Genomic DNA, 57,671 nt, shown 5'->3' with positions numbered 1-57,671 from the left:
CGATGACGGTGCCCGCCGCCTTGGCGTCGAAGGCGCGGCAGTGGCCGTCGGGCGAGAGGATGGCGCCGCTCTGGTACCGGTAGCCGCCCTCCTGCAGCAGATTGAGCCACACGCCGCCGGCCAGCGCCATGTCGCAGTCGTGGCTCAGCAGGGCCTGGCAGGCCATGTGCACCGCCACCAGCGACGTCGAGCATTCGGTCTGCACGCTGACGGCCGGGCCGCGCAGGTCGAGCTTGTAGGCCACGCGCGTGCACAGCGAGCCGGCGGAGTTGCCGCTCATCAGGCCCAGCATGTCGGCGATGCCCGTGCCGGCGTCGACGCCGAAGGCGGGCAGCAGGTGCCGCATCAGGTAGAGGTTGGGTCCGTCGCCCGCGTAGACGCCGACCGACGCGGGGTTCTTCCTGGCCTGCCAGCCCGCGTGTTCCAGCGCCTCCCAGGCGCATTCGAGGAAGATGCGCTGCTGCGGATCGAGGTGCTCAGCTTCGCGCGGGGAATAGCCGAAGAAGCCGGCGTCGAACTGGTCGAAGCCTTCGAACAGCACGCCGACTTTCACATAGTCGGGGTCGGTCAGCGTGCGCTCGGGCACGCCGCGCGCGCGCAGTTGCTCGTCGCTGAAAACGGTGACCGATTCGACGCCGTCGCGGATGTTGCGCCAGAAGGTGTCGACATCGGGCGCGCCCGGAAATCGCCCGGCCATGCCGACGATGGCGATCTCGATGCCCGTGAGTCCGGACGGCGCTGTGTCTTGGTCTTGCATCAGAAGCTTCTTTCGGTGGGACGGCGGCGCTGCAGCAGGGCGGCACGCTGGCGCTGGGCGCGCGCCTGCTCGTTGTCGCCGTCGTCATTGCGGGCGGCCTGTGCCGCGCCACGTCCCTGCTCGATGCGGCGCGCCAGCGCGCCGACGGTGGGAAACTTGAAGAGATCGACCACGGTCAGGCCCGGACTGAGCCGGTCTTCCATCAGCCGGTGCATGCGGATCACCAGCAGCGAGTTGCCGCCGAGATCGAAGAAGTTGTCGTGCATGCCCACCTTCTCGACCTTGAGCTGTTCGGTCCAGATCGAGGCCAGCGCCTGGGCGATGTCACCCTGCGGTGCCTCGTAGTCCTGGCGGTCGGGCAAGGCGGGTGCGGGCAGCGCGCGGCGGTCGACCTTGCCGCTGGCGGTGAGCGGGAAGCTGTCGAGCGCCACGAAGGCCGAGGGCACCATGTAGTCGGGCAGGACGCGGCCCAGTTGCTCCCGCAACGCCGCTGTGTCGATCTGCGCGGCGGGTGCGGGCGATACATAGGCCACCAGCGAGGCGCCGGCTGCGCCGTCGTGCACGAGCACCAATGCCTCGCGAACCGCCGCGTGCTCGCGCAGGCGCGCTTCGATTTCGGCAAGCTCGATGCGAAAGCCCCGTACCTTCACCTGGTGGTCGAGACGGCCCAGGTATTCGAGCTGGCCGTCGCCGCGCCAGCGCACGAGGTCGCCGGTGCGGTAGAGCCTGCCGCCCGCGGCATCGAAGGGATCGGCGACGAAGCGTTCGGCCGTGAGGGCCGCGCGGCCGAGGTAGCCGCGCGCCAGCCCTTCGCCGCCGAGGTACAGCTCGCCGGGAACGCCCTGGGGAAGCGGCTGCAGGTTCGCGTCGAGCACATGCGCGGTGCGACGGCCCACGGGACGGCCGATGGGCACGTAGCCCTGCGGCGCCTGCTCCGCGTCATCCGCCGTGCCGTGCCAGGCGGTGGGCGTGATGACGGCTTCGGTCGGGCCGTAGGCGTTGACGATCTGCCCCGGGCGCAGCACGCGCCGGATCAGCGCGATGTCTTCGCCGGTCCAGGCCTCGCCGCCGAAGAGCGCAAGGCGCACGGCATGCGCGAACGGTGCCTGGCCCTGCATCAGTTGGCGTGCATAGGCCGGCGGGAGGTCGACCACGCTCACGCGGTGGCGCTGCAGCAGGGCGTCGAGTTCACCGGCAAGAGAGCACCACTGCGGCTGCACCACGAGCGCCGCACCCGCAACCAGCGGCAGCAGGCATTGCTCGATGGATGCGTCGACATGCGGCAGCGCGAACTGGAGCGACCGGTCTTCCGCGCGCATGCCGCAGGCCCGCGCCATTGCCTGAACGTGCATCGACATCGCGCCGTGTGCCACGGCCACGCCCTTGGGCCGCCCCGTGGTGCCGGAGGTGTAGATGACGTAGGCGAGGTGGTCGTCGTGCAGCGCGATGTCTGGATCGGCGGCCGGCTCGGTGCCTTGGGCCGACGCCTCATCGAGCACGACCCTGGCGATGCCGCCCGCATCGAGCACATCGGCGTTGGCGCTGTCGGTGAGCAGCACGCGCGCGCCGCTGTCTTCCAGCAACTGCGCAAGCCTTTGCGGAGGATGCGAAGGGTCCAGCGGCAGGTAGGTGCCTCCGGCCTTCAGCACGCCGAGGAGGCCAGTCACGCGATCGGCCGGTGCTTGGATGGCCACCGCGACAGTGCGGTCGGGCACCACCCCCTGGCGGACCAGCCGGTGCGCAAGTCGGTTGGCACGCGCGTTCAGAACCGCGTAGCTGAGTTGGGTGTCGCCGTCGATCAGGGCAATGGCCCCGGGAGTGGCTCGCGCCTGCGCCTCGAACAGGCGGTGCACGGGCTGCGCGTGCGGCGCCTGCGGCTCGCCGGCCGACCATTCGCGCAGCCGATGCCGCTCGGTGGCATCGAGCCACTGCACGTCGCCCAGCGCCTGCGCGGGATCGGCCGCCAGCGCTTCCAGCAGCGCGCGGTAGTGCGCGGCCATGCGCGCGATGGTGGTTGGCTCGAACAGTTCGGCCGCATAGGTGAGCACCGCACCGGTGCTTCCGTCGGCATGTTCGCGGATGTCGAGCATGAGTTCGAACTGCGCGGCGCTGTCGGCGATGCGGTGCTCGCGCGCCTCCAGGCCGGGCAGCAAGCGCAGCATGCCCGTGTCTTCGCGCAGGTGGTTGAACATCACCTGAAACAGGGGGCTGTGGCTCAGGCTGCGCTGCGGCTGCAGGGCCTCGACGATCTGTTCGAACGGCAGGTCCTGGTGCGCCTGCGCGCCGAGCGCGGCTTCCCGTGTCTGCGCCAGCAGTTGGGCAAGGCTCATGCGGCCCTGCAACGTGCTGCGAAGCACCTGGGTATTGACGAAGAAGCCGATCAGCCCGGCGGTTTCCGGCCGCTGGCGGTTGGCGACCGGCACGCCGACACGCACGTCCTGCTGGCCCGTGTAGCGGTGCAGCAGCGCCTGGAAGCCGGCAAGCAGCGCCATGAAGAATGTCGCGCCGTGCGCCTGCGCGGTGCCGCGCAGGCGCCGGGTGAGCGCGGCGTCGAACTCGAAGGCATGACCGGCCGCGCGGTAGGCCGCGACCGCATGCCGGGGATGGTCCGTGGTCAGAGCAAGCACGGGATGGTCGGCGCCCAGCTGTTCGCGCCAATACGCGAGCTGGCGCTCGGCCTCGCCGGCGGCGAGCCAGTCGCGCTGCCAGAGGGCGTAGTCGGCATACTGGGCCGGCAGCGGCTTGAACTGCGGTGCCGCGCCTTTCGCACGGGCGGCATAGGCGGCGCCGAGTTCCTCGACCAGCACCTGCATCGAAGCGCCATCGGACACGATGTGATGCATGACGACGACCAGCAGGTGCCGGGCTTCGTCGATGCGGATCAGCGCCGCGCGCAGCAGCGGGCCTTCACCGAGGTCGAAGGGCTCGGCGTGGCACTGGCTGGCATGCTCGGCGGCAGCGGCCTCCCGCGCTTCGGCGGGCCATGCGCCCAGGTCGATACGCCGCAGCGCGAGCCGCAGCGCCGGCGCAATGACCTGGGCAACCGTGCCGTCCGCCGCCGCGCGAAACACGGTGCGCAGGCTCTCGTGGCGATCGACCAGGTCGCCGAGCGCCGCGTCCAGCGCATCGGCGTCCAGGACGCCGGCCAGATCCAGCGCCACGCTCACGTGGTAGGCGGTGCTTTTCGGGTCGAGCTGCCACAGGAACCACTGGCGCTCCTGCGCGTGCGACAGCGCGAGCGGCTTCGCACGATGCTCGGCCGGCACCACGGGGATCACGCTGCGCGGCTTGCGCAGGCCGATGGCGAGCAGGCGGCGCACTTCCGCAGCCAGCGCGCCGAGGCGCGGCCGCTCGAACAGCGCGCGCACCGGAAACTCGATCTCCCATCGATCGGCGATGCGGGCCGCCACCTGCGTCGCGGCGAGCGAGTTGCCTCCGTGGATGAAGAAGTGCGTGTCGCGCGGCAGCGCGGTCTGTGCGTCGCGGCGCAGCACTTCGCTCCAGATCGCGGCGACGGCCTGCTCCACGTCATCGAGCGGCCGCTCGATGGCGGGTGCGGGCGCCGCGGCGGAACCGCCGAGAACGAACGCACCGTGCGCATACATCGCATAGGCATCGGCCGTGCGGTCGATCCAGCCCTGGCGGCAGGCACCGCGCTGCAGCTTGCCGCTCGTGGTCTTGGGCATGCCGCCGGGGTTCAGCAGCATGACGACGGACAGCGGCTCGCCGAACTGCTCGCTCACCGCGGCGCTAAGCGTCTCGACCAGTGCTTCGGGCTTCACCAGCTTCTGCGTGCTGCGCGATACCTCGGCGGCCAGCCCGATGCCTTCCCCCTCGGGGCCGTCGACGGCGAAGGCCGCCACACGGCCCTTGCGCACGATGTCGACCTTGAGTTCGATCATGCGCTCGATGTCCTGCGGGTACAGGTTGTGGCCGCGCACGATGATCATGTCCTTGATGCGCCCCGCCACGTAGAGCTGGCCGTCGTGCAGGAAGCCGAGGTCGCCGGTGCGCAGCCAGATCGCGCCGTCGTGTGCGACGAAGGTCTCCCGCGACGCCTGCGGCTTGTTCCAGTAGCCGCTGCCGATGCTGGGGCCGCTGGCCCAGATTTCGCCGACATGGCCCGCATCGCGCACCGCCAGCGTGACGGGATCGACCATGCGCACGGCATGGCCCGTCACGGTGCGGCCGCAGCCGACGAGGGTGGCACTTTCTTCGGTACCGGTTTCGACGATGCCGCGGGCCAAGCCGCTGCTGGAGAAGTCGCGCGCCACCATGCCGGCGCCGCGCTCGCCGCCCGTCACAAACAGCGTGGACTCGGCCAGGCCATAGCAGGGGTACACCGCGCCGGCGGCAAAACCCGCGGGTGCGAACTGCTTCCTGAACTCGCGCAGCGTGTCGGCGCGCACGGGCTCGGCACCGGAAAACGCCAGGCCCCAGCTCGACAGGTCGAGCTTCTGCAACTGCGCTTCGGACACGCGGTCGAGGCACAGGCGATAGGCGAAGTCGGGGCCGCCGCTGATGGTCGCGCGGTGGCGCGAGATGGCTTCGAGCCAGCGCACGGGCCGCTCCAGGAAATAGCGTGGCGACATCAGCGCGACGGGAATGCCGCGATGCAGCGGCTGCAGCAGGCCGCCGATCAGCCCCATGTCGTGGTTCAGCGGCAGCCAGGTCGCGAAGATGTCGTCGGGTCCGACCGAGAGCCCTTCTTCGATCGCACGCATGTTCGCCATGAGGTTGGCATGCGTGACCATGACGCCCTTGGGCGCCGAGGTGGAGCCGGAGGTGTATTGCAGGAAGGCGATGTCAGTGGCAGAGGGGGTATGCGGCGTCCAGCGTTCGGCGTCTTCGGCACCGATCCCGTCCACGGGGATCAGCGGCACGTCGACGAAGGCCCCGCCCACGCCGGCGATCGCCGCTTGGATGGTGGCGTGGGTCAGCACGCAGCAGGCGCCGGCGTCGGCCGCGATGCCTTCGAGCTTGCCGAGATGCCGTTTGCGCGTGGATTCCGGCGGAAACACGGGCACGGCGATGAGACCGGCATAGAGGCAGGCGAAGAAGCTCACGACGTAGTCGTCGCCGTTGTCCAGCATGATCAGCGCGCGTTCGCCGCGGCCGAAGTTCTGTTGCAGATACGCCGCGAGACCGCGCACGCGCGTGTCGAGCCGGCGATAGGAGATGGGTGTGTCCAGGGCGGCGCCGTCGCGGTCGGTCACGGCGATGAGCGCGGTGTCGTCGGGCCGTCGTGCAGCCAGGTCGCGCAGGTGGCTCACGAAATCCACGGGGTGCATCGGATTCACATCGGTTCCTTGATTTGCCGGGCCGGCAGGACGGCGGGACCCGGCGACGGCGGCTCAGGCCAAGGCACGGGGCGCATGGACGCCTCCCGTCGCGGACTGGGCCAGGCGCTGCGCCAGTACGGCGAGCACCGGTGTCTCGTGCTGCCGGATGAAGAAATGGCCGCCCTCGAACCAGTCCAGCGTGAAACCGGGGCAGGCGGTCTCGCCGCGCCAGGCTTCCATGCGCCAGGGCTCGACGTCGTCCCGCCGGCCGGCGAAGGCATGCAGCGGAACGGGCAGCGGCGCGTTGCCGGGGTGTTCGAAGCTCCGGCACACGCGATAGTCGGCGGCGAGCGTGTCGAGCGTCATGCGCAGCAGTTCGGGGCTGGTGAAGAGCTCCTCCGGCGTTCCGCCCTGCTTGCGCAGATCACCGATGAGGGTATCGTCATCGTCCATGTCGACGAAACGGTCCGGATCGCGCTGCGAAGGCGCGGCGCTGCCCGACACGAGCAGCGCCCGCGGCAGCGCCCGGCCGCTGGCGCGAAGGCGCTGTGCAATGCCCCAGGCCAGCAAGGCGCCCATGCTGTGGCCGAAGAGCGCGAAATTTCCGCGCAGCGCGGCGTCCTGCTCGGCGCACAGCCGCGCGACCAAAGAATCGAAATCTTCGACGAAATCCTCGCCCAGGCGCTGGCCACGACCGGGCAGCTCGACCGGCACGACCTCGATCCAGCGCGGCAGCAGGCGGCGCCAGCGCAGGTACATGGTGGCGCTGGCGCCCGCACAGGGCAGGCACAGCAGGGAAAGGGGCGCCTGCATTCGTCAGGCGGCGGCCGATGCGCTCTTGCTGCTGTCCTGCTGCGCCATCCAGTCGCGCAGAGACTTCGGACGCATGTCGGTCCAGATTTTCTCGACGTAATCGAGCACGGTCTTCTTGTCGCCCTGCACGCCGTCGACAGCCTTCCATCCACCGGGCACGGCCTTCCATTGCGGCCAGATTGAATATTGCTCTTCGTGGTTGACCAGGACGATGAAGGTTTCGTCTTCGCGGTCGAAGCAGCTGGTAGACATGTGCGGTCCTCTTGGGGTTGTTGAGACGACAGGCAAGAGGCGGTGCACACCCCTTCCCTTTGCGATACATGACGGGGCGGGAGGCCGGGTGTTTAGGGGGTGTGAACCCATTTCCCGCAGCGGCATGCGCGGGCACGGCTGCGCCGCGGCATGGCCGCTGGAAATCGGGCGCAAACGGGAATGCGGAGGTCAGCGGCCGCGGCTAGCGGCCGGCGATGCCGTCGGGTGAATGGTCCGGTGGAGGGACGTCGTTGGCGGGCGGCACCAGGCCCACGAGCAGCCAGAGGCGGGCCGCCTCCTCATGGGTCTTGCGGTGAAGGGGATCAGCGGCGAGCCACTGCATGAACTCGTCGCGCGTCGCGCCGTCGAGGCTGCCGCGCTGCTCGTGCTGGCGACGCACCCAGGTCCATGCGGCCTGCCAGACCGGGTCGTGATCCTTGTCCTTTGTCATCGGCGCATCGTATCGCCGATGGGCGATGCGGGGTCAGCCGCCCTGCACCAGGTACCGGCAGCTTTCGAGGGCCGCGTCGGCGTCCTTGATCATGAAGTTCACGAGCGTGGCGGAGCAGCCGAGCCGCACGCCGATCTCCCGTTGAGTCATGCCGCTCAGGCGGTTGAGCTCGAAGGCCAGGCGGGTGCGCGCGGGCAGCGCGTCGAGCACGCGGTCGATCGCGGCCAGCGCCTGGCGCCCGTCCAGCAGGCGCTCGGGCGCGTCGTTGCTCGGGGGGCTGACAAGCTCCACGTCCTCGCAGTAGGTGCGGTAGCTGGCTTCGACGGAATGATGGCGGTGGTAGTCGAAGGCCACGTTGCGCACCACCTGGCAGCAGTAGCCGAGCGGCTTGCGCACCTCGCGCAGGGCGCCGTCGGCCAGCTTGAGATAGGCGTCCTGCAGCACTTCGTCGGCCAGGTCCGACGTGCGGACGATTTTTTGCGCGACGCGCTGGAGCTGAGCGCGGTTGGCGACGAAGACTTCCGCCAACGTGAGTTCGGCTGGCTGCAGCGGCATGTCCATGGGTACTCCTGAAGTATTCACTGTAGACAATACAAATGAGAACTATTACTATCTTGTGACGGAAGAAGGCCCGGATTTCCGGGCTGCTCCCTGTCTCTTAACCTAAAGACGTTTGAACCGCCCAAAGCGAGACAGGCGGACGATTGCGCCGGCGCCGACTCAGGGACGCACTGTCACGCGCCGCAGTTGTGGATCGCGCGCGATGTCTTCCTCGCGGAACGGAAAGCGCAGCCAGTCCTTGCGCGCATAGCGCGCCACCGGTCCCAGTCCGCTGCCGCCGGTCACTGCGGTTTCGCGTTCACCGTGTGCAAGCAGCGTGCGCGCCTGCACACCGCGTCGGTCGAAGTACACGACCTGGAGGTAGGTGTTGCCATGCGAGCGATCGTCCATGGCGTAGTCGCCGTCGTTGGCGCAAGCGACCGTGAAGTAGCCTTCCGCGTCGCAGCCGCCGAAGAGGGGTAGCTTCCTGCCGTCGCTGCGGGCGAAGCGCTGCTGGCCCAGCGGCGCATCCAGCGCCCAGCCCTTGCGCGCCATGTCCTGCACCGCGCCAGCCAGCGCGGAGGCCACGCGCGGGTCCGCCGCTTGAATCGCCGACGGTGTCTGCAGCGGCGCCGATGCCGAGAACGGCTGCGCATAGAGCTCATTGGCCGGGATTTCCTGGACCCGGGTCCAGAAGGCATCCCAGAGCAGCGCGCCCCGGTCGTTCGCATCGGCGCGATTGGGCCAGCGCCGCAGCACGTCGCACGCCCGCCGGATATCCGCCTGGTCTTTCGCACAGGCGCCGCCGAGCAGCGCTGCCTTGAACCGGTCCGCGGTCGATGCGCGGGCCTCCAATGCCTTGCGCATGACGCGGTCCGCCAACGCGTTGGCCGAGGTCGCGCCGGCACTGGCGAGTTCACTCGCGATGCGATGCCCTTCCCACCCCCGCATCGTCAGCGGCTGGCCTTCGCCTCCGAGGATCGATGCGAACCCCGACAACGGCCACGCCGGGTTTGTGAGCCAGTAGCTGTCGTTCATGTTGGCGACGTAGTCCTCGCGCAGCAGGCTGGGCATGCGGTCGGCGGCCATGGCGCCGGGCTGCACCCCGTTCTTCGCGGACCGCCATTCGCAGGCCGACCGGCTGCCATCGAGCACCGGCATGGCGGGGTCGAGCGCGGCAAGCGCCTTCGACAGCGGCGTCGCGCAGGCCGCGCGAAGGTCGTCGGGCACGCCGGGTACCGCCCCGATGTCGGCATACCAGGCCCGACCGTCGCCGCGCCCGATGGCCGCCGTGTTGACCCATGGCATGGCCGTCTCTTCCCGCTGGATGGCCATGAACTCTTCGAGCGAGCGCGCCTGGTTCCAGCGGAAGAAGTTGCGGAAGATGCGCAGGTTGTCGGCATTGATGTCGCGCATCGCGAGCGCCTTGCGCGCGCCCCATGCCAGCGCCGGGTTGCGCGCCCCCAGGTCGACCACCGGGCCGAAGCGCGTGCGATAGAGCGTGCGGCGCACCAGGTCCACCGAGCCGTCGGGACGGCGCACCGCCACGGCAAGCGTCTGGGCCTGCATGGGTTCGGAGCGGCCGTCGACCATGTAGCGCGTGGGGTCGGCCGGATCCAGCGTCAGGTCGAACAGTCCGAAGCGTCGCGCGGCGGAGACCGTGTGGCTCCAGGCCACGTCGTTGTTGAAGCCGATCATGATGACCGGAATGCCGAGGAAGGACACGCCCGCCACGTCGAGCTTGCCCGGCAGCGTGAGGTGCGCCTGATGGAAGCGGTCGGGCCCGCCCCAGTACCAGTGCGGATTGCCGAACAGCACGCCGCCGCGCTCACCGGTCGCCGCCTGGCCGAATGCGAGCACGTTGCTGCCGATGCCGCGCGCGTCGCCCACCGGGATGTCGAGCCGCGAAGACAGCGATAGCTTGTCCGCCGGCACGGGCGGCGCGGCGGCCGCGGGCTTGGCATTCACGATCTCCGAAACGAAGCGGGTATATCCACCGGCCAGTCCGGCGGCGATCATGCGGCGGTAGACATCCTCGGGCCCGATGGCTCGCACCCACGGCGCGCCGGCACACGCATGCGACGGCGCGCCGCGTCCGGGCTTGCGTGCCTGCAGCGTGCGCAGATGGCGGTTGTAGCCCTGCGCGTAGCCGGCAATGAGTTCGTTGAGGTCGGCCGGCTGTTCACGCTTGAGCGCCTCGACCGCCTCGGCACCTGCGAATGCCCTGAAGAAGAAATCCAGGTCGAGATTGGCGGCCTCGCCGAACGTCGAGCGCGTCCGGGGCTTTCCCTCGGCGCCAAAGTACAGCGATCGCTGCCCGCCGTAAGTGACGAAAGCCTCGGCGAGCGTGCACAACGCGTCTTCGGCCTGCGCCTGCCCGTAGCCGAGGCCCAGCCCGCGCCAGCTGCCGGCGCGCACATGCGGAATGCCGTCGGTGGTGCGCCGGATCTCTATGGAGTCGGTTGATGCCCCGCCGCGAGCCGACGCCGGGGCGGCACCGAAGACGGCAAAGAAGATTCCCAGGGCGGCCACGCACAGGCCCCGCGCGGGCACGCGAAAAAAAGAGAGTAGGTCCACGTCGTCGTTCGCTGGTGGCATGAATGGATGCCGCGACGCCAGCACAACGCCGCTTCCTGCACAGACGGTTCGGCGCGCCCGTTGTTTACACAGAGCGGTGAAACACGAGCGGCCGCGTCCTCAGCCCGGGATGTCCGGCTCCACCAGTTGCGCCAGGGCGACGAGCGATTCTTGCCAGCCCAGGTAGCACATCTCCACGGGAATCATGTCGGGGATGCCTTCCTGCACGACCGATAGTTCCGTGCCGCAGGACACCGCAGTCATCGTCACCGTCGTCTTCATGGTGCCTGGAAGATTGGCATCGTCGAAGGTCGCGTCGTAGGCAATGCGCTTGTGCGGGACGAGTTCCAGGTACTTCCCGCCGAACGAATGGCTGTGCCCGGTGCCGAAGTTGGTGAAGGACATGCGCCAGGCGCCCCCGACCACAGGCTCCATGGCGTGGATCTTGCCGGTGAATCCGAACGGCGGCAGCCAGCGTTCGAACGCGCCAGGCTCCACGAAGGCCCGGTAAAGGCGCTCCGGCGAGGTGCGCAGCACGCGATGAAGACGGACGGTATTGGTGGCCATGGTTGTTGCTCCTGAAAAATGAGGAAGACCCTCAATGGATACGTCGGCCGAGCCTCCTCAAGATCGACATGCCGAAGACTGGGGCCCGCGGCTTCGGGACGGCCCCGCAACTTCATAATCCACGCCTCTCCAACAAAGCCGAACGAATCGAAACACCCGTGAGTGCTGCAGATTTTCTCCTGTCCCCCGCTGTGCAAAAGATCATGCAGGTCCTGTATGCGGCCCCCGACCAACCGTTCTCGGTGGACGAGCTGGCCCGGCAAACCAGGCAGGAGCCGGGCGAGGCCGGCCAGACGATCGAGCACCTCGTCAAGAGCGGCATCCTCGCCAGGCAGAAGGCGGCGGCAGAGCAACCCGACACCGTCAAGCTGGACCGTTCGTTCGTCTTCTATGGCGAACTGCGCAGCATCGCCCTGAAGTCGTTTGCTGCGGCCGAGCCGGTCCGAGCCATGCTGCGCTCGAAGTTCAAGGACTCGGTCGTGCGTGCCTTCGTGCTGGGAGAGGATGCCGACAACGTCATCGAACTGCTGATCGTGCATGGCGCCGTGACGCCTGACGAGACCGCCATGACGGCGGCCTGCAAGAAGCTGTCCAAAGCCCTTCATCGGCATTTGCAGGTGCACGTGATCTCCGTCGCCAGATTCAATGGCCTTGCCGATCACGACACGCTCGCGGCCAAACTGGCGAGCGCTTCGGCGTTCGAGATCATCGCGCCGGGCGACACCAAGGCGCAGTTGCCGGCCGAGCGGCTCGGGCTGCTGCAAAGTGCGAAAAAGAAGCTGGCCGCGTTGTCGCTGGCCCAGCACCGGCGCGAGTCGCGATAAGGCGCACTACCGCTTCGCGCCCTGCCTCGTCGTGCCCGGCCTCACGCCGTCGGCGCTCCTGTGCCGCGGAATCCAGTACGCCAGCGTCCCGGCCGCGGCAAAGGCGATCAGCCCGGTCACGGCGATGCCCGCAGCCAACGACAGCCCGCCGGCCAGGAGGGACAGCAGCGCCGGACCGCACGAGGAGCCGATGTCGGACATCAGGCGCCAGATGCCGAGGAAGTGTGCGCGCCCGTGGCGCGGGGACTGGTCGGCGCCGAGGGTCATGATCATCCCGGACCCGATGCCGTTTCCGAAACCGATGGCCAATGAGGCGAGCAACAGCGTCAGGGCACCGGACGTCAAGGGCATCAGCAGCATGGCCAGGCCCATGATCAGCATCGACGGCACGGCGACCCAGCGCCTGCCTTTCCTGTCCATCACCTTGCCGGCCGGATAGAACACCAGCATGTCGATAGCGCCCGCAAGACCGTAGATCAGCGAAGCCACCGAAGGGGCCAGCAGCAGGTGGTCGGCCCACAGGGGAATCACGGCCTGGCGCGAAGCCCGCACCGCGCTGACGAGGACCACGCCGATGCCGAGCGTGAGGAACACATGGCGGTGATCCCGCAGCGTGGAAACGACGGAGGTCGAAGCGGGTGCCGCCTGCCCGGGCGGACCGGTGGCACCGCGAGGTCGGGGATGCGGGCGCCTATCGCGGCGGCCCCCATCACCGCCACGATGCCGACCACATAAGCGGCCTGCAGGCCGAATGCATGCACCGCCGCCGCCGCCAGGAAAGGCCCGGCAAACATGCCGATGCGCATGACGCCGCCCAGCGTCGACAGTGCCCGGGCCCGGTATTCGACAGGCACGGCTTCGGTCATGTAGCTCTGGCGCGCCAGGTTGTAGACCGCCTGCGACATCCCCACCATGAAGCATCCCGTGGCGAACAGGCCCAGATGGGTCGTCAGCACGCACAGGAGCATGCCGAGACCGCTCCACACACCCGCCGCGACGATGGCCCAGCGCTCGCCCCAGCGCATCGTGATCATCGAGGCGGGAATGTTGTTGAGCAGCGAGCCGATGCCGATCATCGCAATCACCAGCGCCGCCATGGGCACGGAAGCCCCCAGGCCACGCGCCGTCAGCGGCACGATCGGCAGGATGGCCCCCTCGCCCAATCCGAACAACAGCGAGGGCGCAAAGGCCGGCACGGCGATGCGCCACAGGGAGAACGAGGTTGCGGGCGAAGAGGTCGAATCGGCGGGCGGGGATGACATGCGCAGAGGGGTTCGGGTAGTGGCCGTCGCCCGCCTGGCGGACAAGACAGCGTGATTGTCTCGCCGCCGGCGAATTCCTGCAGTGCCCCGGCACCCGGTCGATCACGCGCATGCGCCCTGCGTTGCAGGGCGAGTGGCGTGCAACAGGACACTTGGTATCGTTTCACGCAACCCGCGCACAAACTTCACCCTGACTTCACCTGCCCCGAGCACACTGCCCTTCGACAGTGGTTCGGCGCTGGTAGAGGCCAGGGAGAAAAAAGCCGCTCAGGGAACCGCCTCGATGCCGGCCACTGTCACTCTCTCGTCTTCTGATCTTGCCGCACCACGATCGCGGCAGTGACCGCTCAGAAGGTGACCCACTCCCTGTCGTTCTCGCGCTGGCCGCCCTTCGTATTGCCAAGCACCGGCACGGCTGATGCACCGTTGGAAATGCGCTGCGCCCGAGCAGGGGCCGTGGCGCTTTTTTCTTTGGCGCGCCGTTCGCCGCCGTGCGCCGCGCGGGAGGACAGCTCCGTCTCGGCGCGCTCCGCTCGCCAGCCCGTCCCCAACTGGAAGAACTCGACGAGCGAAGACAGCCGCACCGCCTGGCTCTTGAGGCTTTCCGCGGCGGCAGCCGATTCTTCGACCAGCGCAGAGTTCTCCTGGGTCATCTGGTCCAGCTGCGTCACCACCGAGTTGATCTGGTCGATCCCGGCCGCCTGCTCGACCGCTCCCGCACTGATTTCGCTGACGGTGTGGGAGACGCGCTGAATGCTCTCGACGATCTTGCCCATCGTCGCGCCCGCATCGTTGACCAGTTGGGTGCCTGATCCCACCTTGTCGACCGATGCTTCGATCAGCGTCTTGATTTCCTTGGCCGCGACCGCGCTGCGTTGCGCGAGGTTGCGGACCTCGCTCGCCACCACGGCGAAGCCCCGTCCCTGTTCGCCCGCCCTGGCGGCTTCCACGGCCGCGTTCAGTGCCAGGATGTTGGTCTGGAAAGCGATGCCGTCGATCGTGCCGATGATGGCGGCGATCTTCTGCGAACTCCCGTGGATGTCACGCATCGTCTCCACCACTTCCGAGATGACTTCCCCGCCGTGCACCGCGACCTGCGATGCGGCCTGTGCCAGCTGGTTGGCCTGCTGCGCGGCTTCGGACGCCGTCTTGACGGTGGTCGTGAGTTCTTCCATCGATGCCGCGGTCTGCTGAAGGCTGCCGGCCGTCTTCTCCGTGCGGCTGGAAAGGTCGACGTTGCCCGAGGCGATCTGGGCGCTTGCCGTGGCCACGGAATCGCTGCTCTCGCGCATGCCGGTCAGGGTCTTGATCAGGTTGTCGCGCATCGCCGCGAGCGCCCTGAGCAAGTCGCCCACTTCGTCCTTGCTGCTGGCGCTCAGGCTGCGGGTGAGATCACCGCGCGCGACGGCCTCCGCCAGGCCGACGGCTTCCTTCAGCGGAATCACGATGCCCCGTGCCACGCTCCACGACAACAGCACGGCCAGCAAGATGGCAACGCCGGTGCCCGAAGCGATGAGGAAGAACCCGGTGGTGAACGTCTGGTTGCTCTCTTCGGCTTCGGCCTTGGCGCGATCCTCGTTGTGCTTGACCAGCTGAGTCAGCGGCTCCTTCAAGGCAAGGAAGGTCTCCCGCGCCTCGCCATTGAGCAGCTCGATGGCTTCGGCCCGCCGCTCTTCCTGGACCAGCCGTTCCACCTTGGCGTGCGACGCGGTCCATGCCGGATACCGGGCCTTCACCCGGTCGTAGATGGCCTGCTCGGTCGCATCGCCGATCGACGCCGGGTAAGCCTTGTCGATGTCTTCGTAGGCCTTGGAGGTCTCGGCGATGGACTGCCGGACGGCCGCGGCTTCGGCCGCCGGCATCGTCGCCAGGCGGAATTCGAGCAGGCGCACCCGGTTCGCGATCTCGCTCATCTGGCCCGCATCGCGAACGCTCGCCATGCGCGCCGTCACCATGAAGTTGGTCTGATCGTTGAGGCGATCGAGGCGGTGGATCGAAATCACGGCCATCACGATCATCAGCAACACGATGCTGAGAAAGGCAAGTGCCAGCTTGGCGGAGATTCTGAGATTTCTGAAAAGCGTCATGGCGGTTGGGTCCAGGTTGCGGGGCGGGGTCGGTACCGTGCGTGGCGCCGCGCCCATGTCTATTGCTGCCTCCTGTCTATCGGCAGCGGTGACCCACAACGCATCTGACATATGTCATGCCCGGCGTCCTGACGGGATTTCATCGATCCCTCGGGCTGCCCCTGCTAGAGTGCATAGGGCTCGCGTCGTTCGTCGCGAGACGCGTGTCCAGCGTGACCAGGCTGGCGGTGAGTTCGGTGACCCGGGGGCAACGGCGATGGCGTCGAGGATGATGGAAAACGGAAACTTCGACGCAGCAACAACGGCCGACGTGCTGATCGTCGAGGATCAGGCGCTCGTGAGCGCCGGCATGCGCGGCCTTCTGCAGAAGGCCGCGCCGCATTACCGGGTGCACGAGGAATCCTCGTACCAGGGGGCGATTGCTCGCCTGGCGGCCAACTCGTTCCAGTTCGTCTTCATCGACATCCACCTCGGCTCGGAGGCCTCCGGCCTGGACGTCCTGCGTTTCGTGCGCGAACGCGAAATGCCCTGCCACGCCATCATGCTGTCGGGCGACGACGACCGTGCGCTGGTTCTCTCCTGCATCGCGCAGGGCGCGTCTGGCTACATCACGAAGGCCACCGGAGACGGTGGCGTCTTCTCGGCCGCCATCCAGACGGTTCTCGACAACGGGATCTATCTTCCGGAATCGATCCTCGAGCGCGCTCCCAGGAGCGAGACCGCCGCGGGCGCCTATGGCTGCACCGCCGCATCGCTGGGGCTGGCGCCCAGGCAGCGCGAGGTTCTCTATTACCTGTGCCAGGGCCTGCCCAACAAGGCCATCGCCAACCGCATGGGCATCAGCGAAGGGACGGTCCGAAAAAGCTATGTCTCGGAACTGCTGCGATTCTTCGGCGTGGCCCGGCGCACGGAACTGCTGATCGAGGTGTCTCGCCGGCGCATACGGATTGCCGTGCCGGGCTCGGAGGGTTCATGAAGGCCGCGAAGGCCGCGAACGCCGCTCACGTCGCGATTGCGGGCCTTCTTCGAATCGTCTTCTGCTGCGCGTTGGTGCTTGCCTGCCATGTCGCCTCGGCCGATGCCGGTCACAGGGTGCTGCAGGTGGATTACCTGGTCGAAGACGGCACGCCGCTTTCGTTGCCCGAGGTCACGGCGCTTCCCGAAAAAGCCTGGAAACGCCGGCCCTGGTCATCGGCCAGCTATGGCTTCGCAACAGCGCCCCACTGGTTCAGAAGCGATCCGCTCACCGCGAGCCCCGGCGACGCGGGCACCCTGATGGTGGAGGTGGGCTACCCCCTGCTCGATCATCTCGACCTGTACGTCAAAGCCGGCGCAGCCACGTCCTGGACGCGGTGGAGCCTGGGCGACCGGCTGGCTTTCGCGCAGCGTCCCTACAACGCGCGAAGCTTCGTCGTGCCGGTGTCCGTGCAGCCCGGCGACAAGGTGGAGATTCTCGCGAGGGTGCAGACCGAAGGCGCGATGCGCTTTCCTCTGGGCATCTGGCAACCGCGGGAATTCGAGAAGGCCGAACACACGGCGCTGCTGGCCAACGGCATCTATGTCGGGCTGATGGGCGGGCTGTTCTTCTGCCACCTCATCATCTTCCTGGTCGTGCGCGAGCGCATCTATCTCTACTACGTCGGATGGATCCTGATGACCGCGGGATTCGTCCTCAGCTACAACGGCATCGCGTTCCAGTACCTCTGGCCCGAGGCCACGGCATGGAACGACTGGTCGCGGATCGTCTTTCTCCTGCTCGCGGCCGGGCTCTTCACGTCCTTCACGATTCAATTCGTCAGCAATGCCGCAACTGTGGCGCGGCGGTGGCACTGGGCGCCGGTGCTGCTGGCGGTTGCCCTGGCCATGGGCGCGAGCGGGCTGCCCTTTCCCCAGGCAGTTCGGATGGCGTTCCTGGTGCAGTTCGTGGCCATGGTGGTGTGCTTCGGTCTCGCGCTCGGCAAGGTCCGGGCCGGCCATGCCCACGTCCGTGTCTTCCTGGTGACGTTCTCGGGCGTCCTGATCGGCGCCGTCCTCAACACGCTGGATATGTTGGGAATCACCGCCCGTTTCGGAGGCTCCATCGATTTCGAGGTGGCGCCGCAGGTGGGCTCGGCACTCGCGGTGCTTCTGTTCTCGGCGGCGTTGGCCCACAGGCTGCTCGAAGAGCGCCGCCAGCGCGCCATCGCGGCGGAGCATGCGCGGACCAACGCGACACTGGCCGACTCCATGCGCGTGCAGCAGGAGCGCTCCGAGCTCCTGCTGAAAATCAAGGACCGTCTGCGCACCGATGCCGAGCGCAGGGACCAGCGAAAATCCCGCTTCCTGGCCGATGCCATCCACGATTTGCGCCAGCCGCTGCAGGTGATCGGGAACGCACTCGAACCCATCGGTGAAGCCATTCAGGCGGGTCGCACGGCCGACGCTCTTGGCCTCGCCGGGATGGCGAGCCGCGCAGCCGGCAACATGCGCGCCCAGCTGGCCGCCATCATGGATCTCTCGCGGCTGGAGTCGGGCTTCGTGAAGGCGGAGCTGTCCGACTTCGACCTGGTGGCGCTGCTCAGGGACACGGTCGAGCAGACCAGGGCCATCGCCCACGAAAGCAGTACCTGCGTCGAATTCGATGCGCCGCCGGGGAAGCCGGTGTTCGTGAGGAGCGACCGCCACTTCCTCCAGCGCATTCTCTTGAATCTCGTCAGCAACGGCGTCAAGTACCGGTCCGCGGAAGGGGGACGCCGCAGCCACGTGCGCCTGCTCCTGACGGCGCACGGCGAGCTCACGCGCCTGGCCATTCAGGACAACGGCCTCGGAATAGCCGAGGAAGCCCTGCGCAGCGACATCATCTTCCGCCCCTTCGTCCAGCTGAACAATCGGCATGCCGAGGCGGCCGACAAGGGCGTGGGCCTGGGGCTGTCGATCGTCTCGGCCATGCTGAAACTGCTCGACGGCCATCAGCTTTCCATCCAGTCCGAGGTGGGCGTGGGAAGCACCTTCACGCTGGAGATTCCGGCATCGGTGATCGCACCGGCCTTCGACGGCATTGCTCTCGACGACTTCATGGCCGGCGGCGTCGAAGCGAGCCGCGGCAAGTACGTCGTGCTGATCGAGGACGACGAGCTGGTCAGGCAGTCGCTCGCTGCGGTATTCAATGCGCACGGCGTGTTGTACGAAGCGTGGGGGTCGATCGAGGAGATGAGGCGACAACTGCCGCTGACCGAGCGGGCGCCCGATGTCCTGCTCAGCGACTATCGTTTGCCGGACGGGAAAACCGCCCTCGATGCGATCGAACTGATGCGCGCGCACTGGGGCGATGTGCCCACCCTCATCGTGACCGGCGAGTCGCTGAACTCCTATGCGCTCACGTCCTTGCGCGGGATCCCGATCTGCTACAAGCCCGTGGCGCCTCTGGACCTGCTGCGGCGGATTGCCGCCAGCGCGAGGCGCGAGGCCGAGCCGCCGGGTGCTGCCGGCGGCGACGATCAATCGCTGTAGCTTTTCCCGACCCGCATCAGCTCCGGCGTACCGATCACCTCGTTGAGTGCGTCGAAATCCAGCATCTGCGAGCGCCAGGGCTGCGTGGTGCGGTGCCGGTGCAGGCTCGCGTAGTAGCCCTGAAGGGTGTGCACCACCGCACGGGCGGTGCCGCCGGGGAAGATGGCGATGCGAAAACCGTGCCTTTGCAGGGCGTCCGCATCCTGGATCGGCGTCTTGCCGCCTTCGACCATGTTGGCCAGCAGCGGCACCCGGTGCGCGAAGCGGCTGCAGGCCGCATCCATCTGCTCGGGCGAACGCAATGCCTCGATGAAGAGCGCGTCCACACCGCATGCGAGGTACGCTTCGGCCCGCTCCAGTGCGGCGTCCAGGCCCTCCACCGCTACCGCGTCGGTACGGGCCAGGATCAGCGTGTCGCTCGACGCACGCGCGTCGAGCGCGGCCTTGAGCTTTCCGACCATCTCGCGCTCGGGCACCACGGCCTTGCCGTCGAGGTGCCCGCAGCGCTTGGGGAAGGTCTGGTCCTCGACCTGGATCATGGCCGCGCCCGCGCGTTCGAAACCGCGCACGGTGCGCTGCGTGTTCAGCGCATTGCCGAAGCCGGTGTCGGCATCGACGATCACCGGCAGGCGCACGCGCTCGGTGATGTGCGCAAGCGTGTCGGCCACCTCGGTGAAGGTCGTCAGGCCGATGTCGGACCGGCCGAGCCGCGTATAGGCGATGGATGCGCCCGATAGGTACAGCGCCTCGAAGCCCGCCTGCTCGGCCACCAGCGCGCTCAGCGCGTCGTACACGCCGGGGGCCAGCACCACGTCGGGCTTCGCCAGGCGGCTCTTGAGGGTGTGATTCGTCATGCCGACGTCTCCTTGGATCGAATGAGCGCGGCGGCCGTGCGCGCCGCGATGAAGCCACCGGCCAAGGCGCTCAGCAGTCCGTTGCCGGAGAGGTAGCCCCACACCGCGTCGCCGGAAACGCCACCGGCCGCGCCGCCTGCGGCCAGCAGGTTGGGCAAGGGGGTACCGTCCTCGCGCAGCACGCGCGTGTCGGCGGCAATGTCGAGGCCACCCTGGGTGTGGAAGAGCGCGCCTGTCACCTTGACCGCGAAATACGGGGCGTCGAGACCGCGTGCGAACACGCGTCCATCGGGTGCCGGCGCGCCGTCTCGCAGCGTGTCGAGCGTTTCTTGCAGCACGGCGTCGTCGCAGCCGATGCAGGCGGCCAGTTCGCGCACCGACTCGCATCGGCGCAACGCGCCGGCCGCTTCGGCGTCGCAGAAATCCGGAAAGCCCCGTGCCAGCGCGAGCAGCGGTGTGTCGAACACGTTCCATGCCACGCCGCCGGGCTGCGCCAGCACATGCACCGCAGCCTCCGAGTAGCCCTGCGTCTCGTCGTGAAAGCGCCGACCCTCGCGGTTGATCTGCACCCCGCCTTCCATCATCACGGCCCACGACATCAGCGCGCCCTGCGGGGTGACCCAGGAACCGTGCCCCTGGTAGCCGCCCAGGTCGCGCAGCCGCGTGCCCAGCGCCTGCCCCCAGAGGATGGCGCTGCCGTCGTTGCCCACATGGCCGCCGAATGCGGCCTCGGCCATCTCGGGCAGCAGCGCGCGCACCATCTGCGCATTGCCTCCGAAACCATTGCAGGCCAGCAGCAGCGCATCGCAGCCGAGCGTCTCGCGCCGGCCGTCGGGGCGCAGGTAGTCGATGCCGATCACGCGGTCGTCGGCGTCGAGCACCAGCGTCTCGACCACGGCCTGCGTCAGGACCGGAATGCCCGCGGCTTCGGCCGCCGCCTGGAGCCTTGCCATCAGCGCGGCGCCGGTCTTCTGGGGCAGCGTGTGCATGCGGTGCACGCTGTGGCCGGGGTAGAGAAAGCCGTCGAGCAGCGTCCAGTCGAAGCCGTGGCGCGCCTGCAGCGCATCGAGCGCCGGGCCGATGGCGGCGGCATACGCATCGACCAGCACCGGCGCGGCGCGGCCGTGCGCCTTGGCCTGGATGTCGGCGGCGAATCGCGCGGCGCTGTCGTCGACACCGTGCGCGCGTTGCACGCGCGTGCCCGGCGCGGGAATGAAGCCCGACGACAGTGCCGTCGAGCCGCCCGGCTGCGCATCGCGTTCGAGCACCACGCAATCGACGCCTGCATCCGCCAGCATCAACGCGGCCGTGAGCCCGCAGGCACCGCCTCCGACAACGGCCACCGACACATGCGCGTCGGCCGGAAGCGACGCCGCACGGCGGACGGTTCGCACGGGCGCCGTCGTCATGCCAGCGAATCCGCGAAGGGTTGGCACGTCGTGACCTCGGCCACATTGCGCATGTCGGCCAGCGCTGTCTGGTGGCGCTCCTCGCCGAAGGCCGCGCAGCCGTCCGCCAGCACCAGCGTGCGGTAGTCGCGCATGTGGGCGTCGCGCACGGTGCTCGCCACACCGCCGTTGGTCACGATGCCGCACACGGCCACCGTGTCGATGCCCGCGCGGCGCAGCACCCAGTCGAGCTGGGTGTTGAAGAATGCCGAGTACGCGACCTTGCTGACCGCCACGTCGATCAGACCGGTTAGCGCATCCACGTTCGCCTGCCCCCAGCTGCCGGGCGCGAAGTCGCCCTTCCTCAGGTATGGGCGCAGCGCCTTGAGATGCGGCGACACCATCGGCTCTCCGCTCGCATCGGGCCACAGCGTGAACTGGCTCGCGACGACCAGTCCACCGGCCGCCTTCAGCGCGCGTGCCACGGCTGCCACGCGCTCGGGCAGCGGCAAGGCGGGCGGATTGGTGTCGCCGCCGCGTGCGTAAGCGCCCTTCGCGTCCAGGAAGTCGTTCTGCAGATCGATGATGACCAGCGCCGTATTGGCCGCGACGATGCGTTGCCCTTCGCTCATGACGGCCTCACCAGCAGGTTGCCGTACGCATCGACCTCGGCATGGAAGCCCGGCTCCAGCCAGACGGTGGTGTCGGCCTGCTCCAGGATGGCGGGGCCGTCGATGCGCGCGCCCACCGGCAGTTCGAGGCGGGCGTAGCGCGCGGCGTCGTGCCACTGGCCCTGATGGAACACGCGCTGCGTGCCCAGCGGCGCAATGCTGCCCTCGCCTTCGGGCGCCAGCACGGCCAGGTCGAACTTGGGCCGCACGCCGATGCGCGCATAGCGCAGGTTCATCGCGCGGATCGCGATGCCGTCAAGCACGCGGCCGAAGGCGGCGCTGTAAGCGGCTTCGAAGGCGGCGCGGACCGATGCGGCGGTCAGCGGCGTCTTGCCGGTGTCGGCCAGCGTCACCGGCAGCGTGTGCGTCTGGCCCGCGTAGAGCATGTCGAGCGCCACCACCTCGCGCACTTCGTCGAAGCGCACGCCCGACGAATCCAGCCGCTGCTGGCAGCTGGCGGCCAGTTCGTCGATGCGGCGCCGCAGGTCGGCCACGTCGAGATCGGCCAGCGGCGTGTTGAGGGTCTGCACCGCGTCATGCCGCATGTCGGCGATCACACAGCCGAGCGCCGAGGTGACACCGGGATAGCGCGGCACGATGCCGGTGGCCACGCCCACTTCACGCATCATCGCGCACACGTGCAGCGCTCCGCCGCCGCCAAAGGGCATGTAGGCGAAGCGGCGCGGGTCGTGCCCGCGCTCGATGGAGACCAGACGGATCGCGCCGGCCATGCGTGCATTGGCCACAGTCAGGATCGCCTCGGCCGCCGCATGCACGTCGAGCCCCAGCGGGCGCGCCACGTGCACTTCGATGGCCTCGCGCGACTTCTGCGCATCCAGCGCCGCGAGCAAACCGCCACCCAGCGGCCGGTCGGCGGCGATGCGCCCGAGCAGCACGTTGGCATCGGTCACCGTAGGGCGCATGTTGCCGCGTCCGTAGCATGCCGGCCCGGGCACGCTGCCCGCCGACTCCGGCCCGACCTGGAGCATGCCGCTGGCGTCGACGGACGCGATGGAGCCGCCGCCGGCGCCGATGGTCTCGATCTGGATCATCGGCGAGCGGATCACCATGCCGAACTCGATGGCTGTCTGCGCCGCCAGCGCGGCCTCGCCGTTGGCCACCAGCGACACGTCGAACGACGTGCCGCCCATGTCGCCCGTGATGGCGTTCGGAAAGCCCGCCGCACGCGCGATTGCCGCGCAGGCGATGACGCCCGCCGCCGGGCCCGAGAGCGCGGTGCGCACCGGCAGGTCGCTCGCGGTCTGGCGCGACATCACGCCGCCGTTGCTTTGCACCACCAGCAGTTCGCCCGCGAAGCCCTGCGCACGCAGGTCGCTCTCCAGGCGTCCGAGGTAGCTGCCCACCACCGGCTGCAGCGCCGCGTTGAGCGTGGCGGTCGAGCAGCGCTCGAACTCGCGGATCTCGGGCAACACCTCGCTGGCCGAGGTGACGTGCGGGTTCGGCCAGATCTCGCGCACCGCCGCCACCGCGAGGCGCTCGTTCTCGGGGTTGGCGTAGGTGTTGATGAAGAACACGCAAACCGCCTCGCAGCCGGCTTCGAGCAGCGAACGCGCTTCGGCGCGCACCTGCGCCAGGTCGACTGCCGTGTGCAGCGTGCCGTCGGCCAGCACGCGCTCGTCGACCTCGCGGCGCAGGTCCCGCGGCACCACCGGCAGGAAGCTGCCGCGCAGGCCCCAGGTCTGCGGGCGGTCGCGGCGGCGCATCTCGAGCACGTCGCGAAAGCCGCGCGTGGTGATGATTCCGGTGCGCGCCACCTTGCGCTCGAGCAGCGCATTGGTGCCGACCGTGGTGCCGTGCACGATGGTGGCGATGGCCGCGGCCGAATCGGCCACGCGCGCCACGCCGTTCATGAAGCCGCGCGCTTCCTCGCCACGCGTGGAAGGCACCTTGACGATGCGCGCGGTGCCGTTGGCTTCGTCGAGCACGAAGAGGTCGGTGAAGGTGCCGCCGACATCGACGCCGACGACCAGGGATTTGCCAGGGGAACTCATTGGGACGCTTTCTTGTCGTTGCTGCCGTTGGTCACATAGCCCATGGCCACATCGGCTGCTCGCTGTTCGAGGGGCCGCTCGGCGGCGTGGCCCCAGCCGCCGCCGCCGGGGGTTTCGAGGCGCACGCGCTCGCCGCGCGCCAGCGTGATGCCACGCATCTTCGACACCATGGGCGGCGTATGCCATTCGCCGGCGTTCTCGTAGCGGAACACGTTGACGGCACCGCTGCCGCCGCCCGCGATGCCCTTGGGCGGCGAAGTGCCGCGCTCGCCGAAGACGAACACTTCCGCATCCTTCTCGAGCAGCTCGATTTCGTAGACGGCCCCCAGGCCGCCCCGATGCTGGCCATCGCCGCCGGAGTCGGCGCGCAGCGACCATTCGGTGAATCGCACGGGATACGCCGCCTCCAGAATCTCCAGCGGCGGAATCGTTGCCGTGGAGATCGGCGCGTTGCCGTGCGCCAGGCCGTCGCCGCCCGAATGGCCGCCATGGCCGCCGCCGAAGAAGCTGAACATCACCCAGCGCTGGCCCTCGCGGCCCTTGTCGCTGCGATGCCCGGCAATCGACAGCGCATTGATGGTGCCGTAGGCCTGCGCCACGGCGCGCGTGGGATCGGCCTGCGCGGCGGCGCTGAAGATCACGTCGATCATGCGCAGGATGGTCTCGGTGTAGCCGCCGACCGGGCGCGGGCGCTCGCAGCTGATCACCAGCTTGTCGGGAATGACGAAGTCCACCGCGTCGAGCACCCCCGCGTTCGCGGGCACGTCGGGAAACAGGTGCTTGAGCGCGACGTAGCAGGCAGCCACCGCGGTCGCGCGCGAGATGTTCACCGGCCCCGCGCATTGCGGCGACGTGCGCGAGAAATCGAGTGTGAGCCGGTCGCCCGCCACGGTCATGTCCAGCGCGATGGTCAGCGGCTCGTTGACGATGCCGTCGTTGTCCAGCACATCCTCGAAGCTGTAGCGCCCGTCGGGCAGCGAGGCGATGTGCGAGCGCATCAGGCGCAGCGCGCGGCCGCGCAGTTCGCCCAGCGCGTTCATCACCAGGTCGTCGCCGTACTCGTCGAGCAGGCCGTTCAGCCGCCTGGCGCCGAGTTCCAGCGCGGCGAGCTGGCCGTTCAGGTCGCCCCAGAGGCTGTCGGGCAGGCGCGTGTTGGCCTGCAGGATGGCGAGCACGTCGGCGTCGAGTTCGCCATTGCGCACGATGCGCACGGGCGGGATCTGCACCGCCTCCTGCCAGCATTCGGTGGCGGCGGGGTTGTAGTTGCCGGGTACCGCGCCGCCGACGTCGTGCCAGTGGGCGGCCGAGGCCATGTGGCAATACAGCTTGCCGTTGCGGAAGAAGGGCTTGACCAGCTTGAAGTCGTTGGCGTGCGTGCCGCCGTCGTAGGCGTCATTGTTGATCCAGACGTCGCCGTCCTTCATCCCGCCGCGGGCGTCGGCGGCCTTGGCCGTGGCCCGCACGGCGAAGGCCATGGCACCCACGAACACCGGCAGGCCCGACTTGCCCTGCACCAGGGTGTCGCCGGTGACGGCGTCGTACAGGCCGTGGCAGGCGTCGTGCGCCTCGGCGATGATGGGATTGAACGCGCTTCGATAGAGCGTGGCATCCATTTCGTCGGCCACCTGTTCGAGGCGGCCGCGCAGCACGGCGAGCGTGACGGGGTCGAGGGTCGGGGCGCAAGAGAGATCAGGCATCGGGGGCTTTCGTGAAGGCGGTTCGGGCAGCGCGCTGGCGCAGCTGGTTCAACAATCCGCCGGCGCGGACCATGTCCATGAGAAATCCGGGCACCGGCTCGCAAGCCAGGCGCCGTGCGCCGGGCGCGACGATCTCCGGCGAGCCCGTGTCGAGGGCGATCTGATCGCCCTCGCTCAGCGTCTCGGCCTCGGCGCAGGTCAGCAGCAGCAGCCCCACGTTGAAGGCATTGCGAAAGTAGAGGCCGCTGTACGAGGGCGCGATGACCGCCGCCACGCCCAGTTGCACCAGCACGGCGGCGGCCTGCTCGCGCGAGGAACCGATGCCGAAGTTGGGCCCGGCCACCAGCACGTCGCCGGGCGCCACGCCCGCGGCGAAGTCGGGGCGGATGGCCTCCAGGCAGTGCTTCGCGATCACGTCGATGCCGTGCTTCATGGCATGGCCCGGCGCGAGCAGGTCGGTGTCGATGTCGGCGCCCAGGCGCCAGACGCGATGGGTGGCCCGGGTGACGCTCATGCCAGCACCTCGCGCGGATCGGTCACGCAGCCGCGCAGTGCCGCGGCGGCCACCGTGTAGGGTGAGCCCAGGTACACCTGCGCGGTCGGCGAGCCCATGCGGCCCTTGAAGTTGCGCGCCGTGGTCGAGATGACGGTGATGTCGTCGCCCATCGGGTCGCCATAGCCCGAGCAGGCTCCGCACGCGGTCGGAAACAGCTCAGCGCCCGCGTCCATCAGCGCCTGCAGAACGCCCTCGGCGCGCGCCTGCTCCTGGTCCTGGATGCTGGCGGGCGCGACGATCAGGCGGATGCCGGGCGCCACCTTGTGCCCGCGCAGCACCTGCGCCGCGGCGCGCAGGTCGTCGAGCTTCGCGCCGGTGCACGCGCCGATGTAGGCCACATCCACGCGCGTGCCCGCATAGCGGCTCACGCCGTGCGAGTTGGCCGGGCTGTGCGGCGCGGCGATGTGCGGCTCCAGCATGGCGGCGTCGAAGCGGTGGCGCGTGAAGTCCGCGTCTTCGTCGGTGAACCAGCGCGCCATGTCGGCGCGCGGTGCGCCCGCGCCTTCGAGGAAGGCGGCCGTGGTTTCGTCGGGCGCGATCAGCCCGGCCTGCGCGCCCAGTTCGGCGCTCATGTTCGACAGCGTCATGCGCTCCTGCATCGACAGCGCGGCCACCGCCGGCCCCGCGAACTCCACGGCCTGGTAGCGTCCACCGTTCATGCCGAAGCGCCCTATCATGTGCAGCATCATGTCCTTGGCGGTCACCCCGGCGGGCAGCGCGCCGTCCCACCACATGCGGATGGTCTCGGGCACGCGCAGCCATATCTCGCCGGTGACGACCACGCCCAGCATCTCCGTGCTGCCCACGCCGAACATGTAGGCACCGAATGCCCCGCCCGTTGGCGAGTGCGAGTCGCCGCCCACGCACAGCATGCCGGGACGGATGTGGCCGTGCTGCGGCACCACCACGTGGCAGATGCCCTGGCTGTCGTACACGTGCGGCAGCTGCTGGTCGCGCGCCCAGTCGCGCGCGATGCGCACGATGCGCCGAGAGTCGTCGTCGCGCTCGGGCACGTAGTGGTCCATCACCAGCACGATGCGCGAGCGGTCCCAGATCTGTGCGCCCAGTTCCTCGAGCATGGGTTTCAGGCGGCGCGGGCCCGAGGAGTCATGGAACATGGCGAGGTCGACGCCGCAGGTCACGATCTCGCCCACCGCCACGTGCGCCCGGCCGCTCGCGCGCGCGATGAGCTTCTGCGCCAGTGTCTGCGGCGCTGCGCGGCTTGGCATTCGGGTTGCTGCGGAAGCGCTCATTCCGGCTTGGCTCCTGAGAACTTGACGACCTTGGCCCAGCGCGGGATCTCGCTTTGCACGAACGCGGCGAACTGCTCGGGCGAGTTGCCGACCGCTACGGCACCCTCGGTGTCCAGCCGCTTGAGCATGTCGGGCTGCTGCAGCGCATGGCGCGCCGCGTCGCTGAGCTTGCGCGCCACGTCGGAGGGCAGGCGCGCCGGGCCGAACAGCCCGAACCACGCGCTCGACTCGTAGCCCGGCAAGGCCTCCGCGATGGCCGGGACGTCGGGGAACGCGGGCAGGCGCTTCGCGGTGGTCACGCCCAGCGCCTTGAGCTTGCCCGCCTGGATGTGTGCCTTGACGTTGCCTACCGCCGCGAACATCAGCTGCACCTGGCCGGCGAGCAGATCCTGCACGGCGGGCGCGGTGCCCTTGTAGGGGATGTTCACGATGTCCACGCCCGACTGCATCTTGAAGGCCTCGCCGGCCATGTGCAGCGAGGAGCCCACCGCGCCGATGGCGAAATTGAGCTGTCCGGGCCTGGCCTTGGCCAGCGCGATGAGCTCGCGCACGTCTTTCACCGGCAGGCTGGGACTGGCCACCAGGATGGACGGCGAGGTGGCCACGCAGGTGAGCGCGGTGAAGTCTTTCACCGGGTCGAAAGGCAGCGTGGGGTACAGCGTGGCATTGATGGCGTGGCTGGTGAAGCTCAGCAGCAGCGTATTGCCGTCGGGCGCGGCCTTGGCGACCGCGTCGGCGGCGATGTTGCCGCCCGCACCGGGCCTGTTCTCGACGATCACGGTGCGGCCCAGGGCGGGGCCCATGCTGACGGCCAGCGAGCGCGCGAGCGTGTCGGTCGAGCCGCCGGCGGGCGCACCGACGAGGATGCGCACGGGCGCGTTGCCGACCTGCGCATGGGCGCCGGCGGCAAAGGCCAGCGCGGCCAGTGCGGCCAGTGCGGGGGGCGCGATGAGGATGTCACGGCGTTTCATCGGGAGGTCTCCTTGTATTTCTTGAAGGGCTCGGTGGGCTCACAGGCCCAGGTACGCACGCCGCAGCTCGTCGCTGCGCATCAGCGCATCGGGCTTGCCGGAGAAGCGCACGCTGCCGTTCTCCAGCACGTAGGCGCGGTCGGCGATCTCCAGCGACTGGCCCACGTTCTGCTCGACCAGCAGCACCGCGAGGCCGCCGTCGCGCAACTCGCGAATGAGCGTGAACATTTCTTCCACCAGCAGCGGCGACAGGCCGAGCGAGGGTTCGTCGAGGATCAGCAGCACCGGCTCGGCCATGAGCCCGCGCGCGATGGCCAGCATCTGCTGCTCGCCCCCGCTCATGGTGCCGGCGTGCTGCGCCATGCGTTCGCGCAGGCGCGGGAAGATGTGGAACATCTTCTCGACGTTGGCCGCGCGGCGTGCGCGTGCGCGCGTGAAGGAGCCGAGCTCCAGGTTCTCCAGCACGCTGAGGTTGGGAAACACCTTGCGCCCTTCGGGCACCTGGATGAGGCCGGCCTTGACCACGTCGCGGTAGTGCGCACCGCTCAGGTCCTTGCCGTCGAAGCGCACGCTGCCGCTCCATGCGGGCACCAGCCCGCAGACCACCTTGTTCAGGGTCGACTTGCCCGCGCCGTTGCTGCCGAGCAGCGCGACCATCTCGCCGGCGTCGACCTGCAGGTCGACGCCGCGCAGCACCTCTACGCGGCCATAGCCGCCGCGCAGGCCCTGGATGTCGAGCAGCGCGCTCATGCGGATGCTCCCGCAGCGGCCTTGCGCAGCCGCGCCGCCGTGCCGTGGCCCAGGTACGCCTCGACGACCCGGTCGTCGGAAGTCACCTGCGCCGGGTTGCCCTCGGCGATGAGCCGGCCCTGCGCCAGCACCCATACGTGCTCGGCGAGGTTCATCACGGCCTGCATCACGTGTTCGATCATCAGCACGGTCACGCCGCTGTCGGCGATGCCGCGCACCACCGGCATCATCTCGGCGATCTCCTGCGGGTTGAGGCCTGCGAGCACTTCGTCGAGCAACAGCAGGCGGGGGCGCGTGGCAAGCGCGCGGGCGAGTTCCAGGCGCTTGCGGCCGGCCACGGTGAGGTCCGATGCGGCCTTGTCCAGCTGCGGCGCCAGGCCCACGCGCTGCGCGACCGCCTCGGCGTTGCGCAGTGCCTCGGCGCGGTTGCGCACGTGCAGGTGCGCGCCCACGGCGATGTTCTCGCGCACGGTCTGCGCGGCGAAGGGCTTCACGATCTGGAAGGTGCGCGTCATGCCGAGCACCGCATTGCTGTGCGGCTCGTGGCCGGTGATGTCCTGCCCGGCGAAGCGCACGCTGCCGGTGTCGGGCTTCAGGAAGCCGGACATCAGCGCGAACAGCGTGGTCTTGCCCGCGCCATTGGGACCGATCAGCGCCGTGAGGCTGCCCTGCGTGACGGCCAGGCTCACGTCCTGCACGGCCTTCAGGCCGCCGAAGGAGCGCGAGATGCCGTCGAGTTTCAACAAGGGCTCAGTCATTGCGCTCTCCCTTCGCCTTCCACAACTGCCGCACCGACAGGCCCAGCCCCGCCACGCCGCGCGGCAGGAAGATCACGATCAGCACGAGCACCGTGCCGTAGATGACCATGTTGATGCCCGGCAGCTCGCCGAACAGGTTGCGCGTGAGGTCCGACAGCAGATGCAGCACGGCCGCGCCCAGCACCGGCCCCCACAGCGTGCCCATGCCGCCCACGATGGCCGCGACCAGCGCCTCCACCGAGGTGACGGAGCCGTAGGCGATGCCCGCGTCGATGTACTGGAACACCTGCACGTAGAACGCGCCGGCCGCGCCCATGAAGGCGGCCGACAGGCCGATGGCCGCGAGCTTGACGCGAAACGGATTCACGCCCACGGCGCGCGCGGCGTCCTCGTTGTCGCGCACCGCCTGCAGGTAGGCCCCGAAGCGGCCGTTGCGCAGCCACCAGGTCACGAGCAGCGCCACGACCACCATTGCCTGCACCACCCACAGGTAGCCCGCGCGCGACGCGAACTGCATGTTGCCCACCGCTTCGCGCAGCGGCACCATGAGGCCGACGCCACCGCCGGTGAAGGGCACCGAAGTCGCGACGATGCGGAACACCTCGGCGAAGGCCAGCGTGACCAGCGCGAAGTAGGAGCCCTTCAGGCCATAGCGGAAGGTGAGCGCGCCGACGAAAAGGCCCACCACCGCGGCACCGGCCACCGCCAGCGGCAGCGCGACCCACGCGTTGATGCCACCCTGCAGCTGTGCGATGGCCTGGATGTAGGCGCCGGTGCCGAAGAACAGTGCGTGCCCGAAGGAGAACTGCCCGCCAAAACCGCCGAGGATGTTCCAGGCCTGCGCGATGAGCGTGGCGTAGAGCGCCATCATCACGAAGTTCAGCATGACGCCCGACTGGGTGACCAGAGGCACGCAGCCGACGACCACGGCAAAGAGCGCGATGGCTGCGAGCTGTCTGTATCCGGCGTTGATTCCCGCTTTCATGCCTTGGCTCCGAACATGCCCTGCGGGCGGAACAGCACCACGCCGATGAAGATGGCGAAGATGCCGATCTGCCCGAGCGACTCGCCCAGGTACAGGCCGCCGAGCGACTCGACCACGCCCACGAGGAAGCCGCCGATGAGCGCGCCCACGAAGCTGCCCATGCCGCCGAGCACGACGATGGTGAAGGCCACGAGCACGAAGCCGCTGCCGACCTGCGGGTTGACGTAGTACGCGGGCAGCAGGAAGCAAGCGGCCGCGCCGAGGCAGGCCAGGCCGATGCCGAAGCTCATTGCGTACACGTGGTCGACGTCGATGCCCATGAGCTTGGCGCCCTCTTTCTCCTTGGCGACGGCGCGAATGGCACGGCCCAGGTCGGTGCGGCCCATGATCCAGAACAGGATGCCCGAGACCACCAGTGCGCCGGCAAAGGCGACAAGCTTGGGCACCGCGATCATGGCGGGGCCGATGGCCACGGTGCTCAGCGAATAGGCGGTCTCGATGCTGCGGGTGTCGGACTTGAAGAACAGCAGCGCGAGGTTCTCCATGACGATGGCGATGCCCAACGTGGCGAGCAGGATGTTCTCGTCCTTGCCGTGGCCTGCCTTGTTGATGACGACGCGCTGCAGCGCGTAGCCCAGTGCGAACATGCCGACGATGGCGATGGGCAAGGCCATGTAGGGATCGATGCCCCAGCGCTCCTTCAGGAAGTACACGGTGTACAGCGCCAGCATCAGGCTTGCGCCATGGGCGAAGTTGATGATGTGCAACACGCCGTAGATGAGCGTGAGTCCCACGGCGATCAGGGCGTACACGGCGCCTGTCGTCAGTCCGTTGAGGACCGAGGGGAAAAGAATGTTGATGTCTGGCATGTGGCTGGCTGGTGCTTGGCTTCTTGTCTCTTCATGAAGGCCGCCCGCCATGCGGTGCCGGCCCCTCGGCTCAAGCCTTCAGCGGGAAGACGGGGTCCACTTCGCGGTAGTCGCGCGGGATGATCACCTTGATGTCGTTCTTCACCACCTGCGTCATCAGGGGCTGCGCGCCTTCGTTCTGTCCGTTGACGAACTTCGTGGGGCCGTACGGCATGATGTGATTCGAGAAGGTGCTCTTCTCCAGCGCGTCGATGATGGCGGCGCGCTCCGTCGACTTCGCGCGCTCGATGGCATCGGCCAGCAGCCACATCGAGGTGTAGGTCATGAAAACCTCGTAGCTGAAGAACTGGCCCTTGGCCTCCACGCGCTTGCGCAGTTCCTGCGAGCGCTTTTCCTTCGGATTGAACCAGTGGTTGCAGTCGATGATGCCGTTGGCCGCGTCCGGAAACTCCTTGACGAACTTGTAGCTCGACGCGGCGCCGCCCAGCACCGAGAAGATCGCCTTGGGCACTACCTTCTGCTGCTGCATGGTGCGCACCAGCAGTGCGTATTCGTTGTAGTAGTTGGCGGGGATCACGATGTCGGGGTTGACCGACTTCATGCGCAGCACGATGTTGTTGAAGTCGCGCGTGGGGTTGGCATGCTTGACCACCTCCTTCACCTCGAAGCCGTAGCCCGGGAGCTCGCGCGACAGCAGCTGCGCGGTGCCAGCGCCGAACAGCGACTCCTCGTGGATGATCATCACGCTCTTGGCGGGGCTGCCCGCGGCCTTGTTGAGCACCAGCAGGTTGGCCATGGCCACCTCGGTCGACTTCCTGTAGCCGGGACCGAAGCGGAAGGTGTTCTTCAGGCCGCGCTCGACGATCTGGTCGGCCACGCCCACATCCACCACATGCGGCAGGTTGTACTTGGCGGCGGCCTGCGTGGTGGCCAGGCAGATGGCCGAGGCGAAGGCGCCCACGATGGCCGAGACACCGGCTTCGTTCATCTTCTCGACCTCGGCCGCGCCGGCCTGCGGCTGCGACTGCGCATCGCCCAGCAGCGCCTCGAGCTTCGCGCCGCCGAGCGACTTGATGCCTCCCGCGGCGTTGATGTCCTCGATGGCCATGAGCGCACCCAGGCGGCACTGCTGGCCGGAATAGGCGAGCGCACCGGTGACCGGATGCAGCACACCGACCTTGACGGTCTTGGGCTGCGCGCCGGCCACGAGCGGGAAGGCGACGGCAGTGGCCAGGGCGGCGGACTGCGAAACGAAACTGCGGCGGTTCTGCATGGGGCTTTCCTTCTTCTTCAGTTGAACTGGGCTGACACGTCTTTGCTGACCCACACCTTCGCGTCGATGCTGCCCACGCGGGAGAGCTGCATCTCGTAGGTGTAGCGGTCGGGGCGATAGAGGCCGTGCAGCCACTGCACGGGCCGCTCGTCTTCGTCGTAGATCAGGCGGCGCACCGCGAGCAGCGCGGAGCCGACGGACACATCCAGGTGCTGTGCAAGCACGTTGTCCGCCAACCGCGCCGAAATGGTCTGGTGCGCGCGCCCCACCTTGACGCCGGACTCTTCCAGCAGCACGAGAATGGGCTTCTTCGACAGCTCGCGCCGGCCGAAGCGGCGTGCGATGGAGTCGGGCACATAGGTCGTGATGTGCGAGAGCGGCCCCTCCTTGGTGGAGCGCACGCGCACGGCCTTCTGAACCGGATCGCCGAGGTCTAGCTGCAGAGCCTGGGCGACCTGCGTGGACGCGGTGATGGTCGCCACCTCGATCACCTTGACGGAGGTATGAAGGCCCATGGTCACCAGGTTCTCGAGCAGGCCGCGCAGATTGGCACGCTCCATGCTCTTGCCCTCAGGCCCGTCGCCCGCGACGGGCGGCGCCAGTGCGCGCGTGCGGCGCCCCGGGTTGCGCGCGATCAGGCCCTCCGAGGCCAGCTGTTCCAGCGCGCGCCGGACCGTGACACGCGCGACATTGAACTGCGCCATCAGCGCAAGTTCGCCCGGCAGGCCTTCCGCGAAACGCCCCTCGTGCAACTGCTCACGCAGGACCAGATAGATCTGGTGGTATTTCGGCAAAGGCATTTGCGACATGCCTTTGATGTTTTTGCAGTTTCAATGTTCTGTCAATGGGACATTTAAAACGCCAACGCTTTCCGGACTAGTCGCACGGTCACCCTAAAGTTTTCCTATTTGTTACCGATATGTGAAACCGTGGGCGTTCAGCGTCCGGCAGGCGCAGTCCGCGTGGGCAAGGCGATGGCGGAGCGCTGACGCACATGCGACGCGACCGGCGAGGTCGATGCGCTTCGTTTCGGCCCCAGTCCCGGACGGATTGGCTCGGCGCCAGACACCGCGTAAGGGGCTCTCACAACCATCAGAGGAAAAGACAAGTGACTATTCGGACTTACTACAGGCCACTGGCTGCGGTGAGCGCTGCCGCGCTGCTGCTGCTTTCAGCATGTGGCGGTGGTAGCAATGGGGGAGGCTCGTTCTTCGCGGGCGTCGGTGCAAACGGGAACACCAGCAGCAGCGGCAACAGCGGCAATCCGCCTGCCAGCGGCGAGACCACAACCAACACCGACTCGACCGCCAAATTCACGATCGGCGGCACCATCTCGGGCTTGAGCGCCGAAGGGCTGGCACTTCAGAACAACGGTGCGGACTCGCTTTCAGTGGCCAGCGGTGCCACGAGCTTCAAGTTCTCAAGGGCACTGACGTCCGGCGCCTCGTACAGCGTTGGTGTCGCGAGCCATCCCTTCGGCGAAGTCTGTTTCGTCAACGGTCCGTCTGGTACCGCGATCGCGGACGTGGTGTCGATTGCGATCGTCTGCGGTGACTGGGTCGCGGTCTCGGCGAAAGTCGATGTGTTCTCGGGCGCCACGACGCCGGGCGTCGCGGACGGGGCCAGTTCCAGCGCACGCTTCAAGGGACCCTATGGGCTCGCCTTCGGTCCTGACGGAACCATGTACGTTGCGGACACCGCTAACAACACGATCCGCAGTATCACGCCCGCAGGCGTCGTTTCGACGCTCGCCGGCGATTCCAGCCTGCCAAGCGGGGGGCACGACGACGGAGCCGGAACGGCAGCAAGCTTCAAGGGACCCAGAGGTGCCGCCGTCGGTGCGGACGGCACTATCTATGTGGCCGACTATGAGAATCACATGATCCGCAAGATCACGCCCCAAGGTGCCGTGAGCGTCTTTGCGGGCAGTACGGCTGCGGGCAACGCCGATGGCTCGGGCACCAGCGCGCAATTCCAGTATCCATGGGGCATCGTGGTGGACGCCGGCGGCAATCTCTTTGTCGCGGACCAAGGCAATCATCTGATCCGCAAGATCACGCCCGCGGGTGTCGTTTCGACCTTCGCTGGCTCGGGCGCGCCGGGATTCGTGAATGCCAACGGGACGAGCGCGCAGTTCCACTACCCCACCGGACTGGCCATCGATGCCGCGGGCAACCTCTACGTGGGAGACCAGAACAACAACGTGATTCGCCAGATCACCCCCCTGGGGACAGTGTCGACATACGCCGGCAGTGGGGTGTCGGCTTCCATCGACGGCACAGGCTCGTCGGCGGCGTTCAATCTCCCGATCAGCGTCGCGATAGATGCCGGCGGCAACGTCTACGTGACGGAGTTGCTCAGCAACAGCATCCGCAAGATCTCGCCGGCGCAGAAGGTGACGACGCTGGCCGGTGGCAGCTCTCTGGGCGCATACGTGGACGGTCCCGGTAACGACGCGCGCTTCAGCGACCCGATGGGTGTTGCCGTCGATCGCAACGGCGATGTGTTCGTTGCGGATCGCTCGAACAACATGATCCGCAGGATCACGCGCACCCACTGACCCTGTCCTTCCCACGAAGCCGACGGGCGCATCCTGTATGCGGAAGCGCCTGGCGGCTGGTGCGCAAGAAGATCGTCGAGCGTCCTGGCCATTCGCTTGGCGCCTTGGCAGCCGTCAGCAGCATGCGGAGAGTGCATGAGCCGCGAACTCGCCAGCAAATGCGACCCCGACGGTCCTGATCCGCAGAGCCACGACCGAACCAAGGCGCTACTTGAAATCGTCCGCCAGGATGTCGAACTTGCGCAGCTTGTCGTGCAGCGTCTGCCGCGCGATGGCCAGCGCGGCGGCCGTGGCGGGCTGGTCGCCCTTGTGCTTGCGCAGCGCCTCGACGATCACCGCGCGCTCGAAAGCCTCGACTTGCTGCGGCAGCGCACGCGGCAACGCCGGCAGGCCGTCGCCGGTGGCGCGCGTCTGCGTGAGGCGCTCGCCGAGCAGGCCCAGCACGAAGCGGTCCGCCACGTTGCGCAGTTCGCGTACGTTGCCTGGCCATGCATAGGCCATCAGGTCGGCCAACTGCGCGTTGGTCAGCGCTGGCGCCGGGCGCTCGTAACGGTTCGCGGCCAGCAGCGTGAAGTGCTCGAACAGCAGCGGAATATCTTCGCGCCTCTCGCGCAGCGGCGGCAGTTCGATGAAGGCCACGCCGAGCCGGTAGTACAGGTCGGCCCGGAACTTCTGGCGGTCGCTCATTTCCTTCAGGTCCTCCTTGCTCGCGGCCACCACGCGGCAGTCGAAGGGAATGGCCTTGTTGGAGCCGATGCGCTCGATGCTGCGCTCCTGCAGCGCGCGAAGCAGCTTGATCTGCACCGGCATCGGCATGCTCTCGATCTCGTCGAGGAACAGCGTGCCGCCGTTGGCGTATTCGAACTTGCCCACCCGCGCGCGGTTGGCGCTGGTGAAGGCGCCGGCTTCGTGGCCGAACAGCTCGCTCTCGGCCAGTGCCTCCGGCAGGCCGCCGCAGTTGAGGGGTACGAAATGCTGGCGGCGGCGCTCGCTGTGCGCATGCAGGCATTGGGCGACGAGTTCCTTGCCGGTGCCGGTTTCGCCGTAGACCAGCACGTCGGCCGAGGTCTCGGCCAGCGTCATCACGGTGCGGCGCACGTGCTGCATCTGGGCCGAGCGGCCGAGCAGCACCGACTGGATGCCGTTCCAGTTGTCCAGCGCGTCGCGCAGCTTGCGCACCTGCAGCGTGAGCTCGCGTCGTTCGATGGCGTGGCGCACGATGGCCACCAGTCGCTCGGAGCTGAAGGGTTTCTCGATGAAGTCGTAGGCACCCTCTCGCATCGCCTGCACAGCCATCGCGATGTGTCCGTGCCCCGTGACCAGGATGACCGGAAGCTCTGCGTCGGCCGTGTGCAGTTCGTTCAGCCATTCGGTGCCGCTCATGCCCGGCAGGCGCACGTCGCTGATCACGATCGCCGGAACGCCGAAACTGATGTGCGCCCGGGCGCGCTCGACACTGGCGAAGGCTTCGACCTCGAAGCCCGCCAGGGCCAGCACCTGGGCCGTGCTCAGGCGGACGTCTTCGTCGTCCTCCACCAGCAGCACACGGATGGCAGGGTTGTCGCTCACTTGGGCATCACTCCTGTGCATTGGAATCAAGGGAATTGGAAGGAAAGGAACCGGGCGGGTTGTGGATCACGGCAATGGCAGCAGGCAAGTCGACCACGAAGCAGGCACCGCCCTGCGGCAGGTTGGCTGCGCGCAGCGTGCCGTCCATCGCGCGCACCAATTGTGCCGAGATCACGAGGCCCAGGCCCAGACCGGCACCCGCCGGCTTGCTGGTGACAAAAGGTTCGAACAGCCGCGGCAGGATGTCGGGATGGATGCCGGTGCCGGTATCGCTCACACGAAGGATCACACGGCCCTCCTCCAGCCGCGCTGCGAGCCTGAGTGTGCGCACGGGCGCCTCCTGCATGGCGTCGACGGCATTGCGCATCAGGTTGGCCAGCACGCTGCCCAGCGCCGCCTCCTCGGCCATGACGCTCAGCGTGGCGGGCTGCACATCGACCTCGATGCCGATGCGGTGCTTCCTCTCGGCCTCGGCCACCATCGCCTGCGCATCGGCGATGGCCTGCGACAACGGCAGCGGCACCAATGGCAGGTCGCTGCGGTGCGCGAATGTCTTCAGCTGCGAGGTCAGGCGAGCGAGCCGGTCGACCATGCCGCAGATGCGCTGCAGGTTGCCGCGCACGTCGTCTAACCGGTTCCTGTCGAGCAGGATGCCGGCGCTCTCGGAGAGAGTGCGCATGGCCGTGAGTGGCTGGTTGAGTTCGTGCGCCACGCCGACCGACATCTGACCCAACGCGGCCAACTTGCCCGCATGCACCAGTTCGCCCTGGGCCGCGCGCAGCTGCGCGGTGCGAGCCACCACGGTCGATTCGAGCGTGTCATGCGCCGCCTGCAGCGCCGCCTGGTTGGCGAGCTTCTGGTGCACCGCGCGTCGGCGCTGCAAGAGCGCGACGGCCACCAGCAGCAGCACCGCCATGGCCAGGCTCGCGGTGATGGCCGTGTTGCGCGCCGCCACCCGCACCGGCGCCAGATTGTCGAGCACCATCAGTTGCCAGGGGGCATCACGCAGAGGCCTGGCCGAGGCGAGCTGATCGGTACCGTCCAGCGCGATCACCTGGACGTTGCGGTCCAGCGCCTGCTTCTGCGTCCACTGCAGTGGCTGCAACGTGGCGTTGCCGTAGGGACGCGAGCGCAAGACCTCGGCGCGTTGCAGGGCGTCGAGCGGCAGCAGTGGACGGAATTTGAGGTCTTCGCGCGTGGAGAGGATCACCACGCCGCGCTGGTCGATCAGCGCCACGTCGCCCGGCAGCTTGCGCCAGGCGCGCTCGGCCTCCTCGAGGTTGACCTTGACGGCCACCACACCACGCGTGGGCTGGCCACGCCGAAGCGCGTAGGACAGATAGTAGCCTGGCCGGTTGCTGGTGATGCCCACGCCATAGAAGCGGCCTCGCCCCTGGCTCAGCGCGTCGATCACGTAGGGGCGGAACGACAGGTCCTGTCCCAGGGTGGTACCGGGCCTGTTCCAGTCGGACGCCGCCTGCGAGATGCCGGAGCGGTCTAGCACGTAGAGCATCTCCGCGCCCGCGGTGGCGTTGACGCCGTCGAGGTAGCGGTTGACCGCGTCGCGCAGGTGTGTGTCTGACGGCGTTTCGAGCAGCGCGGGCACGATCGGGGTCATCTCCAGCAGCGCAGGCAGGTACTCGAAGCGGGCCAGGTCGGCGTCCAGGCCCGTCGCGAGCATGTCGAGGCGATGGTCCGCGGCTTCGCGCAGCCGCGCCAGGCCGGCCTGCATGGCGAACTGGTGGCCTGCGAAGGCGGCCATTGCCACCAGCGCCAGCGCGCCGCACCAGCGCGCCAGGCCGCGCCATCGTCTGGAATCGTCAAAAGGCAAATCGAAGCGCCGGGCCGGCTCCCTTGAAGTCAAGGAAGCGTTATTGCACAAGGCCGTGGGGCGCGCATCGGTGCCTGCCCGGTGACGGGCGGGCAGTAAGTGAAAGATGAGGTTCGCCGCGGACCGCATACCACCGAGTATCGGGGCGGACGGCCGCCTGATCTTGCTGTCGCGCGCCTCCTCGCCGCTCGCGCGACAGCGATGGCGCTCAGCGCACCGAGCCGGCGGGCATGTGTGCCTCGGTGGCGTCGAGCACACGCTCGGGCTCGTCGGCTTCCAGCGGACTTTCCTGGTTCAGGTGTTGGTGCATGCGCACGGTGTCGAGGTCGCCGGTCCACTTGGCGACCACGATGGTGGCCACGCCGTTGCCGATCAGGTTGGTGAGCGCGCGGGCTTCCGACATGAAGCGGTCGATGCCCAGGATGAGCGCGAGCCCCGCCACCGGCACGTGTCCCACGGCCGACAGCGTGGCTGCCAGCACGATGAAGCCGCTCCCGGTGACACCGGCGGCGCCCTTCGAGGTGAGCAGCAGCACCGCCAGCAGCGTGAGCTGCTGCGTGAGCGTCATGTCGGTGTTGGTGGCCTGCGCGATGAACACGGCCGCCATCGTCAGGTAGATCGACGTGCCGTCAAGGTTGAACGAGTAGCCCGTGGGCACCACCAGGCCGACCACAGACTTCTTCGCGCCCAGGTTCTCGAGCTTGGCCATCATGCGCGGCAGAACCGATTCACTGGACGACGTGCCCAGCACGATCAGCAGTTCTTCCTTGATGTACTTGATGAACTTCCAGATGCTGAACCCATGGGCCCTGGCGATGCCCCCGAGCACCACGAAAATAAACAGCAGGCAGGTCGCGTAGAAAGTGGCCATCAGCTGGCCCAGTTGCAGCAGTGAGCTCACGCCGTACTTGCCGATGGTGAAGGCCATCGCGCCAAAGGCGCCGATGGGCGCGACCTTCATGATGTAGCCCACGATCACGAAGAGCACGTGCGAGCCCTTCTCGATCACGTCGAACACCAGCGTGCCGCGCCCGCCGAAGCGGTGCAGCGCGAAGCCGAACAGCACGGCAATCAGCAGAACCTGCAGGATCTCGCCCTTGGCGAAGGCATCGACCAGCGTGTTGGGGATGATGTTCAGGATGAAGTCGGTGGTGCTCTGCATCTTTCCCGGGCCCGTGTAGGCCGCGATGCTCTTGGTGTCGAGCTGGCTCACGTCCACGTTCATGCCCGCACCGGGCCGCACGATGTTGATGATGACCAGGCCCACCACCAGCGCGATGCTGGAGACGATCTCAAAGTACAGCAGCGCCAGGCCGCCGGTCTTGCCGACCTTCTTCATGTCTTCCATGCCGGCGATGCCGACCACCACCGTGCAGAAGATGATCGGGGCGATGATCATCTTGATGAGCTTGATGAAGCCGTCACCCAGCGGCTTCATCGACGCGCCGGTGTCCGGGTAGAAATGCCCCAGAAGCACACCGAGCACGATGGCGGTGATGACCTGGAAGTACAGGGACTTGTAGAAGGGTTTGGATGCGGATTGGGATTGGTGGTCCACGGAGGGTCTCCTAGAAATTGTCGGGGGCCGGCGGGGGGCGAGGCATGGCGTGGCAAGGTCGGCGACGGCACAGGGGTGCTGCGCAATCTCGCCCGTGGGGACGAGCTCGCCCATGTGGCTCATCGGCCTGTCTCCTGTGTCATGGCCGCGACTCGCATCGGACATGCGGCGGGCTTTGTTCCTCAGCAATCGACATGCCACGGCCCCGGCACACGCAGAAATGCGCTAAGTCGTTGATTTTTCGAGGGCTCCTGCAGACGAAGGAGCGCTGTCGCGCCGACATCCCGGATGAAGCGGTGACGAGCCGTCCGGCCATCCGGATCAACGGATGAGTACAAACCCTAGGGTTGCATCCTGGTCGCGGCGAACGCTCGGTGTGGATGAGATCCCCGACGACCTTTGAGCGCGGCTGATGACCGCCGCGCTGAAGGAGAGCTGCCGGACCTCGAGAAGCTTGGCCGAAATCGTCGTCCAGGAATGCGGCCTGTCCGAAGCGGCACTGACACTGCTGTTCCCTGTCGAGCACAAGCGCGGTCTTGGAGTGGCACCTAACCTCTCCCCTTCACGGCGTGGCCCCATCTTTCGTCTGCCGCCAAAGCTCTGAATAGAGTCAGTTAAAAAAAGACTAACGGCATCGGTCACAAAACAAACCAATTTTCCGAAAGCAAGTCGCGCAACTTCGATGTTGATGTATGCCGTTAGTATGTTTATCATCCTGAGCCATGGCCGCCGCCCCACTACCTCCTCGCTGTGCGGACGCTCCCCACCCTTCAGGAAACGTGACTGCCTTCGGGGAAGCTTTCGAGGGTTGGCTCTCCGACCAGCGCGACTCGGGCCTGCTGCGTCAGGAAGGCTCGGTTTCCGTCTACCAAGACATGTGGCAAGCCTTTGTGGCCTGGTGCCTGGGACAGTCCCCTGTGGTGAGCCTATCCAGCCTGGATCTGGCTGACCTGCAGGCATTCCAAGCAGCACGCTTCAGTCGCAAGACCTCGGATCAGTCGCTCACCCCCCGCTATGCACTGCGGCTGATACGACTGATCGACAGGGTGCTCCGCCACCATGCAGCGCGAACCGATACCAAGGTCAACACGGCTGCGGCAAACTGGCTGGCGGCCAATCCCGAGGTCCGCTATGCAGATGCCTCGCATGCCGATCCGCTGCCGGAGTACCTCTCGCCGAGCGAAGCCGGGCAGCTCATCGCCTTTCTTTCGGCCGCCCGACCACGGCCCGGCACTGTGCGAGAAACTCAGCCAGCGCTGCCCTGGCAGGAAGTCCGCAACCGCGTGTCCGTGGCTTTGCAGCTCGGCGCCGGGCTCACGCCGGGCGACGTGCGGGCGTTGACGCTCGCCTCGCCTCTCACGCAAGGCGGCAGCGCACGCGAGCGACCGTGGAAGCTTCATGTGCCTGGAAACGGCAATTCACCGGCGCGCGAAACGCCGGTGGCGCCCTGGGCTGCGGAGCTGCTGCGGCACTGGCTGACTGTGCGAGCAGAGTCAGGTGTAACGGGACAATACCTGTTCCCGTCCACGCGCAGCGGCAAGCAATGGCAAAAGCCCTCTCAGTACGAGCGCGCAAGACAGGTGCTCGAGGACGCCGGCATGAACTCTCGCGAAGGCGGTTCGTTCCGACTGCGGCACACCTTTGCCCTTAGGCAATTGCGACGAGGAACATCGCCGGAGGAGGTAGCCCGATGGCTGGGCATCGAGCCGGGGAAGATGAGGCGCTACGAACGGGTGCTACCGGCCTTGGTCGAGGTGGTCTGAGTAGAGGTTTGTGAGGTGCGCCAAGTCGCGATTCCGCCCGCAGATCGAATGGGCCCGTAGTAACCGTCCGCTCACTGACTCGCGGAGGGTCGCTTGGGCATTGCTTGTTGATTTCCATGCAATCCTGACACACGGGGGGTGCGGATAAAAACTTGGACTGTTTTTATGCCGCAAGTCCAAGGCTCACCCGATATTCGATCGGGCTGAGAGAGCCGAGCGAGATCTTGATCCGCTTTTCGTTGTACCAGCGGATGTACGCGTCGAGCGCCTCAACGAGCTGCTCGATGGTGGCGTTCTTCCAATTCCGAGGATAGAACAGCTCGTTCTTCAGCCGTCCGAAGAAGCCTTCGCAGGCGGCGTTGTCAGGCGAGCATGCCTTGCGAGACATCGAGCGCGTGAAGTTCGCGTCGCTCATTCTGGACAACCAACCTGGCCAGCGGTAGTGGCCGCCCCGATCGGACTGAACCACGAGACGATCAGCCGTGTCGGCCACCGTCTCGATGGCTGCGTCCAGCATCGTGTTGACCAACTCGGCGTCCGGGCTGGTTCCAATGGTCCAGCTGACGACCATTCCATCGAAGCAGTCGATGATGGGCGAGAGGTACACATTGCCAGCCGGGATCTGGAACTCTGTGATGTCCGTGAGCGATTACTCGCTGGGGACCGCGGCCTGGAAGTCGCGATTGATGAGGTTCTCAGGCGCTGGACTGATCTCGCCAAGGTATGACGCATACCTGCGCTTCCTGGGCTTTGGAACAACCAGGCTTTCCTGCTTCATCAACCACTGCACAACCTTCTCGGAGATCGCTACGTCCTGTCTGGTGAGCGAAGCTTGCAGCCTGCGGTAGCCATAGCAGCGGTGATTTGACTCAAAGATGTCGGTGATGGATTGCCGCACCTTCAGGTACTTGTCGCCCACCGCTGCACGGGTCCGGTGATAGAAGTACGAGCTACGCGCAAGATCCAACTGTGCAAGGAGCTCTGGCAGATCATAGTGCTCCCTGAGGGCGTCAATCAGCAGTGTCTTCTCCCGATTCGACAGGAGCTGCAGGTCGACGCCCAGGCCTTTTTTTAACAGTTCGTGGGCCTTGTTCAAGAGGTCCTGCTCGAGGCGCAGTTGCCTGCCTTCGCGGCGCAGCGACTCAACCTGACGCTCGAGCTCGTCGCGCTCTTGCGACGGCGTAGATTGATTGGTACTTCTCATGGATGCGGGTGCCTCGCGTCCCAGAAGTTGATTCTTCCAGTTGTACAGCGTTGGCCGGCACACGCCGAACTTGTCGGCTACAGCTTGGGCACTTTTCTCGCGCGTGCAGAGCTCCATGACTCCTGCTTGCATCAGTTCCCCAGAATACCGTCGTCGCACCGTACTGCCGACGACAGGCCTTCTGGCCACAGGAAGGGCCTCGCGTTTCCAGGCAGTTAGCGTCCCCCTGCAGGGATAGCCCATTGCCCTCATGGTGGCCGCAATGCAGCGGTCGTGAGCAAGGTAATGCTCAATAGCTGCCGCCTTCTGTTGCTTCGAGAACTTGGCTGCTCGGCCCGTAAAGCCCGTCGGCAAGTCGAGCTTCTGCGGGTCTTCGTTGTACCAGCCCTTCAGGGAATTCTTTGTTGGATAACCCAACTGACGGATAGTGGGTCTGACGCGTTTGCCAAGCTTGATGTAGAGCTCAACGGATCGAATCCGATCTTCGTATGCTCCCCCGCAGCCGCTGGGTCTTCTACGCCTTCTATCCGGCACACCTCTCGCTGCTCGCAGTGGTACAGCAGCGGGTGTGAAGTACCTCAACCGCAGCAGCGATAGCTCTCAACAACCCATTTCTCCACGTGACTTTCGCATTCGCGCTCCGGACATCCATTTCGCCTGTCCGACGCAGAAGCTCCCGTCTCACATCGAACAGGAAGCTCATGGCGCCCGCCCACTGTTAAAGCTACTCCCCTTGCCATGAACAAAAAGGACGCCAGCCGCAGCAACAGATGCCTGCTCAGCTTTCGTCACTTGACAGCCGAGGCTTGCATTCATTCGGGAAAGAATCGCAGGATACACCGCCATCGGCGACAGCTCACGCCGAGGCCTTGGCGGCAGCCGTCGCTCACGGGCTTACCGGGCCTGCTCGTCCGCTGATCTGGTACTCGTGCGCTCCGAAGCTTGGCTTCTGACCTGCTCGCTCCAGCGATCGGCCATTCGCCGCGCATCGGTCTCTACGACCGGCATGCGCGCGATGAAGCGATCAACACGGTCCGCCAGATCGCCCTGCCCTTGCCTTCGAAGCACCTCTGCCGTGGCAAGCCAGTCTGCGACCACGGCTCCTCGTGTACGTTGCATCACATCCTTGCCAATGTCCAAGACACTGCGTCTTGAGCGTAGGGCCTGAAGCACGCCTTTCAGCTTCAGGAGCATGAAGACTGAAGTCTTCGGCGGTTTGCGAGCCGCCCGTTCGCCGCTCGGCAACTGCTCAAACGTTCGAAGCGCCCGCAATCGGTGAAGCATCGCGTCTCTGAACGGCTTGCGAATCTGCCCCCGAATCTGTCGCGGCGTCGCATTGGCTGCCACGCCCTGCTCGCGCATCAGGGCGGCAAACTGCTCTCGCCATCGCCGCAACGTGTCCTTGCGGATATAGAGACGCTTGCCGAGTTCGAACTCATGCTCGCACTTGACCACCAGGTGGACGTGCGGGTGCGGCTGATCGGTGTGCAGCACCATGGCATAGCGGTATTGCAGCGCGAAGTTCTCGCGCGCGAACAGGCGCGATGCGGCCAGAACCTTTTCCGCCGGCGTGCCAGCCGGCATCGACAACACGATGTTGTGGACCAACTTTGCACGCGGGTCTTTCCGATCTCTGGTCGACTTGGGCTTGTACTGGCTCCTGCAAAGGTCCAGTTGCCAGTCCGACGCGATCTCCTGGACCGCGCCTCGACCCTGGAGCGTCAGTCCGTCATCGATTTCGATCGGCAGCTTGCCGTGCCGGCCGATGTAGCCCAGATGCGCGCCGACCCCGGCCACATCTCGTCCACCACCAGAAACCTTCACCATCACCTCAGGTGTGCGGGTCACAGTGCGCTTGATTTGTGCGATCTGGTCGACGCCAAAGCGCAAGTTGCCCCCCGGCCCTCGCCGGCCATAGCTCACGATATCGAGCGCCATGTCGCTCATTGCACGAGCCGGGCCGCAATTGCTGCGCCCGAGCCGGACCGTCTGCTTAGGCATGACCCATCTCGCTGCCGGTCTCCCAGCTGACAAGGTTCCAGCGCACAACAGCAGCCGTAACTTCACATGCCCTCTCGACTTCTTTCCGGACCAGTGTGATCACCTCGATCAGTTCAGACGTTGCCGCCGCCGAGCTGTTCGACATGCCGAACATCCGAAGCATCCGTCCGAGCGCGGCCAGTTGTGCACAAGTCACCCTGATCTGGTCTAGTTCCTTCGGGGGCAACACCGCCGGACCACGGACATGATTGTGGATTAACATGGCCAAGTAGGTGCCGGTCTTCATTCGACGGGCAGCGGCTCGCTCTGCTGCCAGCCTTCGATCACCCTCGCGAAGCCGCAGTGTGACGCGATCTTCGAGAGGGTCAGGGGCGATCGAAACGGGGGTGAGCGACCGCGTGGCTGACCCGCATGTCACCGGGTCGTTGGTCTTCACCACTTCGTTGATCATCGCGGCGAGCAGCCCTGCCTCGCTGAGTTCATGGCGCGCGGCCAGCGCGGCGAACCGCGCCCTCGCTTCAGGCTGCACCCGGACACCAATCACGCTCGATCGAGAGGGCTTGGTCATCGCAACGCCATGGCTGTTAACAACGTCTGACGGCAGTCTATCCTGCCCTCATCACCGCACAAGAACCTCGCTCAGCACGCGTGCCCACGACCTTCACCGCCCCCTCGCGGCAGTGCAGGGAGGCGCGCCCCCGCCCCGTTTCAACCAGGGCGCGCCCGCCGTCACCGCTGCCGCCTCTCCCCCCTGTCGCCAGGCCGAACGCGTCTCGATGTTCGGCGCGCCGAACATCGACTACGACGCCTCATCTGGCGTCGACTCCGAGATCACGTGCAGCGGTGCGGGCAGCCAGCGCGAGCCTTCCAAGCTGACGGCGCAGTGCACCAAGAGCTCGGCTGAGCTTAAGGCTAGCCATGGCCTGCGCGGCATCGATGTCGCTGACCTCCTTCACGGCATCCAGCACCTTGAGGCCGATGCCGCACGGCGCGTAGCGCAGTGGCTGGGCTGGCAGGCCCAGGAGCGCGTCCGGTGAAGCCTCGAGCGGCGCCTGCGCGATACGCATATCACGCAGTTCAAGCTCATCGCAGACTTCGACTGCAGCTGGCCCACGCAGGTCGATCGCTCGGTCATCGAGGAACTCATGACGCTGCAGTTCCTCGCCGACGCCACCCACGGCGTGGGCAAGAAGATGTGCGCCTGCAACCTGGGCTGCCAGGCCATACTCTCCAGTCAAACGGCGCTGTTCGTCATCGCCGGGCAGTTGCTGGGAGACCTCGCCGCCCCGGACAGCGACGCGGCCCTGCGCAGCAAGCTGCGCCGCTACGCCGCGCCCGACGTACTGCTCATCGACGAGGTCGGCTACCTGTCCTGCTCGAACCGTCACGCCGACTTGCTTTTCGAGTTCGTGAGCCGCCGCGATCAGCACAAGAGTACCGTGGTGACAATGAAAAAGGCGTTCGCAGACTGGGGCGAGGTCTTCCCCAACGCGGCGCGCGTCGTCTCGCTCGTGGACCGCCTCATGCACCGCGTCGAGGTCGTGCGTATCGAGGGCGAGTCCTATTGCGCCAAGGAAGCTCAGGAGCGGCTCGCCGCGCGCGCCGGGCAGCGCTCGGGCAAGTCTGGCAGGAGCAAGTCGTGAGCTCGCCAGGCGCCGCACCACCGCCACTACGCACGCACTGGACGCCGCAGTAGGCCCTGGCCGTCTTCGCGTGTCTGCATGTGCTGCGCGAGCAGTTGTGGTCGATGTCTGGATCGGCCGCGCAGCAGGCCTGGCGGGAACAGCTTGTGCAGCACCCGCCTGAGTCGTCCTTCGATCCGGACGAACCGTTCTGAGCTACCGCGACTCCTCCAATGCAACGCGGGCCTCTCACGGGCCCTCAGCGTTTGCGACTCACGCGGCCGGCAAACCCGCCGCCTCGCCGCCGAATTGAAGCGGATCTACGCCGCGCCAACAGTTGGGGCCGTTCGAGCGCGGCGCTCCCGCTTGAACAAGCTAGACGACCTTGTAGACCCGGATCACCACCGCCTCGCGCTCCGGCCGCAGCGAATTGAGTGTGCCGACATAGACGAAGTCGTTCAGCCAGCCGTACTTGCCCTCGGGCGCGGTGATTTGCAGGGTCGAGAACAAGTAGCGCGGTCCGTCCTTGGGCGAGCGCGAAAGCACGGTGTTGCGCACCGAGATGATCACGCCGTCCTCGGTCTTCAGCTCGTAGATCGCATCCAGGTTCTTGGCGCCGTCGTGGCGCAGCAACTGGCGGTCGGCGCCGCCGGCCATCACCTTGCCGCGCAGGCCAGGCCCCTCGAAGCTGCCACCGATGATCGGCACCATGAAGCGCTCGCCGAAGGGGCGATGCGCCCAGCGGCAGCGAAGGCGACAGGTCGACGATCGACTCGTAGACGAACTCAGTGCGCGGCAGCCCGACCGGGATGCCGGCGCTGGTGGGCGTGACGGCGGCCGAGGGTGCGTCGGCCGGGGTGGCGGCAACGGCCGAGCCGGACACCGCGGCGGCCAGGCCGGCCAGCATCAGCTGGCGGCGTGACCCGGCGGGCGCGAAGGAAGTGGTGAGCGAAGGCGTCATCCGGCGGTCTCCTGGAAGCCGGCGCCACGCGGGATCAGCGCGCCGGGCACTGTCGATCATGGTTATAGAAAAAATCAAATAGTCGGGACTTACTCGGGCGCCCAGCCCGGGCGCCGATGCACCAACGCTTCAGCCCATCACGTGCGCGCAACCCGACACCCGCACGCTCGCCCCCCGCTCCGGCGTGATGCCGACGTGCAGGCGCGACCGCATGCCCATGTCGTCACCCTGCACGATCTCGATCGCGCCTGCGTGCGGCCAGCCGATGTTGCGCAGATAGCCGCCCAGCGCCGCGGCGGCCGCGCCGGTGGCCGGGTCTTCAAGCACGCCGCCGATGGCGAAGGCATTGCGCGAATGGATCAGGCGCGGCGTCTCGGCATGGATCAGGTCGATGGTGCCGATGCCCTCAGCAGTCATCAGCGCGCGCCCGACCTCGAGTTGGTAGTGCATCGCCGCGAGGCGTTCGCGGCTGCGCAGCGCCAGCACCGGGTGATCGATGCCGGCATTGGCGATGGCGGGCGGGATCCGTGGATCCAGGTCGCCGCCGTGCAGCGTGAACAGTCGCAGCGCGGCCTGGCGCAGTGCGCCGTCGCGCCGCCCCTTGACGCTGATCCGGGCGGCATTGAGTTGGAGGGCATAGCGGGCGTCGCCCAGTCGCATCGCCAGGACGGCACCGAGCGCGATGGTCGCGTGCCCGCAGAACGCCACTTCCACTCCAGGCGCAAAGTAACGCACCCGCCAGCCGCCTTTCAGCAGGGTCCTCGACCAGTTCAGCGGCACTTCTTCAACCTGCCGGACAGACGCGCATGCATACAGGATTCAATACCTTCGAGGATAGGAGCCCAGAAGCCGGAACTCTGCGTGCTTCGCCAGCAGTTGGACGATCTGCGGCTGCGACGCATGACCCGCGACATCGACCACATACCGGTGCCCATCCAGCGACTGCTTGCCAGGGCGTTCGTAAATGGCGAGCACCCGGGCCGACCTCGCGAGCGCCTGTAGCGAACGCTGGAAGCGGGCTTCGTCGACCGTCAGCAGCAGGCTGGTCTTGTCGTTGCCGCTCGGCGCGGGCAGTGCGTGCCCCAGCACCCACCAGCGTGTGGTGTTGTGAGGTCCCTCCTCGATGCCGTCGGCGACCGACTTCAGCCCGTGGATGCGCGCCGCGCTCGGCGGCCCCATCGCCGCCATGTCCAACCCCGTCGCCTGTGCCACCAGTTGCGCCGCGGCGCCAGCACTGGCCGCGGGCCGGCGCTCGACATGCGGCATCTGCTGGTCCAGCCAGGGTTTGACCTCCTGCAATGCCACAGGATGGGCAACGACCGTGCGTATGTCCTCCCGGCCGGCCCCCGGCTTCGCCAGCAGGCTGTAGCCGAGCACCTTGGGGTACTCAGCCACCACCTGAACGTTCTCCAGCGCCAGCACATCGTCCAGGTAGGGTGTGGCGCCGACCACCGAGGTCGTAACAGGCACACAGGCGCGCTCGATGGTCTTCGCGCGCATCGCCTCGAACAGCGCGGCCCCGTCGAGGGCGATCAGGTCGGCATCGCCGAAGAGTTCGAGACAGGCCTGGTGGGTCCAGCTGCCGGCCGGCCCCAGGTAGCCGGTGCGTACACCGGCGGCGGTGCAGAGACTCATGGACAGCATGGTAATCACGGCGGCGCATTGGGAAGGAATTTTCATGGTCGGTGCAAGACAAGAAGGCAGCAAAGCGAAATGCGGTCCTTGGACAACGGAAGCCAGGCAGCTTGCACATCTGAATCAGGGACGACGCCATGATCCGGGTGCGGGACATCTCCCGCAACGCTTGCATGGCATGCATCTGCCGCACGTCGGCATGCCCCGCTCTTCCGGGCGCCAGGCTCATCGGCATTGCGCCGCGGGAAACCCCACGCAAGCCGGACGCGCGAGCGCAGCCGATCAGAATGACAATGTCCGACGAGATTTCCGTGTGCCTTCGATCAGGAGTGATGGCTGGTATTCGGCGCCAGCGTCCCGACGTGCGCTGGCCCGTGCGTCGACAGCCCGCGGTCCGGCAGCGGAATCGCGGCCCCTTCAAGCGCAGGCATCTCTGGCACTTGCAATGAATGCGCAGGCGACCTCGTTCCGCCCCCCCGTTGCCGAGAAACCGCCGTGCGATCGGCGCGTCGCACGCGCAGCAGGCGGCCATGCGAAGGTCTTGCTCGATCGGCAGCCCCAGCATGCCGCGCAAGCCCGGCCAGCTCCGCAAGGCTCACGCAGCCCAAGCTCCGCAAAGCCCATGCCGAGGTCGCACAGGGTGAACGCGATGTCGGGATCCTCGAGGTCGATCTCGCTGAGCAGCCAGGTGGCGCCCGCATCGGGCGTGAACAGCTTGACCACGGACAGCGGATCGAAATCCGCCTGCGCCCTCGCGGTCAGGCCGTTGGCCACCAGCTGGTCGAACTGCGCGTCGGTGAGGAAGGGAAAGATGGAAGCAGCCATGGCGTTCTCCTTGAACGGCTGAGGGCGGGATTGCCCGGCACCGCCCTCGGGCACGCCGCAGCGCAGCGGTCAGGGTTCGAAGACGGCCCGCGCACCGCCAGCGCGCCACGAAGAGGCGCGCGCAGCCCTTGACGGCAAGAACGACGTGCCATGCTGAAGGCGCCCACAGCAAGCCAGCCATCCCCCTTCCGCCTTGCTTCTTGCCGTGTTTCTTTTCTGCTTCTTCAGGCGGCCACGAAGCGAGCCGATGCGGGCCGCGCCCGCGAAGCGCAGCCCACGGCCCCCGGATGTCGTCGCGTGAGCGCACGCGGTTAGGATCGACCTCTATTCACAGGAGCGAGGCAATGAAGAAAAAAGCGGGATGGCTGATCGGAATCTGCATGACCGCGGCAGCCATAACGGCAGCCGCCGGCCCCTTCGGGCTCAATGCAGGAGACACGGTCGAGACTGTGGGCAAGGTCGCACAGCTCAAGCCCACCGAGCAGCAAGGCGTCTACACGGTGAGCCGCCTTCCCAACGGTCATCCCGACCTCGACGGCTACCGGTTGATCTTCGGCACCACCACCGGGTTGTGCCGCATCGCGGCGTGGACACCGATCGCCCAATCCAGCGCATACGGTGACGAGATCCGGCGCGATTTCCGCTCCTGGCAGGAGGCCCTGACCTCGAAGTACGGCGCGCCCGAGAAGTTCGACTACCTGCGCTCCGGAAGCATCTGGAACGAACCGAAGGACTGGACGATGTCGCTCGCCAAGAAGGAGCGAAAGCTCGTCGCGTTCTGGACGCCCACGCCGCCCATCGATCAGGTCTCGAGGATCGCCGTGGAAGCGATCGCGACAAGTGCCGGCAAGTACTCGATCAACCTGGAGTACGAGTTCGACAATTTCGATGCATGCAGCGCGTCGCTCAAATCGAAGAAGAACGCCAATCTCTGATGGCACGCGGGACCTGCGCCCGCTTTGGTTCTTGCCGCCCCCTCTCTCGGGGCCGCCCCATCGTCTGACCAGACCGCGGCTGGCCAGTCGCGCCGCCAGGTTGCCGAGCTAGTCAAAGTGGCCGAAGACCTGCACGCGTGGGTGAGCGCCGGTTGCTGGCCGGCGCCGGCACGCCGCAGCGCGGAGGGTTCGAGCGACGGCCACGAGGCCGCCAGCGCGCCGCAGCGAAAGAGGCAAGAGGCGCGCACAGACCTTGACGGCGAGAACGGTGTGCCACGATGAAGGAGCCAACAAGCACATCCACGCACCGCCAGCCCACGCGTCAGCGCACGGCTGGCCCGCCTTGTTTCTGCGCTCCTCCTTCGGGCATGCGCCAGCACCTGCTTGGGTTTTCGTGCATGCCCGTCGGGCAACGGAGCCCGTGATTTGCAACCGTCGCCGAAGGGAAGCGCCGCCTCGAGCTCGGCGAAGCGGCGCATCAAGCCTTCAGCGCGGCATCAATCCGCCGGCCCCACCATCGCCTGCAGCCGCTCGATCACGCCTGGCTCGACGAAGACGCAGGGCACATCGGGCGCCAGCGCAATGTCGGCCACCCTCGCGAAAACCTCGCGCTTCAGATGCGCCAGCCGCCCCGTGCGCCAGGCCTGCTCGGGCCGCATGTGGTGCTGGTCCGCCGGCACGCCGCTGCGCTCGGGGTCGCATTCGATGAGCGCGACAAAGCCTTCCTCGAACAGCTTGCGGTGCGCGTCGCACAGGCCCCAGCCTGTCACGGTGTGGCGCTCCATGCTCTGGCGCAGGCGCCTGTCGAACAGGATGCCGCCGGTATCGAAGCCGAGGCCGCATACCAGGCAGAGGTGCTGTTCCAGCGAAACGTGTGATTTCTCGTTCATGACGATCTCCGGTTGTTCGGGCGGAATTGCCCGCCGCCGGGACCGCACGGCGCAGCGCAGCAGTCAGGGGTCGACGACGGCCGCCAGGCCGCCAGCGCCGCACCGCGGCGCGCAGCCCTTGACGGCGAGAACGCCGTGCTACGGTGAAGGCCACAGCAAGACCGCCCTCCCCTTCCCGCTTCTGGGTGCGGCACGGGGCGACACGGACCGACGCGTCCATCGCACGGCCCGACCGGATGTCGCACACCCAGGGGCGCCCCAGCGCCCCCGGTCTCGCTCAGACGAGGCCGCGCTCGGCCATCGAGACCGCCCGGTTGCCGGCGACCACGAAGTGGTCGAGCACGCGCACGCCGATCAGTGCCAGCGCCGCCTTCAGGGCTTCGGTCACGTCCAGGTCCGCAGCCGACGGCTCCACCGCGCCCGAAGGGTGGTTGTGCGCCAGGATCACGGCCGCCGCGTTGTGCCGCAGCGCGCGCTTGAGCACCTCGCGCGGGTAGACCTCCGTCTGGGTCAGCGTGCCGCGAAACAGGTCCTCGAAGGCCAGCAAGGCGTGGCGCGCATCGAGGAACAGGACTGCGAAGCTCTCGTGCGCCTGTCCCGCGAAGTGCAGCTTGAGGTAGTCCGAGACGGCCGACAGGGACCGGAACGCCTCGCCCGGGCGCAGTTCCTCGGCCAGCAGTTCCCGCGCCAAGCGCAGCCCGCACAGCAGCTGCGCGCACCCCGGCAGCGAAGAGTCCTGCGCAAAACAGACCAGCTTGTGCAGCGAGCGGCCCTGCGCCGTGTACAGCCCCTCGGCCTCGGCACCGAGAAACGGACGCAGCGCGTCGAGCACGCCCAGCTCGCGTGCCGTGAAGACGCCGGACGATGCGGCGGAACAAAGCGACGACGGCCCGGACGCAGAAGGATCGACGGGGCATGAGGATGTGTTCATGACGAACTCCTGTGGATGACACAGGCGGGATTGCCTGCGAGACCCCGCCACCCCCTCGCAGCGCAGCGCTCAGGGCCGCCGCAGGCGCGCGGCACGCGCCGAGCACGCGAAGCGCGCGCAGGGCCTTGAACGCGAGAACGAGGGGGTAGCCTCAGGGCTCACAGGCAAGCCCTCCCCCACCCGAAAAGAGGCCACGGAGGTGCCCGCCTCCGACCCCATTCGCCGCCGTGCGGCGAGCGCCGTCACAGGCCGCAGGTAGGTCCGACAGGAACAGGATGCCCAGGGGGCGCAGGCGCAGCCCCCGCACCCTCCCCAGCGATCCAGGCGCAGCGGCAGCGCGCGATCGAACCGTCAAGCCTTGTCCGTGACCACTGTGAGGTGCCGCTTCGGGGGCCTCCCTCTCAGCGTGAACACCATCGACGCGACGGCACCGGCCGGACCTCGCTCGCCTCGATCCCGGGCAGTGTCTGCGCGTCGAACCGAGGCGAGCCCTCTGCCCTCGCCTCGACCACCTTGGCACCGGCCCCTTGAGGCCGCATTCGGTGATCGATCAGAACCGTCAAGGACCGCACGATACGGCAGCGACGATGCGGCCCCGTGCCCTGGCAGCCCATGAGCGAAACCGCCTCTCAGCCACGATCGAACGGCCGGGACGAGCCCAATGGTGCTAGCTGCGGCATCTCCCTGGCAACGATGAACGCGAAGGCTGCGCTCGCATCGCGTGCGGCTGCGAAAATGGCGCTCGGGTCGCTGCGCAGCATCCGCAGCCACGCATCGAGACAGGAAGAGGCGGCATGCCCTTGCATGCCCGCCCCGGTCAGGCCGCAGTGGCCCATGAGGAGGATGCTGCCGAGTTCGGCCACCAGCTCCTCGAATACCCAGGCCGCCTCGCCCGTGCAGCGTCCGAAGTCGCGGTCCAGCCGGCTCGCATGGCCGCTCCAGTGCACCAGCGCGCGCAGCAAGGCCGCGCAGTGGGCCTGCGCGCTCGCGAAGCTCGCGGGCCACGGCAGGCGGATCTCGTCGAGCACCGGCAGGTAGGCGGCGCGTTCATAACCATGGCGGATGACCGCGTCGTAGCCGCACAGCAGGCGCAGCACACGTTCGACGGGCGAGAAGGACGACGGCAGCGTCGCCTCCTCGGCGCAGCGCGCGAGAACCTCGGGCGGCAGCCCATCGATCTGCGCGACGTTGAAGAGCCAGAACGGCTCGCACCGCAGCACGCCGCGCGACCGCGGCACACCCCGCGCCCTCCCCGCCTTCGGACCTTCCACATCCCCGGCGGGATTGCCACCTCCCGCACCACCACGCCCGCTACGCGCGAACCGCGCGCACAGCACTGCCAGCTCTCCCCGGCGCACCTGGGCGCCGAGGCCGGCGGCCTGCCGGTAGGTCAGCCACACGTTGGAGGTATAGCCCTGTGCGGCCATAACCTCCAGCAGCAACAGCACATTGATGCCACGGTACGGCACCCCGGTCCGCCCATTGCGCGGCATCCCGTGCATCGCCGCGCGCCCCCAACGATCGCGGAACACGGACTCGCCCGCAGCAAGCACTGCGGCGACCCGTTCGGTCACGACCCGCTGGACATCCATATCCCCGCGCCCGCGAGGACGACCGCCGCGAAACAGGCTACCCGATCTCCCCTCACCTGCGGCAGCCCGGAGATCACGCTTGCGCACAAAAGGAACTGGCGTCAATGACAACGAAGGACTCGCATGCATGGCAGATACCTCCAGCAGAGCGCGCCGCAGCGCGAGAATTGACCGAACGTCGGACCCGCGATACCTTCCCCGACATCACAAGCGCGAGCGATGCCTCTGTCGGACATCGGCCCCAGGGCAAGCCCGACAAGGCCTCGACTACGCCCTGAGCGTGAACACCACCGAGAGGTACGACACCGGACCCGAATGGATCGCCTCGATGCCATGCAGCGCCGTCGCATCGACCAGCAGCGTGTCCCCCCCATTCACCTCGAACGCCTTCGAACCGTAGCGGTAGGTGACAGCCCCTGACAAGAAGTACAGGCTCTTGAGCCCCGGGGGCTGGAAGGTTGCGTACGGCCCGGCCTCCGGCACCAGCGTGACCAGGTAGGGCTCCACGAACAGGTTGCCCGACAGCGAGTGTCCGAGCAGCTCATACCGGTAGCCCGCCACGGCGCCGATGCGATCGACCACCAGCCCCTGCCCTGCACGCACATGGCAGAAGTCCGTGCGCCGGGCCGGATCCCCGAAAAAGCGCGACACGGGCACCTGCAAGCCCTGCGCGAGCCGCTCCAGCGTCGCCACCGAAGGCGAGACCAATCCGCGCTCGATGCGCGAACGCATTGAGGCCGAGATCTCCGACGCTAGCGCCAGTTGCCCGCCAGACAGCCCCGCCGCCATGCGAAGTGCCCTCACCTGCGCACCAATACGAACGGCGGACAGGCTGCGTACAACAGGTGCGGGTCGCTGGGGCCGCGCGCGCGTGATCGACGCCGGCAGCTTCGGCAAGTGCCCCGTAGGAAACGGAGATGGAAGCCAGACATTTCGCATGAACACAGGCCCATCGCAGAAGCATTAAGCAGGTCTATTGATTGTGACTCAAACAAGGCTGACTTAAAAGCATCTTTCTCGAAGACTTCCACTGTGACTAGTTCTAGGAATTCTTCGAAGCAACCCGCAGCCTCGGCAAGAGAAGTGCTTGCGTTGAATTTGATCCGGCAGCGCGGATTGAGGGGATGGTCACAGGAGGCCCTGGCGTTCGAGGCAGGACTGCATCGGACCTTCGTCGCTCACGTTGAACGTCAGGCTCGCAACATTTCACTTGACAATCTTGAGCGTCTCGCAGTGGCATTGGAGCTCAGGCCGTATCAGCTTCTTGAAGAGTAAATGCCGTCTCTCTTCCGAGGCGATCATAGAAATTCGTCTTACGTGAAGCGCGCACCAAGGCGCACTACACCCGGGGTGCGTTTGCACGCACCGCAGACCCAAGAGCGGATCGATAGTAAAAATATGGCACCGAAGCGCCGCTGCGGCGCTCGCCCCGCCTGCATCAACAACACCTTCTGTTGATTTCCATGGAATCCTGACCCACGGGGGGTGCGGCGATCCCAAGGGCACCTCGGTACTCGACGGGGCTGCAAGCGCCCAGTGAACTCTTGATGCGTTGCTAGTTGTACGAGAGAGGGCCTGCATACCGCGGGACAACCTATCATGTTCAAAACGATAGGAGCCGAAGGGTGATCGAAATCATGCTCAATGGCCGTTCTCTGGAGGCAGCCTCGCTCGAGCAACTGGATGTTTACTTTGACTTGGTCAACGCCGTTCCACAGTTCGAGCTGTGGGTGTCAGTGCCGGAGGGCCCGTCGATGTGCATGCTGCGCAATGGCCAGAGCGCTTGGCTGATGTACCTTCGAGGATCAGGTGACAGTGGCTTCAGATCGTGTGGTGAGCCAGGCCGACTCGGGGACGAGAATTTCGTGTTGAATAACGGACAGGTTGATGAGTACCCGCTGTCGTGGTGCATTGATCTTGAGCAGTGCTACAAGGCTATCGCCTACTTCTATCTGAACGATGGCGCGAGGCCCGAATGCATCACGTGGCATGAGGAATAGTGACGGTCTTCAGAGCCAGTACGTTCAGTGCAAGATCCAAACCCAGAATTGCCCAACACGTTACGCCGCCGAGACGACTCGGCTTGGGCCCGAATCTGTCGACGAAGAAGGCACGCAAGCGCGAGTTCCTTGAGGAGATGGATCGGTTGGTTCAGTGGAATGCGCTGGAGTAAATTGTCGAGCCGCACAGCACGCGGGCCAGGACAGGACGCCCAACCTTTGCCGTCGAGACGATGCTGCGGATTCACCATATGCAGCAATGGTTCGGGTCGAGCGACGCTGCCATGGAGGAAGCACTGCACGATGTGCGTTGTACCGAGAGTTCGATGCACGCGGCATTCGGCGACTCGGTCTATCGGGGCACGCACAAGTGAGCGGAGGCTGCGGGACGGACCTGGCACGTGGCGATGCGCCCGGGCAATCGCAGGCTGCTGAATCCGTTCATTGAACCTGACTTCGTGGCCGAGTGGGTGAAAAAGATGAACGCCAGCATCCGAGCCAAGGTCGAACACCCGTGCCAAGTGCGGAGGGCGCTTGCAGCACTCGAATCTGGCTGATAAAGCCCATGTGAGCGTGTCTGGTGCCGCGAAACCATGTTGAAATTGATCGCCCGCATGGCTCGCCGTCACCCAATTCAATCCGCTGCGATTGCAAACCACGTTCTGCAGACCATCCCTGGAAAAACTGCCACGAGTAAAGCGAGGACGTCAGATGCTGCCCCTTCAATCGAGGACCAATTCTTGGGCGGCGCCAACAGGACAAGGTCTGCTTGTCACGCATCATCGAATGCTTCGATGGGATAGTGGCGAGTTGAGAAAGTTCTGCTGCCACGACGCTGCTCGCACCAGGCGGACAA

Annotated in this window: 43 protein-coding genes and 5 pseudogenes (1 of these 48 running past the window's edge); 10 read left to right on the top strand and 38 right to left on the bottom strand. The window is 67.1% G+C overall.

From position 1 onward, the window contains the following. From AC1RVW_RS16190 to AC1RVW_RS16155, 8 genes are all read right to left on the bottom strand, one after another. On the bottom strand, window positions 1–757 hold the 5' end (the start) of the coding sequence (locus AC1RVW_RS16190) for an SDR family NAD(P)-dependent oxidoreductase (RefSeq protein ID WP_493201081.1). Its footprint begins 6,335 nt before the window's first position; the window shows 757 of its 7,092 coding nt (coding positions 1–757); its start codon is at window positions 755–757; its stop codon lies off the left edge, out of view. Continuing rightward, a complete protein-coding gene (locus tag AC1RVW_RS16185; RefSeq protein ID WP_493201092.1) occupies window positions 757–6,048 on the bottom strand; it encodes an amino acid adenylation domain-containing protein in 5,292 nt (1,763 codons plus the stop codon). Before AC1RVW_RS16185 ends, AC1RVW_RS16190 begins: the two co-directional genes overlap by 1 nt. A 63-nt stretch (window positions 6,049–6,111) precedes the next feature. Further along, window positions 6,112–6,852 (bottom strand): thioesterase II family protein, encoded by a 741-nt coding sequence (locus tag AC1RVW_RS16180; RefSeq protein WP_493201080.1) that lies wholly within the window; start codon window positions 6,850–6,852, stop codon window positions 6,112–6,114. A gap of 3 nt (window positions 6,853–6,855) precedes the next feature. After that, window positions 6,856–7,104 carry an MbtH family protein gene (locus AC1RVW_RS16175; RefSeq protein WP_493201078.1) on the bottom strand — a complete coding sequence of 83 codons (249 nt, stop codon included), beginning with the start codon at window positions 7,102–7,104 and terminating at the stop codon, window positions 6,856–6,858. A 202-nt stretch (window positions 7,105–7,306) separates the two neighbouring features. Further along, window positions 7,307–7,555 (bottom strand): FecR/PupR family sigma factor regulator, encoded by a 249-nt coding sequence (locus tag AC1RVW_RS16170; RefSeq protein WP_106937755.1) that lies wholly within the window; start codon window positions 7,553–7,555, stop codon window positions 7,307–7,309. Window positions 7,556–7,588: 33 nt separating this feature from the next. Continuing rightward, window positions 7,589–8,116, bottom strand: a complete 528-nt coding sequence (locus AC1RVW_RS16165; RefSeq protein WP_493201075.1) for a sigma-70 family RNA polymerase sigma factor — start codon at window positions 8,114–8,116, stop codon at window positions 7,589–7,591. A gap of 159 nt (window positions 8,117–8,275) precedes the next feature. Then, entirely contained in the window at window positions 8,276–10,693 is a 2,418-nt protein-coding gene (locus AC1RVW_RS16160; protein ID WP_493201073.1) for a penicillin acylase family protein, read from the bottom strand. Window positions 10,694–10,792: 99 nt separating this feature from the next. Then, window positions 10,793–11,239, bottom strand: coding sequence for an SRPBCC family protein (locus AC1RVW_RS16155; protein ID WP_106937757.1), 447 nt, complete (start codon window positions 11,237–11,239; stop codon window positions 10,793–10,795). A 158-nt stretch (window positions 11,240–11,397) separates the two neighbouring features. Between AC1RVW_RS16155 and AC1RVW_RS16150 the strand changes: the two genes are divergently transcribed. Next, window positions 11,398–12,063, top strand: a complete 666-nt coding sequence (locus AC1RVW_RS16150) for a hypothetical protein (protein ID WP_493201071.1) — start codon at window positions 11,398–11,400, stop codon at window positions 12,061–12,063. Between the two features lie 6 nt (window positions 12,064–12,069). On the opposite strand, the pseudogene AC1RVW_RS16145 reads toward AC1RVW_RS16150, so the two are convergent. Together AC1RVW_RS16145 and AC1RVW_RS16140 are read right to left on the bottom strand one after the other, a co-directional pair. Then, window positions 12,070–13,325: pseudogene (locus tag AC1RVW_RS16145) on the bottom strand (MFS transporter). Window positions 13,326–13,672: 347 nt separating this feature from the next. Beyond that, on the bottom strand, window positions 13,673–15,412 hold the full coding sequence (locus tag AC1RVW_RS16140; protein WP_493201070.1) for a methyl-accepting chemotaxis protein: 1,740 nt from the start codon (window positions 15,410–15,412) through the stop codon (window positions 13,673–13,675). Between the two features lie 271 nt (window positions 15,413–15,683). Between AC1RVW_RS16140 and AC1RVW_RS16135 the strand changes: the two genes are divergently transcribed. Both AC1RVW_RS16135 and AC1RVW_RS16130 read left to right on the top strand, forming a co-directional pair. Next, window positions 15,684–16,388 carry a response regulator gene (locus AC1RVW_RS16135; RefSeq protein ID WP_493201068.1) on the top strand — a complete coding sequence of 235 codons (705 nt, stop codon included), beginning with the start codon at window positions 15,684–15,686 and terminating at the stop codon, window positions 16,386–16,388. Next, window positions 16,385–18,901 (top strand): sensor histidine kinase, encoded by a 2,517-nt coding sequence (locus AC1RVW_RS16130; RefSeq protein ID WP_493201066.1) that lies wholly within the window; start codon window positions 16,385–16,387, stop codon window positions 18,899–18,901. The genes AC1RVW_RS16135 and AC1RVW_RS16130 overlap by 4 nt, the downstream gene beginning before the upstream one ends. Here the strand turns inward: AC1RVW_RS16130 and AC1RVW_RS16125 are convergent. The 14 genes from AC1RVW_RS16125 to AC1RVW_RS16060 form a co-directional block, all read right to left on the bottom strand. Beyond that, on the bottom strand, window positions 18,889–19,755 hold the full coding sequence (locus tag AC1RVW_RS16125) for an isocitrate lyase/PEP mutase family protein (protein WP_493201064.1): 867 nt from the start codon (window positions 19,753–19,755) through the stop codon (window positions 18,889–18,891). The genes AC1RVW_RS16130 and AC1RVW_RS16125 overlap by 13 nt on opposite strands. Further along, complete coding sequence (locus tag AC1RVW_RS16120) at window positions 19,752–21,164, bottom strand: FAD-dependent oxidoreductase (RefSeq protein WP_493201062.1); 1,413 nt, start codon at window positions 21,162–21,164, stop codon at window positions 19,752–19,754. Before AC1RVW_RS16120 ends, AC1RVW_RS16125 begins: the two co-directional genes overlap by 4 nt. Further along, window positions 21,161–21,775, bottom strand: coding sequence for a cysteine hydrolase family protein (locus AC1RVW_RS16115; protein WP_493201060.1), 615 nt, complete (start codon window positions 21,773–21,775; stop codon window positions 21,161–21,163). Before AC1RVW_RS16115 ends, AC1RVW_RS16120 begins: the two co-directional genes overlap by 4 nt. Further along, window positions 21,772–23,826, bottom strand: coding sequence for a hydantoinase/oxoprolinase family protein (locus AC1RVW_RS16110; RefSeq protein ID WP_493201058.1), 2,055 nt, complete (start codon window positions 23,824–23,826; stop codon window positions 21,772–21,774). Before AC1RVW_RS16110 ends, AC1RVW_RS16115 begins: the two co-directional genes overlap by 4 nt. Further along, a complete protein-coding gene (locus AC1RVW_RS16105; RefSeq protein WP_493201056.1) occupies window positions 23,823–25,523 on the bottom strand; it encodes a hydantoinase B/oxoprolinase family protein in 1,701 nt (566 codons plus the stop codon). The genes AC1RVW_RS16110 and AC1RVW_RS16105 overlap by 4 nt, the downstream gene beginning before the upstream one ends. Then, entirely contained in the window at window positions 25,516–26,037 is a 522-nt protein-coding gene (locus AC1RVW_RS16100; protein ID WP_106937768.1) for a LeuD/DmdB family oxidoreductase small subunit, read from the bottom strand. The genes AC1RVW_RS16105 and AC1RVW_RS16100 overlap by 8 nt, the downstream gene beginning before the upstream one ends. Next, window positions 26,034–27,308, bottom strand: a complete 1,275-nt coding sequence (locus tag AC1RVW_RS16095) for a 3-isopropylmalate dehydratase large subunit (RefSeq protein ID WP_493201054.1) — start codon at window positions 27,306–27,308, stop codon at window positions 26,034–26,036. Before AC1RVW_RS16095 ends, AC1RVW_RS16100 begins: the two co-directional genes overlap by 4 nt. A gap of 20 nt (window positions 27,309–27,328) precedes the next feature. Next, window positions 27,329–28,303, bottom strand: coding sequence for a tripartite tricarboxylate transporter substrate binding protein (locus AC1RVW_RS16090; RefSeq protein ID WP_493201052.1), 975 nt, complete (start codon window positions 28,301–28,303; stop codon window positions 27,329–27,331). 39 nt (window positions 28,304–28,342) lie between these two features. Then, the gene (locus AC1RVW_RS16085; RefSeq protein WP_106937771.1) at window positions 28,343–29,053 is read right to left on the bottom strand and encodes an ABC transporter ATP-binding protein; all 711 of its coding nucleotides are present in this window, start codon (window positions 29,051–29,053) and stop codon (window positions 28,343–28,345) included. Further along, window positions 29,050–29,811: an ABC transporter ATP-binding protein gene (locus tag AC1RVW_RS16080; RefSeq protein ID WP_493201051.1), complete on the bottom strand. Its 762-nt coding sequence runs from the start codon at window positions 29,809–29,811 to the stop codon at window positions 29,050–29,052. Before AC1RVW_RS16080 ends, AC1RVW_RS16085 begins: the two co-directional genes overlap by 4 nt. Further along, entirely contained in the window at window positions 29,804–30,796 is a 993-nt protein-coding gene (locus AC1RVW_RS16075) for a branched-chain amino acid ABC transporter permease (RefSeq protein WP_493201049.1), read from the bottom strand. The genes AC1RVW_RS16080 and AC1RVW_RS16075 overlap by 8 nt, the downstream gene beginning before the upstream one ends. Continuing rightward, a complete protein-coding gene (locus tag AC1RVW_RS16070; protein WP_493201048.1) occupies window positions 30,793–31,665 on the bottom strand; it encodes a branched-chain amino acid ABC transporter permease in 873 nt (290 codons plus the stop codon). The genes AC1RVW_RS16075 and AC1RVW_RS16070 overlap by 4 nt, the downstream gene beginning before the upstream one ends. 70 nt (window positions 31,666–31,735) lie before the next feature. Beyond that, a complete protein-coding gene (locus tag AC1RVW_RS16065; RefSeq protein ID WP_493201047.1) occupies window positions 31,736–32,938 on the bottom strand; it encodes an ABC transporter substrate-binding protein in 1,203 nt (400 codons plus the stop codon). Window positions 32,939–32,955: 17 nt separating this feature from the next. Further along, complete coding sequence (locus AC1RVW_RS16060) at window positions 32,956–33,738, bottom strand: GntR family transcriptional regulator (protein ID WP_106938481.1); 783 nt, start codon at window positions 33,736–33,738, stop codon at window positions 32,956–32,958. Between the two features lie 308 nt (window positions 33,739–34,046). Here AC1RVW_RS16060 and AC1RVW_RS16055 point away from each other — a divergent pair, with 308 nt between their 5' ends. Next, window positions 34,047–35,498 (top strand): NHL repeat-containing protein, encoded by a 1,452-nt coding sequence (locus AC1RVW_RS16055; protein WP_493201044.1) that lies wholly within the window; start codon window positions 34,047–34,049, stop codon window positions 35,496–35,498. A 207-nt stretch (window positions 35,499–35,705) separates the two neighbouring features. Here the strand turns inward: AC1RVW_RS16055 and AC1RVW_RS16050 are convergent, their stop codons facing one another. The 3 genes from AC1RVW_RS16050 to AC1RVW_RS16040 form a co-directional block, all read right to left on the bottom strand. Further along, entirely contained in the window at window positions 35,706–37,088 is a 1,383-nt protein-coding gene (locus tag AC1RVW_RS16050) for a sigma-54-dependent transcriptional regulator (protein ID WP_493201042.1), read from the bottom strand. After that, window positions 37,075–38,931, bottom strand: a complete 1,857-nt coding sequence (locus AC1RVW_RS16045) for a sensor histidine kinase (protein ID WP_493201040.1) — start codon at window positions 38,929–38,931, stop codon at window positions 37,075–37,077. The genes AC1RVW_RS16050 and AC1RVW_RS16045 overlap by 14 nt, the downstream gene beginning before the upstream one ends. A 175-nt stretch (window positions 38,932–39,106) precedes the next feature. Beyond that, window positions 39,107–40,456 carry a dicarboxylate/amino acid:cation symporter gene (locus AC1RVW_RS16040; protein ID WP_155742405.1) on the bottom strand — a complete coding sequence of 450 codons (1,350 nt, stop codon included), beginning with the start codon at window positions 40,454–40,456 and terminating at the stop codon, window positions 39,107–39,109. A gap of 779 nt (window positions 40,457–41,235) precedes the next feature. Between AC1RVW_RS16040 and AC1RVW_RS16035 the strand changes: the two genes are divergently transcribed. Next, window positions 41,236–42,219: a tyrosine-type recombinase/integrase gene (locus AC1RVW_RS16035; protein ID WP_493201038.1), complete on the top strand. Its 984-nt coding sequence runs from the start codon at window positions 41,236–41,238 to the stop codon at window positions 42,217–42,219. Between the two features lie 163 nt (window positions 42,220–42,382). Here AC1RVW_RS16035 and AC1RVW_RS16030 read toward each other — a convergent pair. From AC1RVW_RS16030 to AC1RVW_RS16020, 3 genes and pseudogenes are all read right to left on the bottom strand, one after another. Further along, window positions 42,383–43,957: pseudogene (locus AC1RVW_RS16030) on the bottom strand (IS3 family transposase). Window positions 43,958–44,317: 360 nt separating this feature from the next. Continuing rightward, window positions 44,318–45,424 carry a relaxase/mobilization nuclease domain-containing protein gene (locus AC1RVW_RS16025; RefSeq protein WP_081266183.1) on the bottom strand — a complete coding sequence of 369 codons (1,107 nt, stop codon included), beginning with the start codon at window positions 45,422–45,424 and terminating at the stop codon, window positions 44,318–44,320. After that, window positions 45,417–45,992, bottom strand: a complete 576-nt coding sequence (locus AC1RVW_RS16020; protein WP_253819736.1) for a hypothetical protein — start codon at window positions 45,990–45,992, stop codon at window positions 45,417–45,419. Before AC1RVW_RS16020 ends, AC1RVW_RS16025 begins: the two co-directional genes overlap by 8 nt. Window positions 45,993–46,356: 364 nt before the next feature. On the opposite strand from AC1RVW_RS16020, the pseudogene AC1RVW_RS16015 reads away from it, so the two are divergent. Further along, window positions 46,357–47,067 (top strand): annotated as a pseudogene (locus AC1RVW_RS16015) (ATP-binding protein). A gap of 354 nt (window positions 47,068–47,421) precedes the next feature. Here AC1RVW_RS16015 and AC1RVW_RS16010 read toward each other — a convergent pair. The 4 genes and pseudogenes from AC1RVW_RS16010 to AC1RVW_RS15995 all read right to left on the bottom strand — a co-directional run. Continuing rightward, on the bottom strand, window positions 47,422–47,757 hold the full coding sequence (locus AC1RVW_RS16010) for a DUF3237 domain-containing protein (protein WP_493201035.1): 336 nt from the start codon (window positions 47,755–47,757) through the stop codon (window positions 47,422–47,424). A gap of 379 nt (window positions 47,758–48,136) precedes the next feature. After that, window positions 48,137–48,787, bottom strand: a complete 651-nt coding sequence (locus tag AC1RVW_RS16005) for a PhzF family phenazine biosynthesis protein (protein ID WP_493201033.1) — start codon at window positions 48,785–48,787, stop codon at window positions 48,137–48,139. 39 nt (window positions 48,788–48,826) lie between these two features. Then, window positions 48,827–49,651, bottom strand: coding sequence for a prephenate dehydratase (locus tag AC1RVW_RS16000; protein WP_106938482.1), 825 nt, complete (start codon window positions 49,649–49,651; stop codon window positions 48,827–48,829). A gap of 514 nt (window positions 49,652–50,165) precedes the next feature. Next, window positions 50,166–50,467 (bottom strand): annotated as a pseudogene (locus AC1RVW_RS15995) (DUF2958 domain-containing protein); the annotation flags it as partial. 344 nt (window positions 50,468–50,811) lie between these two features. Here AC1RVW_RS15995 and AC1RVW_RS15990 point away from each other — a divergent pair. Beyond that, the gene (locus AC1RVW_RS15990; protein ID WP_493201031.1) at window positions 50,812–51,402 is read left to right on the top strand and encodes a hypothetical protein; all 591 of its coding nucleotides are present in this window, start codon (window positions 50,812–50,814) and stop codon (window positions 51,400–51,402) included. Window positions 51,403–51,899: 497 nt separating this feature from the next. On the opposite strand, the gene AC1RVW_RS15985 is transcribed toward AC1RVW_RS15990, so the two are convergent. The 4 genes from AC1RVW_RS15985 to AC1RVW_RS15970 form a co-directional block, all read right to left on the bottom strand. After that, the gene (locus tag AC1RVW_RS15985; RefSeq protein ID WP_493201029.1) at window positions 51,900–52,292 is read right to left on the bottom strand and encodes an ATPase; all 393 of its coding nucleotides are present in this window, start codon (window positions 52,290–52,292) and stop codon (window positions 51,900–51,902) included. A gap of 277 nt (window positions 52,293–52,569) precedes the next feature. Then, window positions 52,570–53,223: a JAB domain-containing protein gene (locus tag AC1RVW_RS15980; protein ID WP_106937785.1), complete on the bottom strand. Its 654-nt coding sequence runs from the start codon at window positions 53,221–53,223 to the stop codon at window positions 52,570–52,572. Window positions 53,224–53,852: 629 nt separating this feature from the next. After that, a complete protein-coding gene (locus AC1RVW_RS15975; RefSeq protein WP_493201027.1) occupies window positions 53,853–54,815 on the bottom strand; it encodes an ArdC family protein in 963 nt (320 codons plus the stop codon). A gap of 267 nt (window positions 54,816–55,082) precedes the next feature. Continuing rightward, the gene (locus tag AC1RVW_RS15970) at window positions 55,083–55,646 is read right to left on the bottom strand and encodes a helix-turn-helix domain-containing protein (RefSeq protein ID WP_493201090.1); all 564 of its coding nucleotides are present in this window, start codon (window positions 55,644–55,646) and stop codon (window positions 55,083–55,085) included. Window positions 55,647–55,712: 66 nt separating this feature from the next. Between AC1RVW_RS15970 and AC1RVW_RS15965 the strand changes: the two genes are divergently transcribed. From AC1RVW_RS15965 to AC1RVW_RS15955, 3 genes and pseudogenes are all read left to right on the top strand, one after another. Beyond that, window positions 55,713–56,090: a helix-turn-helix domain-containing protein gene (locus AC1RVW_RS15965; RefSeq protein ID WP_493201025.1), complete on the top strand. Its 378-nt coding sequence runs from the start codon at window positions 55,713–55,715 to the stop codon at window positions 56,088–56,090. Between the two features lie 350 nt (window positions 56,091–56,440). After that, on the top strand, window positions 56,441–56,815 hold the full coding sequence (locus AC1RVW_RS15960; RefSeq protein WP_216639195.1) for an Imm1 family immunity protein: 375 nt from the start codon (window positions 56,441–56,443) through the stop codon (window positions 56,813–56,815). A gap of 47 nt (window positions 56,816–56,862) precedes the next feature. Then, a pseudogene (locus AC1RVW_RS15955) lies at window positions 56,863–57,140 on the top strand (transposase); the annotation flags it as partial. Window positions 57,141–57,671 lie beyond the last annotated feature (531 nt).

The sequence above is a fragment of the Variovorax sp. MPBD4-3 genome (genome assembly GCF_058809745.1).
This window is presented reverse-complemented; position numbering and strand designations above follow the sequence as displayed.

Excerpts from the sequence above, each read along its gene's own strand:
- AC1RVW_RS16185 (WP_493201092.1), bottom strand. The coding sequence starts at position 6,048 with ATGCACCCCGTGGATTTCGTGAGCCACCTGCGCGACCTGGCTGCACGA.
- AC1RVW_RS16180 (WP_493201080.1), bottom strand. The coding sequence starts at position 6,852 with ATGCAGGCGCCCCTTTCCCTGCTGTGCCTGCCCTGTGCGGGCGCCAGC.
- AC1RVW_RS16175 (WP_493201078.1), bottom strand. The coding sequence starts at position 7,104 with ATGTCTACCAGCTGCTTCGACCGCGAAGACGAAACCTTCATCGTCCTG.
- AC1RVW_RS16170 (WP_106937755.1), bottom strand. The coding sequence starts at position 7,555 with ATGACAAAGGACAAGGATCACGACCCGGTCTGGCAGGCCGCATGGACC.
- AC1RVW_RS16165 (WP_493201075.1), bottom strand. The coding sequence starts at position 8,116 with ATGGACATGCCGCTGCAGCCAGCCGAACTCACGTTGGCGGAAGTCTTC.
- AC1RVW_RS16160 (WP_493201073.1), bottom strand. The coding sequence starts at position 10,693 with ATGCCACCAGCGAACGACGACGTGGACCTACTCTCTTTTTTTCGCGTG.
- AC1RVW_RS16155 (WP_106937757.1), bottom strand. The coding sequence starts at position 11,239 with ATGGCCACCAATACCGTCCGTCTTCATCGCGTGCTGCGCACCTCGCCG.
- AC1RVW_RS16140 (WP_493201070.1), bottom strand. The coding sequence starts at position 15,412 with ATGACGCTTTTCAGAAATCTCAGAATCTCCGCCAAGCTGGCACTTGCC.
- AC1RVW_RS16135 (WP_493201068.1), top strand. The coding sequence starts at position 15,684 with ATGGAAAACGGAAACTTCGACGCAGCAACAACGGCCGACGTGCTGATC.
- AC1RVW_RS16130 (WP_493201066.1), top strand. The coding sequence starts at position 16,385 with ATGAAGGCCGCGAAGGCCGCGAACGCCGCTCACGTCGCGATTGCGGGC.
- AC1RVW_RS16125 (WP_493201064.1), bottom strand. The coding sequence starts at position 19,755 with ATGACGAATCACACCCTCAAGAGCCGCCTGGCGAAGCCCGACGTGGTG.
- AC1RVW_RS16120 (WP_493201062.1), bottom strand. The coding sequence starts at position 21,164 with ATGACGACGGCGCCCGTGCGAACCGTCCGCCGTGCGGCGTCGCTTCCG.
- AC1RVW_RS16115 (WP_493201060.1), bottom strand. The coding sequence starts at position 21,775 with ATGAGCGAAGGGCAACGCATCGTCGCGGCCAATACGGCGCTGGTCATC.
- AC1RVW_RS16110 (WP_493201058.1), bottom strand. The coding sequence starts at position 23,826 with ATGAGTTCCCCTGGCAAATCCCTGGTCGTCGGCGTCGATGTCGGCGGC.
- AC1RVW_RS16105 (WP_493201056.1), bottom strand. The coding sequence starts at position 25,523 with ATGCCTGATCTCTCTTGCGCCCCGACCCTCGACCCCGTCACGCTCGCC.
- AC1RVW_RS16100 (WP_106937768.1), bottom strand. The coding sequence starts at position 26,037 with ATGAGCGTCACCCGGGCCACCCATCGCGTCTGGCGCCTGGGCGCCGAC.
- AC1RVW_RS16095 (WP_493201054.1), bottom strand. The coding sequence starts at position 27,308 with ATGCCAAGCCGCGCAGCGCCGCAGACACTGGCGCAGAAGCTCATCGCG.
- AC1RVW_RS16090 (WP_493201052.1), bottom strand. The coding sequence starts at position 28,303 with ATGAAACGCCGTGACATCCTCATCGCGCCCCCCGCACTGGCCGCACTG.
- AC1RVW_RS16085 (WP_106937771.1), bottom strand. The coding sequence starts at position 29,053 with ATGAGCGCGCTGCTCGACATCCAGGGCCTGCGCGGCGGCTATGGCCGC.
- AC1RVW_RS16080 (WP_493201051.1), bottom strand. The coding sequence starts at position 29,811 with ATGACTGAGCCCTTGTTGAAACTCGACGGCATCTCGCGCTCCTTCGGC.
- AC1RVW_RS16075 (WP_493201049.1), bottom strand. The coding sequence starts at position 30,796 with ATGAAAGCGGGAATCAACGCCGGATACAGACAGCTCGCAGCCATCGCG.
- AC1RVW_RS16070 (WP_493201048.1), bottom strand. The coding sequence starts at position 31,665 with ATGCCAGACATCAACATTCTTTTCCCCTCGGTCCTCAACGGACTGACG.
- AC1RVW_RS16065 (WP_493201047.1), bottom strand. The coding sequence starts at position 32,938 with ATGCAGAACCGCCGCAGTTTCGTTTCGCAGTCCGCCGCCCTGGCCACT.
- AC1RVW_RS16060 (WP_106938481.1), bottom strand. The coding sequence starts at position 33,738 with ATGCCTTTGCCGAAATACCACCAGATCTATCTGGTCCTGCGTGAGCAG.
- AC1RVW_RS16050 (WP_493201042.1), bottom strand. The coding sequence starts at position 37,088 with ATGCACAGGAGTGATGCCCAAGTGAGCGACAACCCTGCCATCCGTGTG.
- AC1RVW_RS16025 (WP_081266183.1), bottom strand. The coding sequence starts at position 45,424 with ATGCCTAAGCAGACGGTCCGGCTCGGGCGCAGCAATTGCGGCCCGGCT.
- AC1RVW_RS16020 (WP_253819736.1), bottom strand. The coding sequence starts at position 45,992 with ATGACCAAGCCCTCTCGATCGAGCGTGATTGGTGTCCGGGTGCAGCCT.
- AC1RVW_RS16010 (WP_493201035.1), bottom strand. The coding sequence starts at position 47,757 with ATGGTGCCGATCATCGGTGGCAGCTTCGAGGGGCCTGGCCTGCGCGGC.
- AC1RVW_RS16000 (WP_106938482.1), bottom strand. The coding sequence starts at position 49,651 with ATGCTGTCCATGAGTCTCTGCACCGCCGCCGGTGTACGCACCGGCTAC.
- AC1RVW_RS15990 (WP_493201031.1), top strand. The coding sequence starts at position 50,812 with ATGAAGAAAAAAGCGGGATGGCTGATCGGAATCTGCATGACCGCGGCA.
- AC1RVW_RS15985 (WP_493201029.1), bottom strand. The coding sequence starts at position 52,292 with ATGAACGAGAAATCACACGTTTCGCTGGAACAGCACCTCTGCCTGGTA.
- AC1RVW_RS15980 (WP_106937785.1), bottom strand. The coding sequence starts at position 53,223 with ATGAACACATCCTCATGCCCCGTCGATCCTTCTGCGTCCGGGCCGTCG.
- AC1RVW_RS15975 (WP_493201027.1), bottom strand. The coding sequence starts at position 54,815 with ATGGATGTCCAGCGGGTCGTGACCGAACGGGTCGCCGCAGTGCTTGCT.